Consider the following 57,671-nt stretch of genomic DNA (forward strand, 5'->3'; position numbering starts at 1 on the left):
TTGGTGGTGCAAATATAAAAAGAAAGTTAAGTTCAAAACAAGCTTTTTGGCAAAAAAAATCAATAAAAATCAACAATAATTTATAACCCATTTAAAATTAAAAAGTTATAAATTCAAAAAAATTAAAAAAAATCATGACTATTATTAAAGAAATCCCATCAAAAGAAACTTATGTTGTTCGTCAACCTGTTTTAAGAGCAGGAAAACCTATAGAAAGTTGCATCTTTGAAGGCGATGATTTAGAGACAACACATCATTTTGGCTTATTTGAAAACAATAATTTAACAGGAATAATTTCATTATTTTCACAAATCAATCCTATATTTGCCGAAAAAAATCAGGCTCAAATTCGTGGGATGGCCGTTTTAGAAACACATCAGAAAAAGGGATTTGGAGAAGCTTTAGTTAAACATTGCGAAATCTACTGCAATGAAAACAAAGTTGATGTAATTTGGTTTAACGCAAGAACCGCCGCCGTTGGCTTTTATAAAAAAATGAATTATCAGACTCTGGGTGAGGCGTTTGATATTAAAGATGTTGGCGAACATTATTTGATGTATAAAAAATTATAAAATGAAGAAACTTTACTTTTTTTTTGCAATATGTATATTTATCGGTTGTAAAAAAGATGAGCCGAAAATTATTCCTATTGTCAAAAAAAAGGCTCCAGCAATTATTCTTACAGATGAAAGATCAGTTGAAATTGATACAGCAATAATTGGTTCTTATAAAAGTGAAACGCTTAAACAATTTTATAGTTCATCTGAAAATAAAACAGTTTGGGGAAATCTAAAAAAAAGATCCTACGTTTTATCGCAGTTACAAAATTCGGACAAACTAGGCTTAGATCCAGAAGATTACAAAGCTTCTCAACTACAAAAATTTGAAAAAAGAATTAGCCTGCTTAATGATACCGAATTAGCAACTTATGATATTTTACTGACTTATAATTTTGAAAAATATCTAAATCATCTTTTCAAGGGAAAGTTAGATCCTAAGAAATTATATACGGATTGGGATTTGGACGAAAAAACTCTTGACGTGAATGATGTTCTTATTAAAGCTTTCAACAAAAACAAATTAGATAGTATTGTAGATAACATTCAGCCAAAATCAGAAACTTATAAAGAATTACTTAAAGCGCTAGAAATCATTGATACTTTTCCAGATGACAATATCGAAAAGATAACTACTGATTCTTTGACAAAAAAAATAAGTTTAAATGAGAGCAATCCTGCGCTAATCAACATCAAAAAAAGACTGCTGTTTTGGGGAGACATGACTGGAAAAGACAGTTTAACCACCATTTACAACGGAAAAACATTTGAGTCAATCAAAAAATTCCAGGAGCGACATGGCTTGGCTCCTGACGGAGTTATTGGGCAAGGAACAATCCGTGCACTAAATTATTCCAAAGAAAAAAGAAAACAACAAATCATTGCCAATTTAGAACGTTGGAGATGGTTTACCACCGATTTTGCTGAAAATTATTTCATAATTAATATTCCAGATTACAGTCTAAATGTTGTTGAAAATCAAGATACAACTTTAGTTCGAAATATCGTAGTTGGAACCAGCAAAAGAAAAACACCTATTATTACCTCAACTTTAAAAACGGTTGTTTTTAATCCCACATGGACGGTTCCTCCAACTATTTTAAAAGAAGATGTTGTTCCTGCGATGAAAAAAAACAGAAATTATTTAGCGAATAAAAATATCACCATTTATGATACCGCTGGACATATTGTCGAACCAACTGCATGGAACGAAAACAAACCTAACAATTATCGATACGTGCAAAGTCCCGGCTACACAAATTCGCTGGGCGTTATGAAAATTTTATTTCCAAATCATCATAGCGTTTATTTGCATGACACCAATCATCGAAATTATTTTGGCAGAAGCAACCGTTCTTTAAGTTCCGGCTGTGTTCGTATAGAAAATCCACTAGAACTAGCTCAACATATTTTAAACGATACGGCACGATTTTCAAAAGTGAAAATTGATACTATAATTGCTTCTAAAAAAACCATGAGCTTCAAAATCACAAAAAAGTATGCTTTGTATCAATGGTACTGGACCGCTTGGAGCAAAAAAAATCAGCTCATTTTCAGAGCTGATATTTATAATCTGGATTCGGATTTGTATACTAAATTAAGAAATTAGCTTTTCTTCCATCGAGAAACTTCTTGATGGGTGATAAATATACAAACACGATTTACCTTTTATTGTTTTAATTATTTCATCTGTCAATTCAAAAGGAATTGCAGGACAGCCTTGACTTCTGCCTAATCTTTTGTGCGCTTTTATAAAAGATTCCGATACATAGTCAGCGCCATGCATTACTACACCTCTTTCACGGGCATTGCTGTTAAAGCCTCTTTCTAATCCGTCTAAACGAAGTGAAGCGCCATGTTTTCCTTGATAAATTTCGCCCGTGGCATAAAAACCTAGACTGCTTTTATAAGACGAATTATTATTTGAAAATGAAGAAGCAAATTCTTCCCCCGTATTTCTTCCGTGAGCTACTAACGATTGAAACAAAATAGTATTAGTAGACAAATCAATCACCCAAAGGCGTTTACTATTTGATGACATACTAAAATCGATCAACGTTAAAATATCTTTTTGAATTACTCCTCTTTCTTTCAAAAGATAAAATCCTTTCAAAGCTTCAGAAAAAGTTTTAAGTTCTGGCAACTGAAAATGATTTGTATTTAAATTATCATACACATTTTCAATCTTAGCATCAACTGTAAGTGTCGCAACTTTAGCAATATTTTTTGTTGCTGCAGTTTTAATTTCGATAGTGTTTTTTGAATCTTTACCAAAAGACAACAGGAAAAACACAAGCAAGGGATAAATTTTGTAAATCATTGAATTTCTTTAGGTTAATACTTAAATTTGGGTAGAGCAAAAATAGAAAAAAATTATAGCGATTGAAACTCAACACAATAAATCAGTGCTTTTTTACTGAAATTTTAACAGAATAATAGTAAAAAATTTGCATTTAAGCCGAAAAACTGATTTTTTTTGTAAGATATTTACCACTTGAAAAGTCTAAATGTTTTTGATCCTTTTTCTTAAAGAAAATACAACTAAACATTATTTTTGGCAATTAAAACTGTAACAATTAAAACAAACCGAAGTCTATTACTGCAGTAATACCATTTTGCTCATTTTATTTCCTATTATAATTTCATGAAAAAATTAGTTTTTTTAAGTCTTCTTCTATCCACTTTTTGGAGTTATAGCCAAAAGAAAGTTCTTCAGGCTCAATCTACTGTGGAGTCCATTTCAATTGACGGAAAACTAGATGAAGCTGCTTGGGAAAATGCACCAATTGCAACAAATTTTATCATGTTTGAGCCGGATAATGGCAAACCAATTCCCGAAGGAAAAAAAACAGAGATTAAAGTTCTTTATAATAATGACGCTATTTATATAGGCGCCATGATGTATGACGATGAGCCAAATAAAATTTTAAAAGAAATATCACAGCGCGATAATTTTGGAACTGCTGATATTTTTGGAGTTTTTGTAAATGGCTTTAATGACGGTCAGCAAAATTTTGAGTTTTTCGTTTCAGCTGCTGATGTTCAGGGCGATTGCATTATGACGGACGCAATTGGAGAAGACTATTCTTGGGATGCTGTCTGGCTAAGTAAAGCCCATATTACAGACAAAGGCTGGATTGTCGAAATTAAACTTCCATATGCGGCGCTTCGTTTTTCTGCAGAAAACAAACAAACTTGGGGAATCAACTTTTTTAGAGAAGTAAAACGTGAACGCAAGAAATATACCTGGAATTTAATTGATACCAAAATTGGAACTTTTACCCAACAAAATGGAGAGTTGGCCGGAATTGAAAACATCAAACCTCCTACTCGATTGTTCTTTTTGCCGTATGCTTCTTATTATTTAAACGCAGCCGACGGCCAAAAAACATACGGCCAAATGAAAGGCGGTATGGACATTAAATACGGAATTAATGATGCTTTTACACTTGACGCCATTTTGATTCCAGATTTTGGTCAAACAAAGTATGACGATCGAATCTTAAATTTGAGTCCGTTTGAACAGCAATTCAATGAGAATCGTGCTTTTTTTACAGAAGGAACCGACTTGTTCAAAAAAGGAAATATCTTTTATTCTCGAAGAATTGGAGGAAGTCCTTCAATTGATCCCGATTTAAATGATAATGAAAAAATCATTGAAAATGTTCAAAACGTTAATCTTATTAATGCTTTGAAAGTTTCAGGAAGAACTAAAGGAGGATTAGGAATTGGCGTTTTAAATGCTGTTACCGAAAAAACATACGCGACAATAAAAGATACGATTTCAAACGCTACAAGAACCGCAATTGTTGAACCTTTGACTAATTATAATGTTTTGGTTCTTGATCAGCGTTTTCGAAAAAACTCATCCGTTACTTTTATAAATACAAATGTTACCCGAAATGCCCACTATAGAGATGCGAACGTAACCGGTCTGGCTTGGGATTTAAACACAAAAGCAAACACCTACAGCTTATACGGAAATGCAAAATACAGCCATATCAATATGGAAGAAGATAAAAATGGTATTTATACAACAATTGGTTTTGCTGAAACAAGCGGAAAATATCGTTACAGTGTTGGTTCTGATTTTGTGACGAAAGGCTATGACCCTAATGATCTTGGAATCAATTTTTATACTAATTATTACAACTTTTATGGAAATGCCAATTATAGAATTCTAAATCCAACGAAGCTTTTCAATAGTTTTAGAATCAACTATAATATGTACGCCGAATTTAACAAAGAATCTGGACTAATTCAAGACAACAGCATTAATGCGAATGTAAACCTGACAACAGTAAAAAACCATTATTTTGGTATGGGATTCACGGTTTATCCAATGCAATCACATGATTATTATGAACCCCGAGCTGATAACCGATATGTAATTATTCCAAGAAAATTTGAATCTTGGGCAAGTCTTTCGACTAATTACAATAATAAATTTGCGTTAGACTTAAATCCTTCTATTTCAATTGCCGACGAACCTGGAAGAATGGCTTACGGAGTTGATGTAGGTCCGAGATATCGTTTTAATGACAAATTATTGTTGACCTATTATTTCAGCTTTTTCAGAAAAAACAATAACAAAGGATATATTGACAATGTTGATGGAGATGACAATGAAAGTACGCCAGACAATATTGTTTTTGCTAATCGAAATGTAGTTACTTATTCTAATACACTCGGCGGAAAATACGCTTTAAACAGTACAATGACTTTTAATTTATCGGTTAGACAATATTGGTCGTATGCCGAAAATTTAGATATTTTACAATTGGAGCAAGATGGTACTTTAACTCCTTATCCTGAATATACTGATAACAAAAATTCAAGTTTTTATTCTTGGAATGCTGATCTATCCTATTCATGGTGGTTTGCTCCCGGAAGTCAGGTTTCTGTGTTATATCGCAATAATGCCGACAATTTTGAACGCATTATCGACAAGCAATTCAAAGATAACGTAACGGCCTTGCTAAATAATGACGCTTTAAAACATGTTTTTTCAGTAAGTGTCAAATACTTTATTGACTATAATGCTGTCAAAAATAAGATCAGAAAAAGAGCTTAGCGTGAATTAATTTTAAAAAAAAAGTCCTTCTTTAATTAAATTATTATTTTTTAATACGCTTCATTTTATTAAATATAAATGTATCGCGGTCTTCTTGCAAAGTATAGAAATGACTTATCTTTGTAGAAAACAAAAAGTAATGAACAAAAAAGTTATCCTTATGATTTTAGATGGTTGGGGAAAATCTCCTGACCCTAAAGTATCTGCAATAGACAATGCAAATGTTCCTTTTATAAACAGTCTTTACAAAAATTACCCAAGCGCTCAATTAAGAACTGACGGATTGAATGTTGGTTTGCCTGAAGGACAAATGGGAAACAGTGAAGTTGGCCACATGAATCTTGGTGCCGGCAGAATTGTATATCAGGATTTAGCCAAAATAAATTTAGCTGTAGCACACAAAACACTTGCGAAAGAACAAGTTTTGATTGATGCTTTTACTTATGCTAAAGAAAACAATAAAAAAGTACACTTTTTAGGATTAGTTTCTGACGGAGGTGTCCACTCTCATACTTCTCATTTACGCGGTTTAATTGATGCTTCACAAGAATATGGTTTAGATCAGGTTTATGTTCACGCTTTTACAGATGGACGTGATGTTGACCCAAAATCTGGAGCAAAATACATTCATGATTTGGATGAATATATTAAAGATACTCCGGTAAAAATCGCTTCAATCGTTGGTCGTTACTATGCAATGGATCGCGACAAACGTTGGGAACGTGTAAAATTAGCTTACGATTTAGTTGTAAACGGAGTTGGAACTCCATCAACAAACGCTGTTGCTAGCGTTTTGGACAGCTATGCAAAAGACGTGACAGATGAGTTTATCGAACCTGTTGTTATAGTTGATGAAAATGCCAAACCTCTTTCTACGATTGTTGAAGGTGATGTTGTAATTTTCTTTAACTTTAGAACAGACAGAGGACGTGAACTTACTGAAGCACTTTCGCAACAGGATTTCCACGAACAAAATATGCATAAACTAAACCTATATTATGTAACATTGACGAACTACGATGAAACGTACCAAAACGTAAAAGTGGTTTACAATAAAGATAATATTACAGAAACACTTGGTGAAGTTTTAGAAAAAGCAGGTAAAAAACAAATCAGAATTGCTGAAACGGAGAAATATCCACACGTGACATTTTTCTTTTCTGGCGGTAGAGAAACTCCTTTTGAAGGCGAATCAAGAATTTTGAGAAATTCTCCAAAAGTTGCTACTTACGATTTACAACCAGAAATGAGCGCTTACGAATTGGCAGATGCACTTGTTCCTGAATTGAACAAAGGCGAAGTTGATTTTGTTTGTTTAAACTTTGCAAACGGAGACATGGTGGGACACACCGGAATCATGGAAGCCGCAATTAAAGCTTGTGAAGCGGTTGACGCTTGCGCTAAAAAAGTGATTGACGCTGCTCTTGCAAACAATTACACTACAATTGTAATTGCCGATCACGGAAACTGCGAAACGATGATCAATCCCGATGGAAGTCCAAATACAGCACACACAACAAATCCAGTGCCGATTATTTTAGTTGACAAAGAATTGAAAAACATTCAAAATGGTGTTTTAGGTGATATCGCTCCTACTATTTTAGAATTGATGGGAGTTCAACAACCAAATGCAATGACTTGTCATTCCCTTCTGTAATCTCTTAAACCATATAAGTGATATAAGTTCATTTAAACAGAACTTAAAAAAATCTCGCAAAGACGCGAAGCCGCAAAGAAATTAAAACTTTGCGTCTCTGCGACTTTGCGAGAATTATTTTATAAAGAAATTAAAGCTTTGGAAATTTTCGGTGCTAAACTGATAGTAAGTGATACAACTGCTCAACGCCATAAATAACAAGTCCAATAACTCCTCCTACTAAAGTTCCATTGATTCTGATGTATTGAAGATCCTTGCCGATTTCTAATTCTAATTTTTCAGAAACTTCTTTTCCATCCCAGCTTTTTACGGTTGATGAAATTAAATCTCCTATTACTTTTTTATTGTTTAAAAGAATCGACAATAAATCATTTTTGATGAAATTATTGATTTTGTCAATCATGATTGGATCTTCTTTAATTCCGTTTCCGAAAGTCTGAATTAAGTTTGAAATACTGTTTTTAATTGAAGAATCGTCCCCCTTATCTAAATCATTGGTTATTGAAAGTTTTATTTCATCCCAAATGCCATTGATGTAATCCTGAACTTCTTTTTTTCCAACAAATCCCAAAATCATATCGTTGATTTTAACTCTCATTTCTTCAGAGTTTTTCACCTTTTCCAGAAAGTTAAAAATATATTCATCAATCTTTAAACGCACCGCACTTTCAGGTTTTTTGGCTTCATTTAAAAAATCCTGAAGACCATTAAAAACACCTTCGGTAATACTTTTATCTGCTAATCCGAAACTTAAAAGCGGTGTTGAAGCTTTTACTTTTTGTCTGATCAAATCTTTATTATTAGTCAATTCACTGCTCATCACTTCAAGAAGATTCGCCAGCATTTGATTTTTTAATTCTCCTTTTTGCAAAGGTTCTAAAGCAACTGCAACCCAATTTCCAAAATTAATCCCTTCCATTTTTTCTTTGAACTGCACTTGGATAAACCGCTTGACATCTTCATCTTTTATCGTTCTTAAAATACCGGGAATAATATTTACTGCCACTACATTGGCTATTTTATTTGCATTTTCTTCTTGTGAAAGCCAATCTGAAGCTTTGGTTGCAAAATTGAATTCATCGAGTTTAATTTCTAATTTTTCCCGATTCAGGAATTCTTCCGAAACAAAATTTCCAAGATTCTCTCCAATTTCATTTTTCTTAGTCGGAATAATAGCGGTATGCCAAATCGGAATTCCCATCGGATGACGAAAAAGCGCTACAACAGCAAACCAATCGGCAATTCCTCCAACCATTGCCGCTTCACTAAAAGCCTGCAACATCGGAATTTTAAAATAAATAGCAATTATAAAAAGAAGCACTGCGAAACCTAAAAGCGACAAAGCTGTTGCTTTCATTTTTTTTAATGCTTTTACTTTTTCCATATCCTGATCCGTCGAAATTTCCATGATTTTGACATTTTACTACTAATTTATGGCTTTTTTCTGAGATAATTGCTCGTTCTTGTACTTTAAACAGCCACGAATTCACGAATTTTTTTTAAAAATTAATTAATTGATTTGTAAAATATGCTTTTTAAAAAATTTGTTTTGAGATAATTCGTGAATTCGTGACGAAAAATTTTAATTAAAAATTGTACTTTTGCGAACTGAAAAATGGAAAAAATATGATTATCCAAAAAACTAGAGAGGAAATCGAATTAATGCGCGAAAGTGCTTTGATCGTATCTAAAACATTAGGAATGATTGCTTCTGAAATTAAAGAAGGAGTCACTACATTATATCTTGACAAATTAGCCGAAGAATTTATTCGTGATCACGGTGCAGTTCCAAGTTTCCTTGGATTGTACGATTTCCCGAATTCACTTTGCATGAGTCCAAATGCTCAGGTTGTTCACGGTATTCCTAATAATACGCCTCTAAAAAACGGTGATGTTATTTCTGTAGATTGTGGTGCTTTCAAAAATGGATATCACGGCGATCACGCATACAGTTTTGAGATCGGAGAAGTTGCTCCTGAAGTTAAAAAACTTCTTCAGGTAACGAAAGAATCTCTTTACGTTGGAATTAGAGAATTTAAAGCAGGAAATCGCGTTGAAGATGTTGGAAATGCGATTCAAAAATATACTGAAGCTCACGGTTACGGAGTAGTTCGTGAATTGGTTGGACATGGTGTTGGGCAAAAAATGCACGAAGAACCAGAAATGCCAAACTACGGAAAACGCGGGCGCGGAAAGCTTTTTGTTGAAGGAATGGTTGTAGCAATTGAGCCAATGATCAACATGGGAACCAAAAACATCAAACAACTTAAAGACGGCTGGACAATCTTGACTGCTGACGGAAAACCTAGTGCACATTTTGAGCATGACGTTGCCTTAGTTGATGGAAAACCAGAATTATTATCGACTTTTCAATACATCTACAAAGCTTTAGGAATCGAAAGCAATGAAGAAGATGAATTTAGAAAAGTGCCATTGGTTTTATAGTTATTTCACAGAGATTCACAAAGATATACGCCAAGATTCACAAAATTAATTTATTTTACAAGCCTTTTAGATGTTTGAAGAAAACAATGAATCCCGTAATAGATTAGATATAATTACATATAAAATTATTGGTTTAGCGATTGATGTTCACAAACAACTTGGTCCTGGTTTATTGGAATCAGCTTATCAAGAATGTTTGTATTATGAAATAGTAAATGCCGGCTTGACCGTTGAAAGACAAAAAGTTTTACCAATTATTTATAAAGATATAAAACTCGATCATGGATATCGAATTGATTTATTAATTGAAAACACGATCGTAATTGAATTAAAAACTGTCGAAGCATTTACAGATGTTCATTATGCACAAATACTGACTTATTTGAAACTTGGAAATTATCCATTAGGATTACTTATTAATTTTGATTCAAAAATATTAAAAAACAACATAAAGAGATTTATAAATACTTTGTGAAGCTCCGTGCTAACTTTGTGTAACTCTGCGAAACAGCCCCATGAAAAAACTTTTCAAATTAGTACTTAATACAATCCCGCGTCCATTATTAATTCGTTTGAGTTATGTGGCACGCCCAATTTTAGCATTATCTTTAAAAGGAAGTAAATACACTGATCCTATCGACGGAAAAAGTTTTAGAGCTTTTCTGCCTTACGGATACGGAAAACAACGTAATAATGTGCTTTCGCCAAGTACCCTTTCTTTAGAGAGACACCGTTTGCTTTGGTTGTATTTAAACGATCAGACTGATTTTTTTACAGCACCTAAAAAAGTATTGCATTTTGCTCCGGAACAAGCTTTTTATAAAAGATTCCGCAAGCAAAAAAACTTAGACTACACTACAACCGATTTACTTTCGCCTTTGGCAGATGTAAAAGCAGATATTTGTAATTTGCCTTTCAAAGACAACGAATATGACGTTATTTTATGTAATCACGTTTTAGAGCACATTCCAGACGACACAAAAGCGATGCAGGAATTATATCGTGTTTTGAAACCAGGCGGAATGGCGATTTTACAGATTCCACAGGATTTATCACGCGAAGTTACTTTTGCAGATGACTCGATTACAGATCAAAAAGAGCGTGCTAAAATCTTCGGACAATACGACCATGTTCGTGTTTACGGACGTGATTATTTCGATAAATTAAGAAGTATTGGTTTTATTGTAATTGAAGAAGATTACACTAACAAAATTGCACCAGAATTAGTTGAAAAATACTGTCTGGCAAAAGGCGAAATTATTCCGCTTTGCTTTAAACAGGAAAACTAATTTTTTCACCATAGAAGTTCATTTACAAAGAGTTTTCAAATTATTGATATTTTGAAAACTCTTTATTTTTTTAGCCCAATTCTCAAAATACAAGCCTAACCAAATCCCTAAACCTTGGAACCTACAAAATCATTTCAGTTCTGTTTTGACATCAGTTTTGAAAAAAATCTGAATGCTTATATCCCAACTGCATATATTGTTGAAAACACCAGCGATATCAAATATCTGAACAAAAAAGCAACAAAAGCTATAATTGAAAGTTTCGGAATTGATTTCGAAAATTTAGACCCCAATTCAAAAAGAATTCTAAACATTTGCGAATCTTTAAAACCTGAATTTATTTTCAAAAAATTTGGAACAAAAATCAAATCAGCTAAAACAATTGCCGATTTGCAAAAAGATTCCAAAATTGATTTTGCCATTCGTCAGCATTTAAAAATCAATTTAAGTCCGTTTTACGATCTGATTGTAAAAGAGCAATTTCCTTTATCCATTAATTTAGGACCAGAAAAAGATTTTTATCGTTCAAGAGTTAGTGTAGAACCGTTGGATTTTGAGCCTCAAATTCAGTTTGATAAACACGCTGAAGGCATCACTTACACGCTTTCATTAAAAGAAAATGAAAATACTTTTTTACCAATGAACAAAAGTGCTGACATTCTTTTAGATGAACCAGGCTGGCTAATTATTGATAAAAAACTAGGGCAGTTAAAAGAATTAAATGCTAAAAAATTGACTCCATTTTTAAAGAAAAAATCAATTGAAATTCCTTCAAAATTGGTTGATGATTATTTTAAAAATTTCATTCCGGAAATTGCTAAAAAAATTGACATTGACGCCAATGGTTTTGATATCGAGCTTCGTGACCAAATCGTTTCCTGTACGATTCAGCCTGTTTTTGATTTCTTTAAAAACTGCTATTATCTCAATCTTTATTTTGATTATAACGGATATGTTTTTGACGCGAGCAAAACCAAAAAGATACATTCTTTTGTTGATTTTAGTGTAGCAAACGAACCGAAAATAATTCAGTTTAAACGAAGCTCAGATGAAAATTCATATACCGGCAAATTACTCGAAATTGGTTTAGAAAAAATCAAAAATGAGTTATTCGGATTGAAATCAGATACTGAAACTTCTGATCCTTATGTCAATATTCAGCTCATTATTGATAATAAGGAAAAACTGGAAAGCTTAGGTTTTACTATTCAAAATTTAAAACTTGAAAGCAAAGAAATCATTACAGAGAGCAACACGATTTCAATTGCAAAAGAAACAAAAGCAGATTGGTTCGACATTAAAATCATCATTACGATTGGTAATTATAAAATCAATTTCAGCGAAATTATTCCGAATATAAAAAGCAAAGAAAGACTTTTCCAATTACCTGACGGAAACTATTTTTTGATTCCGTTAGAATGGTTCAGCAAATATGGTTCTTTGGCAAAATTGGCCAAAACAGAAAATGGAGCAATACTTTTACGTAAAAGTAATTTCACAGCTTTGGACGGAATTTCAGAAATTGACAATGATTTAGACCAAATTCATCAAGCTGAATTTACGGCTTCAGATTTAATAAAAGCAACTTTAAGGCCATATCAAGTCGATGGAGTGAAATGGCTTTTGGGGCATTTTAATTCCAATATGGGAGCATGCCTCGCTGATGATATGGGACTTGGAAAAACTTTACAGACTTTATCAGTTTTGGTTTCGGTACAGGAACAATTAGGTTTTACAACCAAAACAACCAATTTTGATTTGTTTGCCAATGAAACTACGATTGAAAGAGAACCCCTTAAAGCTTTAATCGTTCTTCCTTCTTCATTGGTTTTTAACTGGTTTAATGAAGCTGGAAAGTTTACGCCACACTTTTCTAAAATGCAATATGTTGGCAATGACCGAAAATCATTAGCAAGCAGAATAAATTCAACCGATTTAATTTTTACAAGCTATAGTATCATTCATCGTGATATTTCTATTTTAGAAAAATACGATTTCCGTTATTTGATTTTGGACGAAAGTCAATACATCAAAAACAAAAATTCCAAGATTTTTAAAGCCATAAATAAAATCAGTACTGGGCATAAAATTGCTTTGAGTGGTACGCCGATCGAAAATTCGCTTGACGATTTATGGTCGCAAATGCAGTTTATCAATCCGGAGATCTTAGGAAGTTATGCTTTCTTTATTGAAAACTTCAAAAATCCTATTGAGAAAAAACAGAATGAAGAAGTTTTAGTAGAATTAAAAAACCTCATCGCTCCTTACATTTTAAGAAGAACCAAAGAACAGGTTTTAAAAGATTTACCAGAATTAACAGAGCAGATTTACTATTGTGATATGGATCCTGAACAAGAAAAATTATACGAGAAAGAAAAATCAAAAGCTCGTAATTTCTTGCTTAAAACACACTCAAGTCCAGATAAAATCAGCATTATCAATACTTTGATGAAGTTAAGACAATTGAGTAATCATCCAAAGATGGTCGATCAGGAATCTGAAATTGATTCAGGAAAATATATTGCCGTTACCAATTATCTTGAAAATTTAGTCAAAGCAAAACAAAAAGTAATCATCTTCAGTTCGTTTGTTACCAATTTAACTTTCTATACCGATTGGTGTAAAGAACATAAAATAGATTTTTGCGAAATTACAGGAGAGACTCCAGCAAGCAAAAGAGAACAAGAAGTAAAACGTTTTCAGGAAAAAGAAAATCCGTTGTTGTTTTTTATTTCGCTTAAAGCGGGAGGCGTTGGATTAAATATTACCAAAGCTTCTTATGTTTTATTTTTAGATCCTTGGTGGAATCCTTTTGCTGAAAAACAAGGTATTGGACGAGCGCACAGAATCGGGCAAATGAATAAAGTCAATGTGATCCGTTTTATTTCGAAGAATACCGTTGAGGAAAAAATCATCAAACTGCAGGAAAACAAAAAATTATTATCCGATTCTCTTTTAGAAGAAAGTTACATTAATGATGAAATTGAAGGCAATTTAGAATATATTTTAGGTTCTTAAGAGTTAAATCCAATAGATTGGCCTATTTTTCGTTTTATAAAATTGTTATATTTACAATCTTACAATGAATCAAATGTCTAAATTTTTATTTCAAAGCCTTCTGTTGCTCCTTGTTTTTACTTCGGCGAAAGCCCAGGAAGTACAAAATGAAATAGATCCTCCTTATAACATAAAAACGGCTTCATTTGTTCAAAATGATACTAATGTTGTGCCGATTTTTGAATTAGGATCTGTATTTTCATTTCAGTTTGATGATTTATTTGGCAACGAAGCGAATTATTATTTTGAAGTGGTGCATTGTGATTACAATTGGATTCCGACTGACATTCCAAAAACAGATTATATTCGAGGTTTTGACAATCAAAGAATTACTGATTATTCAAATTCATTTAATACACTTCAGGGCTATTCGCATTATAAGTTAACTTTTCCGAATCAATTTACGACGCAGCTACGAATTTCAGGTAATTATATGCTGAAAATTCTCAATGAAGATCGGGAAGTTGTTTTTTCCAGAAAATTTGTTCTTTATGAAAATCATTCAACAGTTGCCTGTTTAGTAAAACGAACAAGAAACCTCAGCAATATTGACTTTAAGCAAAATCTTGAATTTACGATATTGTCAAATGACATTGTTTTTCAGACACCTTTGCAAAACATAAAAGTACTTTTACTGCAAAACGGAGATTTTAAAACCAGCATTAAAAATGTTCCTCCACAATATACCATTGGAAATCAAATGGTATACAAATATGATAAAGAAACACAATTTTGGGGTGGAAATGAATTTTTATATTTTGAGAATAAAGACATTCGCGCAGCTAGTAATAATGTTGCCAAAATGGGTTCCAACAATGATGTTTACAGCTCCTATTTATACACCAATCACGCAAGAGGAAACCAAATTTATACTGTTTATGAAGATGTAAACGGAAATTTTGTAGTGAAAAACATCAACGGATTTAAACAGGAAATTGAGGCCGATTATGCCTGGGTATATTTCAGTCTTTCTGCTCCGGCTTTTCAATTAAACAAGGATATTTATATTGCGGGAATGTTCAACAATTACAGCCTTTCACCAGAATATAAAATGGATTATAATTCAGATAAAGGAATTTTTGAAAAAGCGGTTATGATCAAACAAGGTTTTACTAATTATCAATACAGAACAGTAGACAAAAAAGGAAATATTGATTATGAAAATGCTGTGGATGGAAATTTTTATCAGACTGAAAATGAATACACCATCTTAGTTTATTACAAAGAAAGTTCTGATCGCTACCAAAGAGTGATTGGAAAAGGAAACGGAAACTCAATAAACATCGTTAATTAAAACAATGTTAAGGTTTTCACTTCAATCTTTTTTTTTCGTAGATTTGCAACTATAACGTACACATATATACTACTTTAGTATGGTTTCTCAGATTACAAGAGGCATAAAAATATCAGTTTTAACTAGTTTTGAAGGAACTTACTTCAAAAACTATAAGATTCATTTTGCTTTTAGTTATGTAGTTACGATTGAAAACCACAGTAAAGATTCGGTTCAATTAACTTCGCGTCATTGGGAAATTTTTGATTCTTTAAACGACTTAGATATTGTAGACGGTGAAGGCGTTATTGGTAAAAAACCGGTTTTAAAACCAGGTGAAAACCACACATACAGCTCTGGCTGTTTATTGTCATCTCCTTATGGTGCCATGAAAGGTCATTTTAATATGATCAATTTCACAACTACCAAAACATTCAAAGTTATTGTTCCTACTTTCAGAATGTGTGCTCCTTTTGCATTGAATTAATTCATCGCAATTTCTATTACTTCTTCATTTGTAATTGCATAAACTTTGTCATTTTCTTCGGGAATCAAGTAAAAATTACCTGTAAATTCTCCGAAAGAAGGAAAAATCAATTGATGTGGTTTTCTAAAAAAACAAGACAAACTCAAAAACTGTCGTCCCAAACCTTTTAGTTTAATTCCGGGATGAATATGTCCGCATAAGTTAAAAAAGTCTTCTCTTGTTGTGGGATGATGTGTTAGAAGAAAATCATCAATTATTAATTCTTCGTAAATTTCGATATTTAAATCATCATAATATTTTCTTGAAATTATATCGTGATTTCCTTCAATTAAAATAATTTGCTGAGAAATCGTTTTGATCCAATCAGCAAAAAAGTTCCATTCGTTATTAATTTTACTATGGAATAAATCTCCAAGAAAAATAATCATTTCAGAATCAAATAGATCCAACACTTCATTTAATCTCGCAAAATTTTCCAAAACGGCTTTTTCAGGTATTGCCATTCCATGTTTTCTAAAATGCGCAATTTTCCCCAAATGCAAATCAGAAACGAAAAGCATTTTCTTTTCTTCCCAAAAAGCAGCTCCGGATTGATGCAAAACGAAATTTTGATTATTGATGCTGATCTTCATATTTTAATTATTTCATGTAACTCGCTGTCATTTTTTTAATTCTTTCCTGCAATGTTTCGCTGGATATTTTTTCCCTTAATCGATCTGTAATTATCGGAAAACTAAACGGCGTTGGTTTCTTACATTCTTTCCAGACAATATTCTGGTTATTTATTCTTTCCATGGCCTGAATCAAACGTCCTTCTTCTAACTGATGTTCAAAGGTTTCAATAAAAGCCTGCTGCAATAATAAATTATCGGGTTCATAATCTCTAAAAACTTCAAAAAGCAATTGTGAACCGCTTTGTAAATGTTTTGTTTTAACAGGTTTTCCGGGCATTCCTGTAAAAACCAAACCTGCTATTACAGCAATATCCCTAAATTTTCGGCGCGCCATTTCTGTTGAATTTAAGCTTCTCTGCAAATCATGATGTACATATTCTGTAGAAAATAAATTATTATCAAAAACAGATTGCATATCAATTTCCTGATCAGAAAGCAATTCGAATCCGTAATCGTTGTACGCAAGAGAAAACGTTATTGGCGACAATAAACTGATTCGATATGAAATTAAACTTGCCATTGCTTCATGAACATATCGCCCTTCAAAAGGGTAAAAAATGGCATGAAAACCTTCACGTGTTTTAAAGGTTTCGATTAAAAATTCATCATTATTAGGCACAATGCTTTCTTTGCGTTGTCTATCAAAAATAGGCATAAGTGCTTTTAATTCTGGAGTTAAATTATCAGTGTTAGCTGTGTATAATTCTTCACGAAGCAATTCACTCATTTGGGCAGACAAAGTCATTCTTCCTCCCATCCAGCTTACCACTCTGGCTGTTTTTTTAGGATCCGCTTTTCGAACCAAAACCTGCATATTTTTAATTTGAAACAATTCAAGTCGCCTTCCGGCAAAAGTAAAAACATCGCCTCGCTGCAGTTTTGAAGCAAACCATTCTTCAATTGTTCCGATAAAACCACCGCTTAAAAATTTTACATTTAAAACGGCATCGCCTACAATCGTTCCCATTTGCATGCGATGATGCATGGCAATAAAACGACTATTAATCTTATAACGTCCGTCTTCTTCAATTTCTACTTTTTTGAATTCGTCATAAGCTTGTAAACTCTGGCTTCCGTTTGTGATGAAATTTAAAATCCAGTTCCAGTTTTCTTTCGTCATATTTTGATAACAGAATGTTGTTTTAACTTCTTCATAAATTTCATCCGGAAAAAATCCATCCGAAACTGCGAGTGTATTTAAATATTGAACCAAAACATCCCAACTGTTCAAATATGGCATACGGTCTTCGACAACGGTTTTGGCAACTGCTTTTTTTAGTGCCGAAGCTTCTATTAATTCCATTGCATGCGTAGCGAGAAAATAAATCACACTTTCTTTTCCCGGTTGGTGTCCGCTTCTTCCTGCCCTTTGCAGAAATCGGGCAACACCTTTTGGTCCGCCAACCTGAATAATGGTTTCAACGGGCGCAAAATCGACTCCAAGATCTAGACTCGAAGTACAAACTACCACTTTTAATTCTTCATTTCTAATGGCATCTTCCACCCATAAACGAGTTTCTCTGCTAATACTTCCATGATGCATCGCCATTTCGCCTGCAAATTCTGGATATCTTTCTAAAATCGCCTGAAACCAAATTTCGCAAGCCGAACGTACATTCGTAAAAATTAAAGTTGTTTTGCTTCTTCGGATGATTTTGGCCACCTCATCAATCAAATGCAAACCCATATGTCCGCGCCACGGATAGGTTTCCATTTTCTCTGGCAAAATTGATTCTATCTTGATTTTTTTATTGATATGTGCTTTTATCAAAACTGAATTTTGATACGCTTCTGTATCATGACCTAACAAAACTTCTTGCGCTAATTCGAGATTTCCAATAGTTGCCGAAATACCCCATATACGCATTTTTGAAGCAATTGTCTTTAATCTCGAAAGCGCCAACTCCATTTGCACGCCTCGTTTAGTTCCCATTAATTCGTGCCATTCATCAACAACGATTGCACCGCAATTGTTAAAGGTTTTTTCGTATTGTTTTGATGCTAAAAGAAGCTGTAAACTTTCGGGTGTTGTAATTAAAAGATCCGGCATTTTGTTTTTCTGCTTCGTTCTTTCGCTTTGCGAAGTATCTCCAGACCGAATTCCAACCGTTAATGGTAAATCTAAATCTGTAATAATTCGTTCTGCTGCTTGTTTTATTTCTACTGAAAGCGCTCGTAAAGGCGTAATCCAAATGGCTTTTAATCCGGGCTTGTGCTTGGTTTTATAATCGGGATTTTTTTTAATATAATCGAGAACTACAGGAAACCATAAAGCATAAGTTTTTCCGCTTCCTGTTGGAGCGTTTAATAAACCATTTTTTCCCTGCAGAAAAGCGGTCCAGGTTTGCGTCTGGAACGGAAAAGATTTCCAACCCTGACTTTTGAACCAGTTTTCGGCTAATACATATAATTCGTCCCTTTTCATTTTTTTTAGGTTCAAAGTTGCAAAGGCTCAGAGGGACAAAGTTTAGCTGTTTCCGATTTTTTTTTTCTTTGAAACTCTGTTACTTTGTCCCTTTTAACGTTTTACGAAATCATATTTTTTAAATCTTCAATAGAATTCGCTTCTTCTATTTTTTTGTCTTGTCGCCATCTCAAAATTCTTGGAAATCTTGTAGCAATACCACTTTTATGTCTTTTGGAAAGAGAAACGCCTTCGAAACCAATTTCAAAAACCAATTGCGGCGTTACACTTCGAACTGGTCCAAAACGTTCTAAAGTATTCTTCTTTATAAAATCATCGACTTTTCTAAATTCAGCATCGGTTAAACCGGAGTACGCTTTCGCGAAAGTTACGAGTTCTTTTTCTCCCTGATCATTATTTTGCCAAAGCGCGAAAGTATAATCGGTAAATAAATTCGAGCGTCGTCCGTGTCCGCGCATGGCGTAGGTTAGAACGGCATCAATTACTAAAGGTTCTATTTTCCATTTCCACCAATCACCTTTTTTTCTTCCCACTTGATACGGCGAATTGTTTCTCTTTATCATCAAACCTTCACTTTTCATTTCGCGGGCGCGTTCTCTTTCTTTCGCAACATCTTCCCAGGAAGTTAAAGCAACTCGTTTTGAAAGTTGAAAAGAAGTTGTATACTCTTTTATGTCATCATATAAATTCTCCAATAATATTCTTCTTTCAATATACGGCAGATTTCGAATATCTTTTCCCTCCCATTCTAAAATATCATAGGCTTTTAAAATTACAGGAACTTTTTCAAGCAAATTTGCTGATATGGTTTTACGGCCAATTCTGGCTTGCAAATCATTAAATGTTCCGATTTCTTTTTCGGGAAAAGCTAGAATCTCCGCATCGATTACGGTTCCATTTGGAATAAGTCCGACGAAAGATTTAAATTCCGGATATTTATCCGTAACCAGCTCCTCGCCTCTTGACCAGACATAAATTTCGCTTTCGCGGATGATGGTTTGTGAGCGAATTCCGTCCCACTTATGTTCGATCGACCAATCTTCAGGATTTCCTAAATCTTCAACTTCACCTTCAATTGGATACGCCAGATAAAACGGATACGGTTTTGATAAATAATCAGAACTTTTTTCATCCAAAATCAATTCCTGAAAAGTAATCGTGTTCGGATTCCAATTACCCATTAATTTATACGCCAAAGCATCTTCATCAACATTTTCTGCTTTTGATAAAGCTCGCGTCATTAATTTTTGGCTTACGCCGATTCTCAAACTTCCGGTAATTAATTTGGTAAAAACAAAACGTTCATAATAATTTAACGCCATCCAGTTTTCATGCAGATATTCTTTTTTCTCCGAATCGGATTTCTTTTTTAAAGCAATGATTTCCTGCAGAAATTCGGTTAAACTTTTGTCAGAATGTTCTTTTGTAGTGGGGATAATCAACGCAATAGTTTCAGCCAAATCGCCCACAATATGGTAACTTTCTTCAAAAAGCCACAGCGGAATGTTCGCCAGTTCATTTGCCCAAAGTCGCAATAAAGTAGTATTAACTGGTCTGGCAGGACGACGATGCGAAAGAATAGCAATAGTCCATACTTTATCTTCCGGCGATGCATTTTTAAAATACGTCGTTAAAGCATCGACTTTTATGTTCGTTTTATTCGAACTGTCTAACGTTTTTATGAGTTGAGCGAAATTTTTCATCTATGTTCATTTTAAACCGCATAATTATTTTAACACATAGAAACATAGCTTGTTTTTGCGATTAAAGGCGTTTCACTTTGTTTAAATTCACATAGCTATGTGTGAAAACTAAGTTTTCTTTTTTTAAACTTTTTTATTGAATTTTAAACCTATGTTTCTATCAGTTAAAATTTTCCAATGCATTATTTTCAGAAATAACCGAAGTTTCATTGTGATCTATCTCCTTATCCACTTTTTCCATTTCTGCAGTCTCACCTTCGTATTGCGTTCTTTCGGTTCTGGCGTCGTAACCTAATTCTCTTAAATATTTGGCAAAAATATCGGTATAACCATGCGTACAAATTACGCGTTCTGCACCCGTTGCTTTGACGCTTTCTAATAAAGAATGCCAATCGCAATGATCGCTTAATACAAAACCTTTGTCGATCGCACGTCTGCGTCTTGCACCACGAAAAGCCATCCATCCGCTCGCCGCTCCGGTTACAAATGGCGTCATTTTTCTAATCCAAATGCTTCCATGTGCGCTTGGCGGAGCAAGAACAATATTTCCTAAAAGTGCTTCTCTTTTCGTTTCTCTGGTAATTAATTCTGTTGGAGGAAATTCAACCATCGGACGTAAAACATTTGTCATATTTTCGATTGCGCCGTGCGTATATATTTTTCCAATATCAGTATCCAAATATTTTAAAAGCCGTTGTGCTTTTCCTAAAGAATATCCAAACAGAATTGAAGTTCTGCCTTCAGCTTTATTCTCGGCCCACCAATTATTAATTTCAGAAATAACTTCGGCTTGCGGTGTCCAGTTAAAAGCGGGTAATCCGAAAGTACATTCGGTTATAAACGTGTCGCATTTTACAACCTCGTATGGGGTTGAAATTCCGTCGTCTTCGGTTTTATAATCTCCGGTAAAAACCCAAACTTCGCCTTTGTGTTCTACTCTAATCTGCGAACTGCCAATAATATGCCCGGCGGGATGAAGTGAGAATTTCACATTATTTATTATAAAGGTTTCTCCCCATTCTTTTCCTGTTACGTTAATTTCCCCTAATCGATGACGAATTATGGGAACATTGGTATGATGAGTAATATAATTATGGTGTCCCCAGCGCGCGTGATCAGCATGTCCATGCGTAATTATGGCGTTCTTTACAGGACGCCAAGGATCAAGATATACATCAGCCTGCTGACAGTAAATACCTTTATCATTAAAAGCTAAAAGTGGTATTTTCATATTGGTGTATTTAAAACATTCTTTTAGAAGTAACTCAAATTTAAACCTTTATAAAAAATCATATTTTACAACTTCGTGTAATTAGTTTATTAAATTACAACTTTTTAATATTGTATTGTGATATAATCAAATTATCATTTGTACTTTTGTAAAAAATTAAACAAATCGTAATTTTAAAATAATTTATCCCATGTTAAAAGGATTCTTTCATGTACCAAAAGCGGTAAACGAGCCTGTAAAAGGATACGCACCGAACTCACCAGAAAAAGCAGCTGTACAAGCAGCTTACGCTACAATGTGGAACTCTCAAATTGATGTTCCTTTACACATTGGAAGTGAAGAAATCAGAACTGGAAACACAAGAAATATTACAGCTCCTCATGATCACAAACACGTAGTTGGAAAGTATCATTTAGCTGAAAAACAACATATTGAAAAAGCAATTGCGAATGCTCTTGAATCAAGAAAAGCATGGGCAAATATGGCATGGGAACAGCGTGCTGCTATTTTCTTAAAAGCTGCTGAACTTATCGCAGGACCATACAGAGCTCGTATTAACGCAGCAACAATGATTGGTCAGTCTAAAAATATTCATCAAGCAGAAATCGATGCTTCTTGCGAGTTAATCGACTTTTTACGTTACAATGTTGAGTTTATGACTCAAATCTACAACGATCAGCCAAAATCAGATTCTTCTGTTTGGAATCGTGTCGAATACAGACCTCTTGAAGGTTTTGTTTATGCTATTACTCCATTCAACTTTACTGCCATCGCTGCTAACCTTCCTGCAAGTGCTGCTATGATGGGGAATGTTGTAGTTTGGAAACCAAGTGACAGCCAAGTATTTTCTACAAAAATTATTTTGGATGTTTTCAAAGAAGCTGGAGTTCCTGACGGAGTTATCAATGTAGTTTTCGGAGATGCTTTAATGATTACAGATACTGTTTTAGCTAGCCGTGATTTTGCTGGTGTTCACTTTACGGGATCAACTCATGTATTTAAAGATATCTGGGCTAAAATTGGAGCTAACATCCATAATTACAAAACTTACCCAAGAATCGTTGGTGAAACAGGAGGTAAAGATTTTATCATTGCTCACCCAAGCGCAAACGTAAAACAAGTAGTTACAGGAATTACTCGTGGAGCATTTGAATTCCAGGGACAAAAATGTTCTGCTGCATCTAGAGCTTACATCCCACAAAGTTTATGGCCAGCTGTAAAAGAACAATTAATTGCTGATGTAAAATCTATGAAAATGGGTTCTCCAGAAGATTTTGGAAACTTTATTACAGCAGTTATCCACGAAGGTTCTTTTGATAAATTAGCTAGTTATATCGAACAAGCTAAAAAAGATGCTGATGCTGAAATTATCGTTGGTGGAAATTATGATAAATCGGTTGGATACTTTATTGAGCCAACGGTTATTGTAACTACAAACCCAAAATATACTACAATGGAAACTGAGTTGTTCGGACCAGTTATCACGATTTATGTTTACGAAGATGCTAAATGGGAAGAAACTTTAGAATTAGTTGATACTACTTCTGAGTACGCGTTAACAGGAGCAGTTTTCAGCCAGGATCGTTATGCTATTGAAGTCGCTACAACGAAATTGCAAAACTCAGCTGGTAACTTCTATATCAACGATAAACCAACTGGAGCTGTTGTAGGAATGCAGCCGTTTGGTGGAGCAAGAGCTTCTGGAACTAACGACAAAGCGGGTTCTGCATTGAACTTATTGCGTTGGGCTTCTCCAAGAACTATCAAAGAAACTTTTGTAACTCCTGAGGATTACAGATATCCTTTCTTAGGTTAATTTTTAGTTTCAAGTTTCAAGTTTCAAGTTTCAGGTTTTAAGTTTGAAATCTGTCAATATAAAAAAGCCGAATCTTTTCATTAAGATTCGGCTTTTGCTTTTATTTCCAGATTGGAATTTTCACAAAACTATCGTTGTACCATCTTATTTTTAATGGTTCTTTCGCGTCTTTAATGCTTTCTTCGGTGACTACTTTTCCGGTTCCGTAATTTATTTCTGAAAATGGGTTTTTATTTACATTCAATGTGATTAATAATCTGCTTCCTTTACTTAATTTTTTGCTCACTAAGCGTGTGTTTGAAAAAGGAATCGATTCTATAGTATCTGGTTTCAACAGATTTCTTTGGGTAATATCTTTAGCATAACTGGCACGACCAATAAAATAAGCCAAATTAAAATAAGTTCCATCAGGCATTACTTCGTACAAAGTCACGCCAATATCCATATCTTTTTTATTGATGCTCGCTTTGATTTCTCCTAAAAATGAACCATTCACCAGCAAAGGTTCTTTTATTGGCTCGCTTATAAAAACATACCCGTTTGTTGTATCGACTTGGTCATTAATAATTGGATCTGGATAATAAAAGTTGTTACTATTCACTCTATCAACAAAATTAACTTCTTGTGGTAAATACCCTTTTTTAGCAGGTTTCTTGTTATTTAATGAATAAAAATCACCCGATTTAGTATTGGTCAAATAAAATGTTAGAAAGCCGTTATTCATTTTATCTATAGACGGAGCGCTTCTCCATTCGTTAGCCCCCATTACTTCATAATTAACTCTATCTTTTAAAATTTCAGGTTTGGGTTTATTTTTAAAAATATAATCAAACCATTGATAGGTTATTTTGTTGGTATTAATTAAAGCATCTGCATCAACTTTATAACCATTCAGTACAGCAGTTCCTCCTTTTTGAGCACCAAAATGGCTGTACGGACCTATAATTAAATAAGAATCAGCCTTCGGATTATATTTATGAAGTTCTCTTAAATAATATAAGCTCGAATTCTGAGAATCATTGTAATAACCGTCGATTGCCAAAATAGGAATATTTATTTGAGCGAAATCTTTTTTATACGGTCCCATTTTTTGCCAATATTCATCAAAAGAAGGATGTTGAATCCATCGTTGAAAAAGTCTGTTTGGTGTACCGTCAATGCTGTCCATTTTTTTATAAGCCACCCCAGTTTCCCACCAATTAAACTGCATTTTTCTAAAACGCTGTCTGTCATTTCCTGCAATTGTATCGAGATATTTATTATTTCCAACATAAAACGACCATTCGTAATTCGGATTTATAAATACATTGTTTTCCATTGGCAAACCCATTCCTGCTTTATTAGCAACATAAGGAACTATTGTTTTAAGTGCAGGATGCATTTTTTTGCAGGCTGCCCATTGTGTTAATCCATTATAACTTCCGCCATACATTCCTACTCTTCCATCACACCATTCTTGTTTACTGATCCAGTCGATAACATCATAAGCATCATTACTATCATTTTCGTATGGAAATATTTCACCAGGACTAAATCGCTTTCCTCTTGAATAAACAATTACGCCAACATAATCATTGTCTGCTGCAGTTTTTAAAGATTTTAAATCTCTTCTTTCTGAAACATAAATAGTAAATTGAAGTATAACAGGTTTTGGAGTGATAATTCCTTTTTTTCGAACTAAGATTGCCGATATAAAAGCGCCATCTCTGGTCTTGATCATCACACTATCCTGAATATTGTATGCGCTTTTTAAATCTTCAGATTTTGTTTTACTTGTTTGTTGTGAGAATGCATTTGATATCAAAAAAATGAGAAATATAAAATTTAAAGTAGTTTTCATATAATCGTTCTATTAAATTCCGTTGCTGTTTTTAAATTTTACCGATTGACGTTTTGAAACTTTCAATAGTTCTCCGGTTTTTAGTTTTATTTCCAGTCCGCCATCCATTGTTTTGTTTAGATCATGGATGTATTTAATATTTACAATTTCGGTTCTGTTAATTCTCAAAAAGATATTCTCATCGAGCATTTCTTCCCATTGACGAAGCGATCGCCTTTGCATTGCCTTTTTGTCCTGAAAAAAAAGTCTGGTATAATTTTCCAGCGATTCAATCAAATAAATTTCATCTAGCGGAATAAAAAATCGCTTTTCTCCATCTTTAATAAAAATCCTTCGGTTTTGTTCTGCCGAATCATTTACAGAAGATTTTGCACTTAAAGTGTTTCTTATTTTTTCAATTGCTTTCGAAAAACGTTCTTCTCTTATGGGTTTCATTAAATAATCTAAAGCATTTACTTCAAATGCTTTTACAGCATATTGATTGTACGCCGTAATAAAAAGTACTGCCGGTACATGATGTAAAGATTCTAATAAATCGAATCCAGATTTTTCAGGCATTTCAATATCCAAAAAAATCAAATCAGGCATTTTTGTTTCGATCAAATCCTTTGCATCATCTGCATTTTCAGCCTCACCTATAAGAGTAAAATCTTCATATGGTTTTAAAGCTTGTTTGATTTCTTCTCTAGATAAACGTTCGTCATCTATTATTATAACTTTAATCTTTTTCATTTTGACGGAATTAAAATTGTTGCCAAGACCGTTTCATTATCCATTTCCTTGATTTCAAAAAAAGCGTTTCCATTATATTGTAAGAGCAATCGGTCTGTGAGGTTTTTTATCCCAATACCTGAATCTTTTATTTCCTTGCTGAGTTTACCTGAATTTTGAACCGTTATTTTTATAAAATTGTTTTCATCCTCAACTTTTATCGTAATAAATCCGCCGTTTTTTCTTTTTTCAATTCCATGTTTTACAGCATTTTCAACCAATGTCTGAATACTAAAAGGGAGAATTAAATGGGTCAATTCATCTTCATTTATTTCAATTTTGATTTGCAAGCGATCTTCAAAACGTATTTTTTCCAATTCGAGATAATCCTTAACTAGATTTATTTCGTCACTTAAAGGAATTACTTTTTCAATATTGCTATTTAAAGAATTCCGTAATAAGTCAGACAAAAGGTCAATTGCTCTTCTTGCTGCATGTGGATTTTCTAAAACCAGAAATTTTATATTATTCAAGGAATTAAAAAAGAAATGCGGATTAAGTTGCGCGCTTAGATTATTCAGTTGTGTTTCTTTTATAATAAGTGATAATCGGGCATTTTCTTTTATGGTTTGCAATTCAAGTCTTGAATAATGATAAAGATGATAAGCCAAAACCCAAATCGACATTAATCTTGTACCGGTAATGAATATTTGCAACTGTATCGATTTAAAAAACAATATAAATGGCAAAGAATTGCTTTTTAGAAGAAAGAGACGAACCATGTATAATTTGCCGGCAATTAAAACTGTATATAGCACTGAAAGTATTAAAACGCCGATAATCATTTTTGGAATTAATGTTTTTAGATTTAATTTATTCCATCCCTTTTTTAAAACAAAATTCCTGTAAAGATGCGTCAGCAGAATACCAATTGAAATATCCAGTATCAAGTCTGCAATGCCAATTTTCCATATAAAATTACCGCTAAAAAAAGCCTGAAATCCCCAATATAAAGAAGCTGTAATCCATCCAGCAAGCTGAATTTTCCAATAAGTCGATATAGTTTTAGTTACTTTCAAAGTGATTGATATTAGTGCTGTAGTAAAGGTATTTCTCTAATATAGATTGGACAAATAAAAGTACAGGAAAGAAAAATAATAGGTGATGAATGAAAGTTTATTCTAAATTCTAATTGATTTTGTGAGCGAAAAACAATCTGATGATACCTAGATTCTTTTGGATTTAAATTTTGTAGTCTTTTTCTTATTTAATTAAAAATCAACTTATTAAAGAACAAAAAAAGCTTATTTTATCATTTTTTAGACTTCTAATTCCATTCTAAAAAACGCTATCCTAATAAATTTGCTGAAAAATTTTATCCAATAAAATAATCTACTGCATATGAGAAACTTAAACAACGTACCACAAATAATTTTAAAATCAAAAAGTATTGGACATCCCATCGATTTCAAATGGAATAATAGAAAGATGCAAATGTTTTTAGATCCATTAGAAGGAAATGAAGAATTAGAAAACATATTGTCCCAAATTAGCCATAAAGCCTGCATGGGATTAACAGCAGCTTTATTGGAATGGATTTCATGGCGTTTTACTGGCTATTCGACATCAGCAAATGATATTCAAAAACGTATAGAAGCACTTTGGTGTTCTGTTCGCGATAGCCACGAAACAGATCCTTTACTATTTGATACCAATCTAGATATGTCAGATTCTGGTTCAGTAGACGGGCCTCTATGGGTTGCACTTATGAATGTGCGAATGATTGATGTAAGATATAGAAAAGGTTCTTATTTTCTTCAAAGTGAACTTATTGGACTTGTATTACTTGCACGTTATATTACTCCAAAGAAAAAGTTTTTTGACAAATGGTTTAATACGACAATTGCAGCTTTACTAAACTCCTATCCTTGTGGATATAATTATAAAAATGCAGACCAAAGTGACGAAAGCATTTATGATTCTTCTAAAGAGACTGTTATATGCCGAGAATTTTTCTTTGATACAAAATTTCATTATACACCTGCAGCCTGCGAAATAGCGTTGGATAATTTCATCAACAATTTAAATCATAAAGCAAATCCGTTTTTACATTTATCACAAAAAGCATGTTAGTTTTAATCACTATTAATTCAAAAAATAACCCGGAAGAGTTTTATTAATTCTATCCGGGTTATATATTTTTTAATCTTTAATTTATGGTTTAAACTTTAATGGCAGATGCACGACTTTTTTGGTTTCAAAAAATTCATCATCAAAATGATCTGCTAAATCATATAAAGTTGCATTTGGAAAATCTTTTAATTCTTCAGCCAAATCACCACCTTTTAAATACAAAATTCCGTTTTTGAGGGTATGTTTATGCTGTTTCTTAATTTTATCATGTATCCAGGAAACAAAATCAGGCATGTTCGTTACGGCACGACTCACAATAAAATCAAAATCCCCTTTTACCAATTCGGCACGTTTTTGCTCTGCTTTTACATTTTTTAATTCTAAAGCATCAGCAACTCCTTGTACCACTTTTATTTTTTTTGCGATAACATCAATCAAATAAAAACGAGTTTCAGGAAAAAGAATCGCTAACGGAATTCCCGGAAAACCTCCCCCTGTTCCAACATCCAAAACGGTTGTTCCTGGTTCAAACTTCATGATTTTAGCAATTCCTAACGAATGCAAGATATGTTTTGTATATAATGAATCAATGTCTTTGCGCGAAATCACATTGATTTTTTCATTCCAATCGTGGTATAAAAAGTCTAATTGTTGAAATTGTTTGATTTGAATATCGGTCAAATCAGGAAAATATTTCAATATCTCATCCATTGCTCTAAATTTTTAACAAAAGTACTACTTTACGATTGAAATATTTAACTCAATTTTGCAAATTGAGAATTTATAATAATTACCTTTGAAACCTATTTAAAATAATTATGAATAACTCTGCACCAACATTTGCAAGACAAGACAATCTGAAGTTTTTCAGAACACTTAACTCTCGCGTAAACAATTACTTCAAAGAAAATAATATCCAGAAAACTGGAAATTGGAAACTGCATTTAAAAGCCGTTATTCTTTTTGCCGTATTTTTGACACCTTATTTTTTAATCCTTACGCTTAATATGCCGTTTTGGGTCATGTTATTATTATCCATTGTAATGGGTATTGGTATGGCCGGCGTTGGAATGAACGTAATGCACGACGGGAACCACGGTTCTTATTCAAACAAAAGCTGGATCAACAAATTAATGGGTGGAACTATTTATGTTCTGGCTGGAAATGTTTACAATTGGCAAGTTCAGCATAATGTATTGCACCACACTTACACTAATATTCCTGGACATGATGAAGATCTTGATGCAGGAAGAATTATCCGTTTTACAAAACATGCAGAATGGCATAGTTTTCACCGTTTTCAACATTATTATTCGGTTTTCTTATACGGATTACTGACTTTCAACTGGGCAATTACAACCGATTTTAAGCAAATGCGTAATTATCTGAAAAGAAAATTATCTTACGGAGAACCAAAAAGCCCAAAAATCCTTTGGACAACCTTAATTATTACAAAAATCATTTATGTATCAATCTGGATTGTATTGCCAATCGTAATTGGAATTACATGGTGGAAAGTGGTTCTTGGATTTTTTGTAATGCACTATACAACAGGATTAATTTTAAGTATTGTATTTCAATTAGCACACGTTGTTGACCACACTACTAATCCAGAGCCAAATGAATTAGGCGAAATGGACAACACCTGGGCTATTCACCAATTGTATACCACAACTAATTTTGCACCAAAAAACGCAATTGTAAATTGGTACACAGGTGGATTAAACCATCAAATCGAACATCATATTTTTCCACATATTAGTCACATTCATTATGGCAAAATTGCAAAAATCGTAAAAGAAACTGCAAAAGAGTGCAACTTGCCATATTACGAATACAAAACAATGCGAAGCGCTATTGTAGCTCACTTCAAGCATTTGCGTGACTTAGGAATGAAGCCAGAATTATCAGTTTAAAAACTAAAAAAAATCTATTAATAATTAACCTTCCTTAATAAGCGCATCAAATTAAGGACATCAAAAATTTTATAATGAATCATATTCTTTCGGACAGAATCAACAATCTTGCTACTTCACAGACATTAGCAATGGCTGCATTGGCACGCGAATTAAAAGCACAAGGAAAAGACATTATCAGTTTAAGTTTAGGCGAGCCAGATTTCAACACGCCAGACTTCATTAAAGAAGCAGTAATAAAAGCAGTAAACGAAAATTATAGCACTTATTCTCCAGTGGAAGGTTACCTTGAATTGAGAGAAGCAATCTGCAGAAAATTCAAAAGAGATAATGATTTAGAGTACAAACCAACTCAAATCGTAGTTTCTACAGGAGCAAAACAATCTTTATACAACATTGCACAAGTAATGTTAAACGATGGCGACGAAGTTATCTTGCCAGCACCATACTGGGTTTCTTATTTCGAAATTGTAAAGCTTTCTGGCGGAGTTCCGGTTGAAGTTCCAACTTCAGTTGAAACAGATTTCAAAATGACACCAGAACAATTAGAAGCTGCAATCACACCAAAAACAAAAATGATGTGGTTCTCTTCTCCATGTAATCCTTCAGGATCTGTTTACAGCAGAGAAGAATTAACTGCATTGGCAAAAGTTTTAGAAAAACACCCAAATATTTACGTAGTTGCCGATGAGATTTATGAGCACATTAATTTCTCAGGAACTTTCTGCAGCATTGGTTCTATTCCAGGAATGTTAGACAGAACAATCACTGTAAACGGAGTTGCAAAAGCATTCGCAATGACAGGATACAGAATTGGTTACATTGGAGCTCCGGAATTTATCGCAAAAGCGTGTACAAAAATTCAAGGGCAAGTAACATCTGGAGCAAATTCAGTTGCTCAAAGAGCTACAATTACAGCTGTAGATGCAGATCCAAGCGTATTAAACGAAATGGTTCAGGCTTTCCACGGTCGTAGAGATTTAGTTGTTGGATTATTGAAAGAAATTCCAGGAATAAAAATCAACGTTCCAGAAGGTGCGTTCTATGTATTCCCAGATGTTTCTTCTTTCTTCGGGAAAACTTTAAGAGGAACTGAAATCAAAGATGCAAACGATGTATCGATGTATCTTTTAGCTGAGGCAAATGTTGCTACAGTAACAGGAGATGCTTTCGGAAATCCAAACTGCATTCGTTTCTCTTACGCAACAAGCAACGACATTTTAACAGAAGCATTACGCAGAATCAAAGAAGCTTTGACTGCATAATAATATAATAAGTTTTATTAAAACGGCTTAAGGTTCAAAAGTTTCATCACTTTTATACTTTAAGCTGTTTTTTTATGAAGATATTTTGGGTGTGTCCCTCCAGGTCGTCCCGATGGCTATCGGGATTCGGCTATATCTTTTATTCCGCTCCGCTCCTCACGCAAAACGGTAAACGAGAAAATTCATTTTCAAAAGAAAAAAATCTAAAAAATCTGCCAAATCTGCGAGAGTAAAAAAAACACTTTCAAAATTCCCATTCCACAATATTGTAAAACAGCAGTTATAATCCTGTAAAACATAACGCTTTAGAAATCATCAACTTTGTAATGTATTAATTAAAAAACTATTAGTCATGACAAATACAGATGTAAACACAGATGAAACCGTAAAAACTTTAAACGGATTAATTTCAATTCTTGAAGACGGAAAACTAGGATATACAAATGCTGCCGAACATGTAGAAAATCTAGCGATGAAAGCCGATTTTTTAGATTACGCCCGCGAACGTGCCCTTTTTATTGTAGAACTGCAAGACGAAATCAACAAATTAGGAAAATCAACTGATACTTCTGGCGGTGGACCATTGGGAGCCTTGCATAGAACTTGGATTGACATTAAATCGTCATTTACAGGAGGCGACACTAAAGCAATTATCAATGCTTGTGTTACAGGTGAAGAAGCTGCAATCGAAAAATATAAAGCTGCACTCGAAGAAAACCATCTTGAACACAGTCAGATTTACATTGTTTCAAAACAATTAAACAGTATTCAAAACACTTTATCGCAAATTAAAATGAGAGCACTTTAATATCATTGAAGTTTTTTATTTTAGAAAAACTGCTTAGTTTAAATAACTGGGCAGTTTTTTTGTTTTTTGTTAAAACTGAAAAATAAATCTTATTTTAGTCGCAACCAATTTCTAACCAAAACTATTTTTATGACCTTAACTTTACGTTATTTCGTTGCTATTATTTTGGCATCATTATTTTCATCTTATTCTCAAGCACAAACAACAGGTAAATTCATTAAAGCATCTATAGGTTATGGATCAAGCGCTTCTTATTATATAGAAGATTATGGAAGTCAAGACGAAGTAGATGTTATGGGAGGTGGTCTTTATCTTCAAGGCGAATATATTATAGGACTCAAGTCATGGTTTAGCATAAGACCTTACGCCGGTGCGATTTTTGAATCTGTTGATAAAGATCAAAATGTACAAAATCAACCTCAATATAAGGTAACAACTAACGCTTTTTTAATGGGAGGGAAAATTCGTTTTTGTGCACCAATTCCGTGGGTTGCACCTTTTATTGAAGGTGGTATTGGAACATCGATAGGTAAATTCGAGACCTTTACACCAAACGTTAATTTTAATAAAAGCACCATTTTAATGCATGTTCCTTTTAGTGTTGGATTAGCGATAGGCAGAAAAAACAGTCTAGAAATTGGTATTTCTGGTTACTTTCATCCAGCGGCAAAACAGTCTACGGGAGTATTTGCCGTTGGATATACTTTTCCGATAAATTAATATTAAGTTTATATTTTTCGTTTATCATCATCCATATTAAGTTAACAATTTCAAAAAAATCGCTTCATCACTAGCAAACTCAAATAATTTATTAGACCTTTGCACACTTTTTTTCGGGAATACCACAAAAGTCTAAAGTTTTAGAAATGAAGAAGAAAATCGAAATATTAGCTCCTGCTAGAGATTTAATTGGAGGAATCGCAGCCATAAATAGTGGTGCCGATGCAGTATATATTGGTGCACCGCAATTTGGAGCGCGTTCAAATGCAAACAACTCAATCGAAGATGTTGCGGAACTTGTAAAATACGCACACTTATTTAACGCACAGGTTTTTGTGGTTATGAATACCATTTTGTACGACAACGAATTAGAAACGTGTCGTGCCATGATTTGGGAATTATACGATATTGGTGTCGATGCATTGATTATTCAGGATATGGCAATTATGGAAATGGACTTGCCTCCTATCGTCCTTCATGCCAGCACACAAGCCAATAATCGTGACAAAGAAAAAATAAAATTTCTTAAAGATGCCGGAATCAAACGTGTGGTGTTAGCCCGTGAATTGAACCTGCATCAAATTAAAGAAATCTACGATTACGCTGATGTTGAATTAGAATTTTTCGTGACTGGAGCTTTATGTGTATCCTTCAGCGGAAACTGTTATATGAGTGTGGCAAACGGAGAACGAAGCGCCAACCGTGGTTCTTGCGCTCAAAACTGTCGTTTACCTTATAACTTAATCGACGGAAACGGAGATACTTTAATCAGAAACAGTCACTTGCTTTCTATAAAAGATTTAGATGTTTCTGATCAAATTCCGAATTTAATTGAAGCTGGAATCGTTTCTTTTAAAATCGAAGGAAGATTAAAAGATGTGGCTTACGTTAAAAACAACGTATCTTATCTTCGTCAAAAATTAGACAGTTATTTAGAAGGAAGTGATAAATACATGAAAGCTTCTTCTGGAAAATGTACTTATACTTTCGACTCTACATTAAGCAGAACGTTCAATCGTGGTTATACTGATTATTTCGTTAACGAAAGACACAGCTCTATTGGTTCATGGGAAAGCCCAAAATCAAAAGGACAATATATTGGTAAATTAATTAGAACTGTTGGAAATGCTTACGAAATCGAAAACGGCGAATTATTAAACAACGGTGACGGACTTTGTTTCATCAATGAAAATAACGAAGCTGACGGAATCTACGTAAACAAAGCCGAAAACGGAAAAGTATATCCAAACGTTTTAAAAGAAATCAAAGACGGAACTTTTATTTACCGTAACAACGATATTGCTTTCATCAAAATTGTAGAAAGGGAAGACAGCGCAATCCGTAAAATCGGAACGACTTTATTGCTTACAGAAAACGAAAATGGTTTTGAGTTAATAGCAACCGATGAAGACGGAAACGTAAGCACCGTTATTTTAGAGCATTCAAAAGAGCAGACAAAAACTGGCGAATCAATCGAAGAAAACATAAAAGTTCAATTAGCAAAAACAGGTTTTACACCTTACAGCGCTGACGAAATCAACATTATGTTTTCTCAAAACTGGTTCCTTCCTATTTCAAAAATCAACGAAATGAGAAGAAGTGTTTACGAACAATTATCAGAAATTCGTTTGGCAAATTACAAACGTGAAGAACACCAATTGGTAAAAACGTCACATCCGTATCCTGAAACCAAATTGGATTTTATGTACAACGTGTCGAACAAAACTGCTCGTAAATTCTACGAACGCCACGGTGTTACCGAAATCGAAAAAGCATTCGAATTGCAATGGGACCCAGGAAAATCTCGTGTAATGACAACCAAATATTGCATCAAATACGAATTAAAAAAATGCCCGATACATCAAAAAGATATAGTTGGTGTCAAGGTAAAAGAGCCATTAGTATTAAAACAAGGCGAGTTAGAATACAAACTAAAATTCAACTGCAAACCCTGCGAAATGGAAATTTGGGAAAAAGATGCTGAATTCGAGATTGAAGAAGATCATTTTCATTAACATACAAACCGATACTTTTAAAAGAAGTATCGGTTTTTTATTTTGGGCGTGTTTCGCCGCGGCGAACCGGGCTATCCGTTACAAGTCCTCGCCTGTTCGTTCCTCACGGCTGTGGGCTTTCCACTTCTATCCCTCACGCAAACAGTTTCAGAAGAACTTTTACGTTTATAATTCCCAGAATTTTGTCATTTCGACGAAGGAGAAATCTTCGCAAGTAACTCCGTTCCAATAAGCCAATCTTTGTAGAACTACTCGTGGAGATTTCTCCTTCGTCGAAATGACAAACTGTATGGTGACTTTGTCATAAAACTAAAATCAATTACAAAATTAAATCCGCCGAATCTCTAAAATCTGCGTGAGAAATTCGTTGCGCTCTTTTTAAACTTAAAAACAAAAACTTAGCGCTCTTTGCGTAATTCTTTGCGAACTTTGCGGTTAAAAACATTTTTAGCTACTTTTACTACTCAAACAATACAGCACTCCAAAATGAAAATACTACTCCTGGGTTCAGGCGAATTAGGCAAAGAATTTGTCATTGCCGCACAACGAATCGGACAAACCATAATTGCAGTTGACAGTTACGAAAATGCACCGGCCATGCAGGTTGCACATAGCTTTGAAGTAATCAATATGCTCGACGGTGAAGCGCTGGACAGAATCGTAGCCAAACACCAACCCGATTTTATAGTTCCTGAAATCGAAGCCATTCGTACCGAACGTTTTTACGATTACGAAAAACAAGGAATCACTGTTGTTCCTTCAGCGAAAGCGGCAAACTTTACTATGAATCGTAAAGCTATTCGTGATTTAGCAGCAAAAGACCTCGGGTTACGAACTGCCAAATATCAATACGCAACTTCAGCAGAAGAACTGCAAAAAGCTGTTCAGGAAGTTGGAATTCCGTGTGTGGTAAAACCATTAATGTCTTCATCTGGAAAAGGACAATCCACAATAAAAACAGAAAGCGATATCGAGAAAGCATGGCAATATGCCGTTGCAGGTTCGCGTGGCGATGTTATCGAAGTGATCGTAGAAGCTTTTGTCAATTTTGATTCAGAAATCACGCTTTTAACTATTACTCAAAACAATAACCCGACATTATTCTGTGCACCAATTGGTCACAGACAAGAAAGAGGCGATTATCAGGAAAGCTGGCAACCGGCTTTGGTTTCAGAAAAAGATTTATACGAAGCGCAGGATATGGCCGAAAAAATTACCGAAGCTCTTGGCGGAGCTGGACTTTTTGGTGTTGAATTTTTCTTAACAAAAGAAGGCGTTTATTTCTCTGAACTTTCTCCACGTCCGCACGATACCGGAATGGTAACTTTGGCTGGAACACAGAATTTCAATGAATTTGAATTGCATTTAAGAGCCATTTTAAGTCTTCCTATTTTCGAAATTACTTTGGAAAAAGCTGGTGCAAGCGCCGTAATTTTAGCATCAGAAGATTCTGCAAATCCAACTTTTACCGGAATCGAGAAAGTAGCCGCTTTACCAAAAACCGATTTCAGGATTTTCGGAAAACCGACATCAAGACCTTACCGCAGAATGGGAGTTGTTTTAAGCCATGATTCACTTTCAACTCCAATAAATGAAGTAACAGAACGCGCCAAAGAAACCGCAAAATTAATAACTGTAAATTCTTAACTATGAAAAACATACTTTTCGCAACATTCCTTTTTATTGGAATCACAGTACAGGCACAAGACAAAAAAAAATTTGACAAACCAACAGTCGTTGAAGCTTCTTGTGGAGAATGCCAATTCGGAATGAAAGGAAAAAGCTGTGATTTGGCAGTTCGTATTGATGGGAAATCATATTTTGTTGACGGAACTACGATTCACGATCATGGAGATGCACATGCCGAAAAAGGCTTTTGCAATGCAATCAGCAAAGCTTTAGTTACAGGAGAAATAAAAGGCGACAGATTTAAAGCGACTTCATTTACTTTAATTGACGATAAAAAATAATGGCATTAATTCTCGAAAATATTGCCAAACACGTTTCTTTAACACCAGAAGAACAGGCACTTTTTTTATCTAAACTAGAAACTAACACTTACAAAGCCAAAACAGTTTTATTAAACGCTGGAGAAGTATGCAAAAATTCGTATTTTGTAAACTCAGGAATTTTAAGAAGCTTCAACATCAATGATAATATTGTTGAACATGTTTTATCTTTTGCCTGTGAAGGCTGGTGGATAAGTGATATGTACAGCTATTTTTCAGAAAAACCAGGGCAACTTTTTATTGAAGTTCTGGAAGATGCAGAAGTTGTTTCTTTATCCAAAGAAAATCAGGAACAATTGTACCTAGAGATTCCGAAACTGGAACGCTTTTTTAGAATTCTAATTGAAAATTCATTAGTGGCTAACCAACAACGATTAATGGACAATTTGAGTTTACCTGCCGAAGAACGATTTGAAAAATTCACAAAAAAATATGGAACATTGGTACACAAAGTCCCGCAAAAACAAATCGCTTCTTTCATTGGTGTAACACCTGAATTCTTCAGTAAAATGAAAGCAAGGCTTTTAAAAAAGTAAAGTTTTCCGCCACGAATTCACGAATTTTTATCCTCAAAGATTATAAAAAATAATTCGTTAATTCGTGGCGGAAAAAAAATTAAAATTGCTCAACCTCAGTAGAATGTTTCATTGCTGTTATTGAAGATCTTCCTATCATTACTGTATTTTGAACCGCATCAAAATAAGAAGTACCAACAAAAGCCTGATGTTTTACTGCTCTGAATCCATTTTTCTGTAAAGCGAATTCGCGTTCCTGCAATTCAGAATATCCTGCCATTCCGCGTTCTTTATACGCTTTTGACAATTCAAACATACTTGTATTCAAAGCATGGAATCCTGCCAAAGTGATGAATTGGAATTTATATCCCATCGCTGCTAAATCTTCTCTAAACGTTTCCATTTCGGCAACCGTTAATTTTGCCGCCCAATTGAAAGACGGAGAACAATTGTAAGCCAGCATTTTATCCGGAAATTCTTTTTTCATAGCTGTTGCAAACTTTCTTGCAAATTCTAAATCCGGATTACTGGTTTCCATCCAAATTAAATCGGCATAAGGCGCGTAGCTCAAACCTCTTGCAATTCCCTGCTCGATTCCGTTTTTAACGTAGAAGAATCCTTCGTCCGTTTTTTCACCAGTTAAGAATTTCCTGTCTCTTGGATCTGCATCACTCGTTAATAAATTAGCTGCTTCTGCATCTGTTCTGGCAACGATTAAAGTCGAAACACCCATAACATCTGCTGCCAAACGCGCCGCAATTAATTTATTGATTGCTTCCTGAGTCGGAACCAAAACCTTTCCGCCCAAGTGTCCGCATTTTTTAGCAGAACTCAACTGATCCTCAAAATGAACTCCTGAAGCTCCAGCTTCAATCATAGACTTCATTAATTCGAAAGCATTTAAGTTCCCACCAAAACCTGCTTCGGCATCAGCTACAATTGGCACCAAATAATCTTTTTTATCTTCAATTTTATTTACAGTCTGAATCTGATCAGCACGTAACAACGCATTATTAATTTTTTTTACCACCATCGGAACGCTGTTTACCGGATAAAGTGATTGATCCGGATACATTTCACCCGCCAAATTTGCATCAGCAGCAACTTGCCATCCGCTTAAATAAATTGCTTCTAAACCCGCATCCACTTCCTGAATCGCCTGATTTCCAGTCAACGCTCCCAAACCCGCAACATAATCCTGACTTTTTAACTTTTTCCATAATTTTTGCGCTCCCATTTTGGCGATAGAGTGCTCAATATGATAAGAACCTTGAAGTTCAACTACTTCACTTGCAGTGTAAGGGCGCTCAACACCTTTCCATCTCGGGTTCGTAATCCAATCGTTAACCAATTCCTGAATTCTGTCTTCTGTTGTTTTCATAAATAGTTTAAGTTAAAGTGGTTAGTAAGTAAAGTTTTCAGTCGCAGTTATCAGTAATCAGTTTTTAACTGGACTTAAATAAATAGTATTCAGAAGATCTGCGTAGATCTTTTCATTCATATTTTATCTGCATGATCTGCTAAATCTGCGTGAAAAAATTATTCGCCCGCAGATTTCACAGATTAAGCGGATTTTTTTTTCTTATAAATATTTGTAACACGGAATTGTCAAGAAATCAACAAACTCAGTATTTACAACTAATCTTTCCAATACTTTTTCAGCAAGCGGAAATTGTTGTTTTTCGTGATTTTCTTCACCTAATTCGTCTTTTATTTTTCTGAATTCATCTAAAGCCAATTCATGATAATAAGCTAAATCTAACTTTCGCCCATTATCTAAAAGCACTTTATTCTGAAGCCATTGCCACAATTGCGATCTCGAAATTTCGGCCGTTGCAGCATCTTCCATCAAATTATGCAATGCCGCAGCGCCTTGTCCATTCAGCCACGAAGCCAGGTATAAAACTCCAACATTTATATTTTTCCGAACACCATTTTCAGTAATCATTCCAATTGGCGGTTCAATCAAATCAGCTTCTGTAATTCTTCGATGTTCTCTTTTTATGTGAATTTGATTTGGAGTCGGCATTCCTTTATCAAAAATCTCTTTTGCCAATGCAACCAAATCCGGATGCGCTACCCAAGTTCCGTCGTGACCGTTTCGAACTTCACGTTCTTTATCGGTTTTTACTTTTGCGAAAGCGACAGCATTGGCTTCCTCATTATTTCGAATCGGAATTTGAGCGGCCATGCCACCAATCGCATGAATCCCTCTTTTATGACATCTTTGAATAACCAAATTTGAATAGGCATTCATAAAAGGTGAAGTCATATTTACCTGATCGCGATCAGGAACTATGAATTTTGGATTTTTTCTAAACTTTTTGATATAAGAGAAAATATAATCCCAACGCCCGCAATTCAAGCCCACGATATGTTCTTTCAATTCATAAATGATTTCATCTAACTGAAAACTTGCTGTAATGGTTTCAATTAAAACCGTCACTTTTATAGTTCCTCTTTTAAGTTTTAGATAATCCTCTGTAAAATCAATTACGTTATTCCACCAGCGCGCTTCTAGATAATGTTCTAATTTCGGAATGTAGAAATACGGTCCTGAATTATTTTCTAAAAGTCGTTTATGATTATGGAAAACATACAATCCAAAATCTACCAAAGAACCCGAAACTTCATTTCCTTCAATTAAAAGATGCTTTTCCGGAAAATGCAAACCTCTTGGGCGAACAATTAGCGTTGCGATTTTTTCATTTAAATGATAGGACTTTTGTTTTACCAAGTCTGTGTACGTAATGGTTTTATTAACTGCATCGATTAAATTCACTTGCCCGTCCATTAAATTTTGCCAGGTTGGCGAAGTGCTGTCTTCAAAATCAGCCATAAAGGTTTTTGCTCCTGAATTCAATGCGTTGATGATCATTTTGCGATCAACTGGTCCAGTAATCTCTACTCTACGGTCCAACAAATCTTTTGGGATTTCACCAGCCGTCCAATTTCCTTCTCTTACGCTTTTGGTTTCCGGAATAAAAACAGGCATGATTCCCTGATCAAAAGTGACTTGTTTTTGCTCGCGCTGTAAAAGCAATAGTTTTCGTTGTGATTCGAATTTTCTATGCAATTCAGTTATAAAAACAATTGCTTCTTCTGTCCAGATTTTTGGATAACGAAGCTTCTTTTCGGCTAAAAATTCCATCGCCGTTTCGGTAATTTCTAATTGGTTTTTCATAGCTGTGATTTTATTTTTTTATTAAAATAAATCCTGTCGTTATATCAATTTGTAATCTTTAAAATAAGACTCAAACCATAACATTCTGATATATAATAATTTCTACACCACAATATTAGAAAAAAGTTTTTTACAAAACAAGCGAACGTTCGCTAAAATTTAAAAATAATTTTTTTGCGATTATTTTTATAATAGCTATATTTGGTTCATGGATATCGAAAAAGACTATATAAAGCTGATCTTCGGACTAAAATTGAAGCAAGTCCGCACCCAAAAAAATCTGTCACTTTTTGGCTTAGCCAAATTGACAAATCTTTCAAAATCGTATTTAAACGAGATTGAAAAGGGGAAAAAATATCCAAAAACAGATAAAATTTTATTGCTCTGCGAACATTTGGACGTGACTTATGACCAAATGGTCTCTTTAAAACTTGATAATAACCTCGCTCCGATTGGCGAAATCTTAAAATCCGGAATTTTAAAAGAGATTCCGCTAGAACTTTTTGGTATTCAGGAAGCTGATTTAATTGACATTATTGCAAATGCTCCGGCCAAAGTCAATGCATTTATTAGTACTATTATCGAAATTGCGCAACATTACAACCTAAGCCGTGAAAGTTTCTTTTTAGCTGCTTTACGCTCTTATCAGGAAGCGCACAGTAATTATTTTGAAGACTTAGAAGAAAAGGTAATTTCGTTTTCGAAGTCGTTTCAAATTAATTTAGATTCTAAAATTACTGTAGAAGAATTAGAGGCGATTTTAAAAGAAGAATACGAATACAATATCAAAGAAATTGCTTTTGCAGATCAGGAAGCTTTGGGCGATTTGCGTTCGATTTATGTTCCGAAAAGCAAAACCTTATTACTTTCAACCGAACTCGACGCTCCGCAGAAAGCTTTTATTTTAGCTAAAGAAATTGCCTATAATTATTTAAAAATCTCCGATCGTTTACTGACTTTCAGTTGGATTAAGTTTGAAAATTTTGATCAGGTTTTGAATAATTTTTACGCTTCTTATTTTGCCGGCGCTTTATTATTGCCAAGAAAATTGGTTGTAGATAAAATCAATTCCTTTTTAGAAAATGAAAATCCAAAACCGGAGGAATTTGTTCAGTTAATTGAAAGTTTCGAAGTTTCACCTGAATCATTTTATCAGCGCTTAACCAATTTATTACCAAAAGATTTTCAGCTAAAAAATTTATTCTTCTTAAGATTATCACATAAAATCAATTCTGATTATTACCAAATCAATAAGGAATTACATATTACGCATCAACAAGAACCGCACGCCAACGAAACCAACGAGCATTACTGCAGAAGATGGGTTTCGGTAAAAACAATTGACGAAGCCATCAAACAAAATAAATCTCATTTCTTTGATGCACAAATATCTAGTTACGCGAATAGTGGAAACGAATATTTAGTATTTTCATCGGCTACAAAAGATCCTTTTGCAGAGAATTATATCAGAAGTATTTCTGTTGGAATTTTAATTAATCCGACAATGAAAAAGAAATTCAAATTCATTGATGGAAAACCTTTGGTGAAACGAATTGTTGGTGTAACTTGTGAAACTTGTTCCGTAAAAGATTGTTTGGAAAGAAGCGCTCCGCCAACTGTTTTGGAGAGAGAGAAACGCCATGAGAATACGGATGCAGTTGTTCAGCAGTTTATAAATCAATACAGTTAAACCATTATGAAATATTTTGCCTTATTAATAACTTTGTTTTTTATCAACTTCAACCAAAAAACAGACAAACTTACGGGCCGTTACAATTATTTGATTGAAGACGACAATTCTTATATCCAAAAAGATAAAATTACTTTTAAGGATAGCGTTTTTGTTTTTGATAACAAGTATTTGCCAAAAGGAAAAATTTCATACGGTAATGTAATAGTATTGGATCATTTCATTAATCGAGATTTAATTATTAGTATACCAAAAGATCAAATTACAAAAGATACTATTGATTTTTTTATGCATGATAAACAAAGTCCTGTTTCTAATTACCTTGATGTAGTAACTGGAAGAGGTAAATTGATTAGGATTAAATAATTTGTTCTTGTTTTTTTATCACGTGTTATTTGTCCTAGGAATGACAAACTGTGCGGTCACTTTGATGCAAAACCTTTTAAACTTTACAACTTCTTTTGAAAACTAAATCTTCTCGCATAGCCCCGATAGAAGTGGAAATCCTTTTGTGTCTCGTTTCTTTAACGAGACACAAAAGATTGAAACGGATAGCGGGACTAGACGTCTTTTGAAAACTATATTTCTGCTCCAGAAAAAGCTTAGCATCTCAGCAACTTAGAACCTTAGAATCTTTCTTAACCTAGATTAAGTGCTTTTCCTTCACATCGACCGTATCTTTGTATCATAAATTAACAAAAGGACAAAATCATGGAAAATATAGTATTGCACAAAGCAGACACAAGAGGAAATGCAAATCACGGTTGGCTAAACGCTTATCATAGTTTTAGTTTTGCGAGCTGGTATAATCCGGACAGAATTCAGTTTGGAGCGCTTCGTGTTTTGAATGATGATACAATTGCAGGCGGAATGGGATTTGGAACGCATCCGCACGATAATATGGAAATTATTACGATTCCGCTTGAAGGTGATTTGGCTCATAAAGATAGTATGGGAAATACTGAAATCATCAAAAATGGCGACATTCAGGTGATGAGCGCAGGAACCGGAGTTCAGCATAGTGAGTTTAACCCAAATGCTGACCAGCAGACTAAATTGTTGCAAATCTGGTTATTTCCGAACAAAAGAAACGTTACGCCACGTTACCAACAAATCACTTTAAATGTTGCTGACAGACATAACAAACTATCTCAAATTTTATCTCCAAATGCTGATGATGAAGGCGTTTGGATTCACCAAGACGCATGGTTCAATATGGGAAATTTTGATGCCGGAATCGCTACAGAATACAAAATTAAAAAAGAAGGAAATGGAGTTTATGCTTTCGTTTTGAAAGGAAACGTAACCATCAACGGTCAGGAATTAAACACTCGTGATGCGGTTGGGATTTCAGGAACTGATACTTTAACGATCAAGGCAAATACAGATGCTGAATTTTTATTGATGGACATTCCGATGAATTACTAATTCAAAGATTACAATTAATATTTTTTTTCAGAAACGATATTTAAGTTGATTTTCAGCTTATTATCGTTTCTTTTTTTGCCCAAATTTCATCAAAACTCAAAAAGAAAACGTAATTTTATTAGACGCAAATTGGCCTTAATTCACTTAAAACTAACTGTTTAAAATTTTCAATCATGAATCCAAATAACCTAACTAAAGAATATACAAATGGCGAAGTAACGATTGTTTGGCAATCCGGAAAATGCATACATTCGGCCAATTGTGTAAAAAATAATCCGGATGTTTTTCATCCAAAAGAAAAACCATGGATTTTACCAGAAGCTTCGACTACAGATAAAATTATAGAGACAATTCATAAATGTCCTTCGGGAGCGTTGAGTTTTTATTTAAATAGTGAAAACAATATTAAATAAATTTTTATATTCTAAAGAGAGACCTAACAGGTTTTTAAAACCTGTTAGGTCTTTTTTATTTCTTAATCTAGGTTAAGTGCGTTACGCTTACTACCACCGTAACTTTGTCCTATCAAAATGAAACAAATAAATTAATTATTTAAAAAAATAAAATTATGGCAACTACAAAATGGTCAATTGACCCAACACATTCAGAAATTGGTTTCAAAGTTAAACACATGATGTTTACAAATGTTTCAGGAAAATTTGGAACTTATGATGCTACAATTACTACAGAAGGAGATGACTTCGAAAATGCAGATATTCAGTTTTCTGGTGATATCGCTTCAATAGACACTGCAAATGCAGATAGAGACGGACATTTAAGAAGTGCTGATTTCTTTGACGTTGAAAATAATCCAAAATTGACTTTCAAAGCTTCATCTTTCAAAAAAATTGATGCTGGAGATTATGAATTAACTGGAGATTTGACTATCAAAGGTGTTTCAAAAGAAGTAAAATTCCCAGTAGAATATAGCGGAATCTTAACTGATCCATGGGGAAATACAAAAATTGGTTTAAGCATCGAAGGAAAAATCAATCGTAAAGATTGGGGTTTAAACTGGAACTCAGCTCTTGAAACTGGAGGTGTTTTAGTTGGAGAAGAAGTAAAATTAAATATCGAATTACAATTCGTAAAACAAGCTTAATACTTATAATAGGTTTTAATTTGGTTGGTTGAAAAGCCTGCACTTTTTAGGAAGTGCAGGCTTTTTTTTGTTAGCCACGACCCGAGCGATAGCGAACAGGCGAAGCAATTCACGAATTATTTTTTTTCTTTTGCCACAGATTAAAAGGATTTCACAGATTTAATCTAAATAATCCTTTAAATTTGTGGCGAAAAAACTTATCGCACTGTATTTCTAAATTCTGTTGGTGATATTCCTGTTTGTTTTTTGAAGAATCTGGAGAAATAGGAATAATCTTCGTAGCCGACTTTGAAAGCCACTTCATTTACAGCTAATTGTTTGTCGATTAACATTCTTTTTATTTCTAGAATTACCCGATCTGTAATCACTTCTGTGGCGGTTTTTTGGAGGATTTCATTGCAGATTCTGTTTAAATGTTTTAGCGTGATATTTAGTTTTTCTGCATAGAATGAGGGCAGTTTTTCAGTTCTGAAATATTCTTCTAAAAGCGATTCAAACTTGTTGATCTTGATATTGTACGAATGCGTTTGATGTGAATAGGTTTCGCTATATTTTCTGGAAATTTCGATATGAATAGAATCTAATAAATTCAGCATTTTATCAAGCTGATATTTATTATTTTGATTATTTTCCTGAATAAGCAAATTAAAATACGGGAGAATTTTCGGGATTTCTTTTTCTTCAAAAACCATTTCCGGTCGGTTATGAATCGAATGATAAAAATTATAATCATTGATCTTTTTTTGTCCGAAATATAAATTATACAATTCCTGCGAAAAAATAATTACAAAACCTTCGACATCTTCAGACAAACTCCAATGATGCATTTGTCCAGGCTGAAGTACAAATAAACTTCCTCTTTTTATTTCGAATTGATCAAAATCGACTTCGTGTTGTCCTGAACCTTTGGTAAAAAACACCATTAAATAAGAATCATGCCGATGCGGTTCTTCGACAAAACTGTGACTTTGTAAATGTTCTTTAAAAGTGTTCACATAAAAATCGCGATGAATATCATTACAGCTAAAATTCTGAACACTATAAACGGGATACTTTTGCATAAAAATGTCTTTATTGTGCTATAAGTAGCGAAGATACTAAAAAGAGTTTTATCCAGCTCCTAATTACCTTTGTATAAATAAAAAATCGCAAAATCATGTCAAATGCATTAACTCATATTTTAAGCAACGAATGTCCGATTTGTCATAAAGGAAAAGTATTTACAGACAAAAGTATTTTTTTGACTTTTGGTCTTCCAAAAATGAATGAATATTGTAGTCATTGCAACTATAAATTCCAAAAAGAACCTGGTTATTTCTTTGGTGCCATGTATGTAAACTACGGATTAACAGTCGCTCAGGCAATTGCAACGTATTGTATTGCACAGTTTTTCTTTGAAAAAAATTTCGATTTAAGAATCATTCCCATTATTGCTGTTGTGATTACTTTGCTCACTTCTTTCAATTTAAGATTTTCAAGGTTAGCATGGATTTACATGTTTAAGGATTATACGAAATAAAAAAGTGTTATTTTTGCCTTTCAATTGAAACTAATTTTCAATTCCAAAAAAAAATAAAAAACAAATTAGACAAATGAAAGCATACGTATTTCCGGGTCAAGGCGCACAGTTTACAGGAATGGGCAAAGACCTTTATGAAAACTCGGCTTTGGCCAAAGAATTGTTCGAAAAAGCTAATGAAATTTTAGGTTTTAGAATTACAGATATTATGTTTGAAGGCACTGCCGAAGAACTAAAAGAAACCAAAGTGACACAGCCAGCAGTATTTCTACATTCTGTTATTTTAGCTAAAACTTTAGGCGAAGATTTTAAACCAGAAATGGTTGCAGGACATTCTTTAGGAGAATTTTCAGCTTTGGTTGCTAATGGAACTTTATCTTTTGAAGATGGTCTTAAATTAGTTTCTCAACGTGCTTTGGCAATGCAAAAAGCCTGCGAAATCACTCCATCAACAATGGCTGCGGTTTTAGGCTTAGCTGATAATATTGTGGAAGAAGTTTGTGCTTCGATTGATGGAATTGTGGTTGCTGCCAACTATAACTGTCCTGGACAATTAGTAATTTCAGGAGAAACTTCAGCGGTTGAAAAAGCTTGTGAAGCGATGAAAGCTGCAGGAGCAAAACGTGCTTTAATTTTACCTGTTGGAGGAGCATTTCACTCTCCAATGATGGAACCAGCGAGAGAAGAATTAGCTGCTGCAATTGAAGCAACAACATTCTCTACTCCAATTTGTCCGGTGTATCAAAACGTAACTGCAAATGCAGTTTCTGATGCAAACGAAATTAAAAAGAACTTGATCATCCAATTAACTGCTCCTGTAAAATGGACGCAATCTGTACAGCAAATGATCGCTGATGGTGCTACTTTGTTTACCGAAGTTGGTCCAGGAAAAGTATTAGCTGGTTTAATTAATAAAATTGATAAAGAAGCAGTTACTGCTAATGCTTAATTTTTAAGTTTTTAGTGATCAGTTGAAAACTATACTCATAAAAAATCCTCATTAACGAAATGTTTATGAGGATTTTATTTTATAGCTCTTTTGCTTCTGCGTTGTAATTATTTAAAATTCCAGTAATCAGATAATTTTGATTTCTTTTTTCAAAAAACACATACCAAGTTGTTCTGGCGTTGGGTTTATAAAAAATATATTCTGAACCTAAGTAACTAAGGGGTTTTGGAGTTTTCTTATGCGGAGATTTTTTTATTCTTTCTAGAATTGCATTATGTATATCAGAAACATAATCTTCCGCAGATTCAATAAAACCAAAATATTCCTTTTTATATAACGTTACAACTAAATCATCTAGATATCGAATTACTTCTGGTGTAAAGATAACTTCTATTTTCCCCACCATTCTCTAATTCTTCTAATAGATTCAGCTTTTGCTTGCTCTGGTGTCAATCCTTTTGCAAACTCAGCATCAAAATCAAAAGTTTCAGGGTCAATTCCTTTGAATTTTGGTTTTTGAACGTCGTATTCAACTCGAGGCTCTTCAACCTTGTTTTTTTTATTTTCTTTATCTGAATTCATTATTCCTACACATTTTATTCTTACAAATTTACAAAATAAATTGAAGCGAAATTTACACAACTTTCTTTTCCTTCTTCTTATAATTCACAATAAAAACCCCAAGAATAATCAGTGCTGTAGCAATAATAAAATCAATTGTAATTACTTCGTCTAAAAGCAACCAACCTAAAAAAACAGCAATTATCGTATTTATATAAGCTAAAATAGAAACCTGAACCGCTGTAACATGTTTTAAAGCATAACTATAGCTAAAAAACGCAATTACTGATCCGAAAATTGACAAATACAAAGCGGCAAAAATGCTTCTTGAACTCCACGAACTAAAATCTGGATTTGGTGAAAAAATGGAAGCCAAAACCAACTGAATACAAGACGCCGTTGTAAATTGATAAAACAAATTGAGTACAATATTATTCGATTTATTGGCGTGTGTTTTTGTGTAAATTGTTCCAATGGCCCAAGCCAAAATTGCAAATCCCATAAACATCATTCCGGTTCTGTAATCAGCGTCTAAAAATGATCCTAGTCCGTCTTTGAATATAAAAACGACTCCCGAAAATCCAATTAATACACCAACAAAACCCTTAAAACTCATTTTTTGCAAGCCTACTAAAATGCTTCCAAGAAATATCAATATCGGAGATAAAGCACTTATTACAGAAGCCAATCCGCTTGGCAAAGTCTTTTCGGCAATTGTGGTAAAACCATTTGCAATTACTATCATCAAGACCGAAGGAATAAGTTGCTGTTTGAAATTTCCCCAACCAATCCATTTCATTTCTTTTTTGAACAACAAAATCGTCATCATAATTAATCCCGCCAATCCTTGACGAATTGAAGTTACAAACCAAGGCGGAATCGTTTCAACCGCAACTCTGATTCCTAAAAATGTTGTACCCCAGATAATTCCAACAGCTGCTAGAGCAAAAATCAATTTATAATCTAAATTTTGTTTCATGATAATAAGCATCTAAAAAAAATCCCAAACTATATTGCTATAATTTGGGATCTTAAAATTTTATAATTTTAATGTAGAGAATTATTTATTCCTTACTTTTTGTTCCCATTTCCAGGCGCTTGCCATGGCTTCATCTAAACTTAGTTCAGCTTTCCATCCTAAGACATTATTCGCCTTATCTGTGTTTGCATAAGCTTCTGTAATATCACCTTCACGACGTGGCTTAATTACGTATGGCAATTTTTTCTCGCTTACTTTTTCAAAACTATGAATTACTTCAAGAACTGAACTTCCTTTTCCTGTTCCTAAATTAAAAGTTTCAACTTTTGCCAAATTCTTTTTATTCAATAAACGCTGCAAAGCAATTACGTGCGCTTTTGCTAAATCTACAACGTGAATATAATCACGAACTGCAGTTCCGTCTGGTGTTGGATAGTCATCTCCAAAAACAGATAATTCTTGACGCAATCCTACTCCGGTTTGCGTAATAAACGGAACTAAATTTTGAGGAACCCCTAAAGGTAGTTCTCCAATCTGTACCGATTCGTGCGCTCCAACTGGGTTAAAATAACGTAATAAAATAGCGTTGATATTTGTCACTTTAGCAGTATCCGTAATAATCTCTTCTCCTATTTGCTTTGTATTTCCGTAAGGCGACATTGCTGTTTGAACAGGAGCGTCTTCTGTAATTGGCATTTTTTCGGCTTGACCGTAAACTGTACAAGACGAACTAAAAATAAAACTTGCCTCAGGTTTTTGCTGCAATTCCTGTAAAAGATAAACTAAACTGCTGATGTTATTTTCATAATACAACAATGGTTGTTCAACACTTTCACCAACTGCTTTTGAAGCTGCAAAATGAATTACTCCAGTAACATCATTATGTTTTTTAAAGAAATCCTGAACGGCACTTTTTTCTCTTAAATCAATTTTCTCAAATAAAGGCGTTTTTCCCGTAATGGCTGCAATTCCTTTTAAAACATCTTCTGAAGAATTTGAAAGATTATCGATTATCACCACTTCGAAGCCTTCATTTTGCAATTCGACGACGGTGTGAGAACCAATAAATCCTAATCCTCCTGTTACTAATACTTTCATTTTTTTTGGTTGTTTTTTATGTAGTTAATTTATACGCTTGTCTCGCAATAAGAATCCATTTGCTTTTTTGTTTTTGCCAAACGAGCATTATTCCTATTTTAATATCTTTATCAACTCCGCCATCTTTAGTATGAGCTGCGAGTATGTGCCTCACAATCGCAACATCATTTTGAATTGTGATCATTTGGTCTTGAAAATCGATAGTTACAAAATCGGATTTTCCGCTAACTATTCCCTCAATAAATTCTGTCTGATTTTGAAAATTCCCATTTGAATGGACATAACTCAGCTTTTCTGAAGTTAATGTTTTTAATTTTGCTCCATCAGCATCAATCATTGCCTGACGCAAAATTTCAACTTGATCAATAACAGCTTTCTCTTCTTTCGAAATTGCTTTTTGAGCCAAAACCGAAAACTGAACAAAAATCATCAAAATTAAAAGAACACCTTTTCTCATTTTTATTTATTTAAAAATTCTAAAACAGAATCAGCAATAAATTTAATCTGTTCATCATCGAGTTCTGTGTGCATTGGTAAAGCAATTACCTCTTTTACCAATTGATTTGTTACTGGAAATTGTTCTTCTTTATAACGAGGATCTAAATATGCTTTTTGAGAGTGAAGCGGAATTGGGTAATAAATTGCACACGGAATTCCTTTATCTAACAAATGCTGCATCAAAGCATTACGATCTGCATCAATAATTCTTAAAACATATTGATGAAAAACGTGATCGTTCTCATTTGCATCAAAATCTGGTGTAATTATATGTTTGTTTCCTGCAAAAGCTGCATTATATTTTGTTGCCGCTAAACGACGTTCTTTATTATATTCATCAAGCAAAGGCAGTTTTGCATTCAAAACTCCAGCCTGAATGCTGTCTAAACGAGAATTCACTCCCACAACATCATGATGGTAACGCTCGTACATTCCGTGATTTACGATTCCACGGATAATGTGAGCTAATTTATCATCGTTTGTAAAAATCGCTCCTCCATCACCATAACAACCTAAGTTTTTAGAAGGGAAAAATGAAGTTGCTGCAACGTGACCGATTACTCCAACTTTAGTTTTTGCGCCAGATTTAGAAATATAATCAGCTCCAATTGCCTGCGCATTATCTTCAATTACATATAAATTATGCTCGGCTGCAATTTCCATAATCGCATCCATATTTGCAGCGCGACCAAATAAATGAACCGGAACAATAGCTTTTGTTTTTGGTGTAATTGCTTTTTTAACTGCCTCAATATCGATGTTCATGTTTACCATATCAACATCAACTAAAACTGGAGTTAACTGCAATAAAGCAATAACCTCAACAGTTGCTGCAAAAGTAAAATCAGCAGTAATAACCTCATCACCAGGCTTCAGATTTAAGCCCATCATTGCTATTTGCAAAGCATCTGTTCCGTTGGCACAAGGAATAACGTGTTTTGCACCTAAATACTCTTCAAGATTCTTTTGAAACTGATGAACTAAAGGTCCGTTGATGTAAGTATTTGTATCTAAAACCTCTTGAATTGAAGCATCTACAGCAGCTTTTATTTTTTCGTATTGACTTTTTAAGTCAACCATTTGTATTTTTTTCATTTTGAATATTTATTTAAAAAAAGACCTGATTTTTAAACAGAATCTCTAAAAGAAGGAACAAAAATAGTTATTTAATACCTGCAAACCAATGAAAATAATCGAAAGAAATGTAATTTAGCCACAAAAATAAACAGATGCTTTTTTTATACAATTTAGTTGTTTCTATTGCGGGGTTTTTTCTGAAAATCGTGGCACTTTTTAGTCCGAAAATTAAGCTTTTTACAGAAGGGCGAAAAAATGTTTTTTCTCTTTTAAAAGAAAAAATTAAACCCGAAGACAAAACAATTTGGTTTCATTCCGCTTCTTTAGGCGAATATGAGCAAGGACTTCCTGTTATCGAAAAAATCAAAGAAAAATATCCGTTACATAAAATTATTGTAACCTTTTTTTCACCATCTGGATACGAAGTGCGTAAAAATAACACAGTCGCAGACGTTACTATTTACCTTCCATTAGACACAAAAAGCAATGCAAAAAAATTCATAGAATTAGCACATCCCGAACTCGCGTTTTTTATTAAATATGAATTTTGGCTTAACTATTTAAAAGAATTAGAAACAAATAAAATTCCAACTTATTTGATCTCAGGTATTTTCAGGGACAATCAAATGTTTTTTAAATGGTATGGTGGCTTTTACCGAAAAGCATTAAAAGCATTTACTTATTTCTTTGTTCAGAATGAAAAATCAAAAGAAAAAATCGAAGATATTGGATTTCAAAACGTAATTATATCAGGCGACACTCGTTTTGATCGTGTTGCCGCCATTTTAGAAAGAGACAATACAGTTGATTATATTGAAAAATTCACAAATAATCAACCAACTATAGTCATAGGAAGTTCATGGCCAAAAGACGAAGCACTATTAGCTGAATATATCAATCAAGCTTCAGAAAACGTGAAATTCATTATTGCTCCTCACAATATCAAAGAAGATCAGATTTCAAGCTTAAAATCTCAAATCACAAAATCAACTGTATTATTTTCCGAAAAAGACCAAGCTGGTGATTTATCAAATTACAATGTCTTTATTATAGACACTATTGGACTACTGACTAAAATTTACAGCTACGGAACAATTGCTTATGTTGGCGGCGGTTTTGGAAATCCAGGAATACATAATGTCTTAGAACCCGCCACATTTGGAATTCCAATTTTAATTGGGCCAAATTATTCGAATTTTGCCGAAGCAGTTTTATTGGTAAAACTTGGAGGTTGCATTTCTATTGCTGACGGAAACGAATTAAAAAGTCATTTTGATCGATTACTTGCTGACGAAAAGTATTTAGAAGAAAAAAGTGAAATTTGCAAAACCTATATTCAAGACAATAAAGGCGCAACAGATTGTATCATGGAAATAGTTTCAAGAACAATCTAAAAGACCTCAAAGCCTATCTTATAACGTTATTATCCTAAAAAGCTCTTAAAAGAGCCCATTTTAAGCTTAACACAATAAATGCTTTTCGCCCAAAAAACAAAATAAAGTACAAGTAATACAAACTCAAATGTTATTTTTATTGCCGAATCATCAACGAAAAATAATTTCTTCAAAAAATACAATAATATAATATTTTTTTACTATTTTGGCATGTTTTTTGATAAATAGAATAATCGTGAGCGATGAAAATATTTTAAAAAAAAAGTGAAAAAATATTTTACATATTAAAAAATTTATATCTTTGCCACGAATTAATAATTAACCTTTTATAATAAAGTAAGATGAAAAAAGTATTTTTAAGTTTAGCTGTTGTTGCTGTATTAACTGTTGTATCTTGTAAAAAAGCTGATGCTGAAGCTACACCTGCTGTAGATTCTACTGCTGTTGCTGTTGACTCAGCTGCTACTGTAGTTGATTCTGCTGCTGCAACTGTTGATTCTGCTGCTGCTAAAGTTGATTCTGCTGCTGCTAAAGTAGAAGAAGTAAAAAAATAATTAGAACCTAAGTTCTAAAAATTTTAAAACCATCAAATTGATGGTTTTTTTTATGCCCAAATTTAAATTTGAGTACAAAAAAAAGTGCCCGCAATTGCAGGCACTTTTTTTTATTATTTCTATTTTAATCCATTTCTTCTTCCTCCAGAACCTCATCTTCAAAAATCGATTCATTTGACGAAAAATCCAAAACTTCCGATTTCGAAGCATAAGTCACAATCTCTCTTATTCCTTTTTGCAAAAGCAACTCAGTACTGTATTTACGACTTGTAGCAAAATGAACCTCTCCGAGCATCAATTTAAAAAAATACTTTCCTCCAGAGCCTTTAAACTTTAAAAATTTCGCAAGATCAATATTCTCCTTAAATCTCTGTATATCTTCTTCACACTCAAATCTTAATTCGTAACTCAAACTTGTAAAAATCACCTTTCCTTTCCTTGAAGTAAATGTGAATTTATATTCGTCATTAAATCGCCTGCTGATTACAAAAGCACCCATTTAGAAATATTAGATTTTAGATTGTTGATTTTAGAATCCTTAGATTCTTAGATTTTTAAAAGAGATTACTCTGCCAATTTCTTTTAAATGCAGTTTTACACAATAAAAAAAGCCTCTTCAAAAGAAGAGGCTTTAGTACTCAGAGCGGGACTTGAACCCGCACGAACATTGCTGTTCACTGGATTTTAAGTCCAGCGTGTCTACCAATTTCACCATCCGAGCATTATATAGTTTTGAGCGAAAAACGGGGCTCGAACCCGCGACCTCGACCTTGGCAAGGTCGCGCTCTACCAACTGAGCTATTTTCGCATTTCAAATTTTTCTTAAAGAACTTACAACACTTGATTTGTTTCGTATTGCGAGTGCAAATTTAGGACATTTATTCAATTACACAAGCGTTTTTTGAAAAAATATTTTAGTTATTCTATAACATTCTGATAACCTAAACTTTAAACTTGAAAATTTTTATTTTTATTTTTTGACCAACATTCTTTTGATCTCATTCAGCTTCATTAGGGCTTCGACTGGCGTAATAGCATTTATATCAAGCCCCAGAATTTCTTCTTTTATCTCTTCCAAAAGAGGATCATCCAAATTAAAGAAACTCATCTGCATTTCATCATTAGCCGATTTTATTCCGTTTAAGGCTTCACTAGAATGATTTTTTTCTAATTTCTTTAAAAGTTTTTGCGCTTTTGAAATTACCAGCTGAGGCATTCCGGCCATTTTTGCCACATGAATTCCAAAACTATGAGCACTTCCTCCTTTTACCAGCTTTCGAACAAAAAGAACCGTATCTTTTAACTCTTTAACCGCCACATTAAAATTCTGAATTCTCGGAAGCGATTCTGTCATTTCGTTTAATTCATGATAATGCGTAGCAAATAATGTTTTAGCTTTTGAAGGATGCTCGTGTAAAAATTCGGCAATAGCCCAAGCAATCGAGATTCCGTCATAGGTACTGGTTCCTCGTCCAATTTCATCCAGAAGCACCAAACTTCTATCTGAGATATTATTCAAAATCGAAGCCGTTTCATTCATTTCTACCATAAAAGTAGATTCGCCCATTGAAATATTATCAGAAGCCCCTACCCTTGTAAAAATCTTATCTACAATTCCCATTCTAACGCTGTCTGCCGGAACAAAACTTCCCATTTGAGCCAATAACACAATTAAAGCCGTTTGTCTCAAAATAGCCGACTTACCAGACATGTTAGGGCCAGTAATCATTATAATTTGCTGGGTTTCCCTGTCTAAATAAACATCATTAGAAATATACGGCGTACCAACTGGCAATTGCTTTTCAATTACCGGATGTCTTCCTTCTTTGATTTCTAACTCAAATGTATCATCAATTTCCGGGCAAACATATTTATTTTCTATTGCCAATTGCGTAAACGAACACAAACAATCTAGTTGCGCAACCAAATTAGCATTCATTTGAACCGGTTTGATATAAGTTGCAATCCAGGCCACTAATTGCTCAAAAAGATCTGCTTCAATTTTATAGATTCTTTCTTCAGCTCCTAAAATCTTGGTTTCATACTCTTTTAATTCTTCTGTAATATAACGTTCTGCATTGACCAATGTCTGTTTACGAATCCATTCTGCAGGCACTTTATCTTTATGTGTATTTCGAACTTCAATATAATATCCAAAAACATTATTGAAAGATATTTTCAAAGAAGAAATTCCTGTACGTTCAGATTCCCTTCTTTCAATTCCTTCCAAATATTCTTTTCCAGAAGTTGATATTGCACGAAGCTCATCCAATTCTTCGTTAATACCGCTTGCGATAGCATTCCCTTTTGCAATAGCAACTGGCGCATCTTGATTTAAGGTTACTTTTATTTTTTCTCTTAATAAATCACAAGCATGCAAACTATCTCCAATAACTTTTACTGCTTCTTGCGGACTTTCCAACGCCAACGTTTTAATTGGAATAATAGCATCCAATGACTCTTTTAAATAAACAATTTCGCGAGGCGAAACTTTTCCGGCAGCAATTTTAGAAATCAAACGCTCCAAATCTGAAATTTGCTTGATTTGATATTGGATATTATGAAGGACTTCCGAATTTGATTTTAAATACGAAACCACATCATGACGTCCTTTTATTTTGTTGCTGTCTTTTAAAGGAAGAGCTAGCCATCTTTTTAATAAACGACCTCCCATTGGCGAAAGCGTTCGGTCAATTACATCTAAAAGCGTAACCGCATTTGGATTATAACTGTGATACAATTCTAAATTTCGAATCGTAAAACGATCCATCCAAACATATGCATCTTCTGCAATACGCTGGATTGCTGTAATATGCTGTACACGATTGTGCTGTGTCTCTGATAAATAATACAAAATTGCTCCAGAAGCAATAATTCCTTCTTTTAATTCTTCGATTCCAAATCCTTTTAAAGAATTCGTCTGAAAATGTTTTGTCAGCGTTTCTAAAGCATAATCTTCTTTGTAAATCCAATCTTCCAGATAAAAACTATGAAAATCTTCCCCAAAAGCAGCTTTAAAATCACCTTTGTTATTCTTCGGAACTAAAACTTCACTCGGATTAAAGTTCTGCAACAGCTTATCAATATATTCAGCATTTCCCTGTGCCGTCAAAAATTCTCCTGTTGAAACATCCAGAAAGGAAATTCCTATATTTTTATTAGCAAAATAAACTGATGCTAAAAAGTTGTTCGATTTAGATTGCAAAACCTCATCGTTTAAAGAAACTCCCGGAGTTACTAACTCCGTAACACCTCTTTTCACGATAGTTTTTGTCATTTTAGGATCTTCAAGCTGATCACAAATTGCTACGCGAAGGCCAGCTTTAACCAATTTTGGCAAATACGTATTAATAGAATGGTGTGGAAAACCTGCCAAAGCTGTCTCGGTATCTGAACCTGCACCTCTTTTGGTCAATGTTATTCCGAGAATTTTAGAAGCTCTGATGGCGTCTTCTCCAAATGTTTCATAAAAATCCCCTACTCTGAAAAGCAGACATGCATCAGGATATTTTCTCTTGATTTCGTTGTACTGTTTCATTAAAGGTGTTTCTTTCACCACTTTTTCTTTAGCTGCCAAATCGATATGTTTTTAAATGAAAATTAAGACAGCGAATTTATAATTTTTTAGTGGCATATCGAAGGCTTCAAAAATTAAAATATTTTAAGAGATTTTTAAGTTGACATTTAAGAATTTTACATAGATTTGTTCTATCATTTAAACAAAGACTATAAAAATGAAAAAAATAATTTTATTTGTTATGCTTGCTGTAGCTGGAGTTACAGCTTCTAACGCACAAAGCGCAAAAAAAGGAACTGCAAAAGTTGCTAAGGTTGAAGGAGCAGGAATGCTTTTTGAAACAGAAACTATTGACTACGGAACAATCGCTCACAATGCTGACGGAAAACGTGAATTCGTTTTTGTTAACAACGGAACAAAACCATTAATCATTACAAACACGCAAGGTTCTTGCGGATGTACTGTTCCTACTACGCCAAAAGAGCCAATCGCACCTGGTGC

General features: G+C 33.8%; 51 protein-coding genes and 2 tRNA genes (1 of these 53 cut by a window edge). 30 read left to right on the forward strand and 23 right to left on the reverse strand.

Going from position 1 to position 57,671, the window contains the following annotated elements; translation table 11 throughout:
• Positions 1–134: 134 nt before the first annotated feature.
• On the forward strand, positions 135–572 hold the full coding sequence (locus tag ACWA1B_RS15055; protein WP_456908257.1) for a GNAT family N-acetyltransferase: 438 nt from the start codon (positions 135–137) through the stop codon (positions 570–572).
• 1 nt (position 573) lies between these two features.
• Positions 574–2,166, forward strand: coding sequence for a L,D-transpeptidase family protein (locus tag ACWA1B_RS15060; protein ID WP_456908259.1), 1,593 nt, complete (start codon positions 574–576; stop codon positions 2,164–2,166).
• Here ACWA1B_RS15060 and ACWA1B_RS15065 read toward each other — a convergent pair.
• Positions 2,155–2,877, reverse strand: a complete 723-nt coding sequence (locus ACWA1B_RS15065; RefSeq protein ID WP_456908261.1) for a murein L,D-transpeptidase catalytic domain family protein — start codon at positions 2,875–2,877, stop codon at positions 2,155–2,157. The genes ACWA1B_RS15060 and ACWA1B_RS15065 overlap by 12 nt on opposite strands.
• A 324-nt stretch (positions 2,878–3,201) precedes the next feature.
• Between ACWA1B_RS15065 and ACWA1B_RS15070 the strand changes: the two genes are divergently transcribed.
• Positions 3,202–5,631: a DUF5916 domain-containing protein gene (locus tag ACWA1B_RS15070; protein WP_456908263.1), complete on the forward strand. Its 2,430-nt coding sequence runs from the start codon at positions 3,202–3,204 to the stop codon at positions 5,629–5,631.
• Positions 5,632–5,770: 139 nt separating this feature from the next.
• Positions 5,771–7,288 carry a 2,3-bisphosphoglycerate-independent phosphoglycerate mutase gene (gpmI, locus tag ACWA1B_RS15075; RefSeq protein ID WP_456908265.1) on the forward strand — a complete coding sequence of 506 codons (1,518 nt, stop codon included), beginning with the start codon at positions 5,771–5,773 and terminating at the stop codon, positions 7,286–7,288.
• A 154-nt stretch (positions 7,289–7,442) separates the two neighbouring features.
• Here gpmI and ACWA1B_RS15080 read toward each other — a convergent pair whose 3' ends face one another.
• On the reverse strand, positions 7,443–8,696 hold the full coding sequence (locus tag ACWA1B_RS15080) for a DUF445 domain-containing protein (RefSeq protein WP_456908267.1): 1,254 nt from the start codon (positions 8,694–8,696) through the stop codon (positions 7,443–7,445).
• A gap of 218 nt (positions 8,697–8,914) precedes the next feature.
• Between ACWA1B_RS15080 and map the strand changes: the two genes are divergently transcribed.
• The 6 genes from map (at position 8,915) to apaG (ending at position 15,839) form a co-directional block, all read left to right on the forward strand.
• Positions 8,915–9,733: a type I methionyl aminopeptidase gene (map, locus tag ACWA1B_RS15085; protein ID WP_456908269.1), complete on the forward strand. Its 819-nt coding sequence runs from the start codon at positions 8,915–8,917 to the stop codon at positions 9,731–9,733.
• Positions 9,734–9,803: 70 nt separating this feature from the next.
• On the forward strand, positions 9,804–10,208 hold the full coding sequence (locus ACWA1B_RS15090; RefSeq protein ID WP_456908271.1) for a GxxExxY protein: 405 nt from the start codon (positions 9,804–9,806) through the stop codon (positions 10,206–10,208).
• Between the two features lie 40 nt (positions 10,209–10,248).
• Entirely contained in the window at positions 10,249–11,022 is a 774-nt protein-coding gene (locus ACWA1B_RS15095; RefSeq protein WP_426486325.1) for a class I SAM-dependent methyltransferase, read from the forward strand.
• A 114-nt stretch (positions 11,023–11,136) separates the two neighbouring features.
• Positions 11,137–14,040, forward strand: a complete 2,904-nt coding sequence (locus ACWA1B_RS15100; RefSeq protein WP_456908273.1) for a DEAD/DEAH box helicase — start codon at positions 11,137–11,139, stop codon at positions 14,038–14,040.
• A gap of 73 nt (positions 14,041–14,113) precedes the next feature.
• On the forward strand, positions 14,114–15,373 hold the full coding sequence (locus ACWA1B_RS15105; protein ID WP_456908275.1) for a type IX secretion system plug protein: 1,260 nt from the start codon (positions 14,114–14,116) through the stop codon (positions 15,371–15,373).
• Positions 15,374–15,452: 79 nt separating this feature from the next.
• Complete coding sequence (gene apaG, locus ACWA1B_RS15110) at positions 15,453–15,839, forward strand: Co2+/Mg2+ efflux protein ApaG (RefSeq protein ID WP_012023834.1); 387 nt, start codon at positions 15,453–15,455, stop codon at positions 15,837–15,839.
• On the opposite strand, the gene pdeM is transcribed toward apaG, so the two are convergent.
• The 4 genes from pdeM to ACWA1B_RS15130 form a co-directional block, all read right to left on the reverse strand.
• On the reverse strand, positions 15,836–16,471 hold the full coding sequence (pdeM, locus tag ACWA1B_RS15115) for a ligase-associated DNA damage response endonuclease PdeM (RefSeq protein ID WP_456908278.1): 636 nt from the start codon (positions 16,469–16,471) through the stop codon (positions 15,836–15,838). The two genes, apaG and pdeM, sit on opposite strands and share 4 nt — an antisense overlap.
• 7 nt (positions 16,472–16,478) lie before the next feature.
• On the reverse strand, positions 16,479–18,938 hold the full coding sequence (locus ACWA1B_RS15120) for a ligase-associated DNA damage response DEXH box helicase (RefSeq protein WP_456908280.1): 2,460 nt from the start codon (positions 18,936–18,938) through the stop codon (positions 16,479–16,481).
• Positions 18,939–19,039: 101 nt separating this feature from the next.
• Positions 19,040–20,641: an ATP-dependent DNA ligase gene (locus tag ACWA1B_RS15125; RefSeq protein WP_456908281.1), complete on the reverse strand. Its 1,602-nt coding sequence runs from the start codon at positions 20,639–20,641 to the stop codon at positions 19,040–19,042.
• 160 nt (positions 20,642–20,801) lie between these two features.
• Positions 20,802–21,872 (reverse strand): ligase-associated DNA damage response exonuclease, encoded by a 1,071-nt coding sequence (locus ACWA1B_RS15130; RefSeq protein WP_456908283.1) that lies wholly within the window; start codon positions 21,870–21,872, stop codon positions 20,802–20,804.
• A gap of 190 nt (positions 21,873–22,062) precedes the next feature.
• On the opposite strand from ACWA1B_RS15130, the gene pruA reads away from it, so the two are divergent.
• Positions 22,063–23,688 (forward strand): L-glutamate gamma-semialdehyde dehydrogenase, encoded by a 1,626-nt coding sequence (gene pruA / locus ACWA1B_RS15135; RefSeq protein WP_456908285.1) that lies wholly within the window; start codon positions 22,063–22,065, stop codon positions 23,686–23,688.
• A 100-nt stretch (positions 23,689–23,788) separates the two neighbouring features.
• Here the strand turns inward: pruA and ACWA1B_RS15140 are convergent, their stop codons facing one another.
• The 3 genes from ACWA1B_RS15140 to ACWA1B_RS15150 are packed head-to-tail and all read right to left on the reverse strand — an operon-like array spanning position 23,789 to position 27,318.
• The gene (locus ACWA1B_RS15140) at positions 23,789–25,528 is read right to left on the reverse strand and encodes a CocE/NonD family hydrolase (protein WP_456908287.1); all 1,740 of its coding nucleotides are present in this window, start codon (positions 25,526–25,528) and stop codon (positions 23,789–23,791) included.
• Between the two features lie 12 nt (positions 25,529–25,540).
• Positions 25,541–26,260 carry a LytR/AlgR family response regulator transcription factor gene (locus tag ACWA1B_RS15145; protein WP_456908289.1) on the reverse strand — a complete coding sequence of 240 codons (720 nt, stop codon included), beginning with the start codon at positions 26,258–26,260 and terminating at the stop codon, positions 25,541–25,543.
• A complete protein-coding gene (locus tag ACWA1B_RS15150) occupies positions 26,257–27,318 on the reverse strand; it encodes a sensor histidine kinase (RefSeq protein ID WP_456908291.1) in 1,062 nt (353 codons plus the stop codon). The genes ACWA1B_RS15145 and ACWA1B_RS15150 overlap by 4 nt, the downstream gene beginning before the upstream one ends.
• Positions 27,319–27,640: 322 nt before the next feature.
• Here ACWA1B_RS15150 and ACWA1B_RS15155 point away from each other — a divergent pair, with 322 nt between their 5' ends.
• Positions 27,641–28,372, forward strand: coding sequence for a hypothetical protein (locus ACWA1B_RS15155; RefSeq protein ID WP_456908293.1), 732 nt, complete (start codon positions 27,641–27,643; stop codon positions 28,370–28,372).
• Between the two features lie 81 nt (positions 28,373–28,453).
• Here the strand turns inward: ACWA1B_RS15155 and rsmG are convergent, their stop codons facing one another.
• The gene (gene rsmG, locus ACWA1B_RS15160; RefSeq protein ID WP_456908295.1) at positions 28,454–29,083 is read right to left on the reverse strand and encodes a 16S rRNA (guanine(527)-N(7))-methyltransferase RsmG; all 630 of its coding nucleotides are present in this window, start codon (positions 29,081–29,083) and stop codon (positions 28,454–28,456) included.
• 107 nt (positions 29,084–29,190) lie between these two features.
• Here rsmG and ACWA1B_RS15165 point away from each other — a divergent pair, with 107 nt between their 5' ends.
• From ACWA1B_RS15165 to ACWA1B_RS15200, 8 genes are all read left to right on the forward strand, one after another.
• A complete protein-coding gene (locus ACWA1B_RS15165; RefSeq protein WP_456908297.1) occupies positions 29,191–30,288 on the forward strand; it encodes a fatty acid desaturase family protein in 1,098 nt (365 codons plus the stop codon).
• Positions 30,289–30,362: 74 nt separating this feature from the next.
• Complete coding sequence (locus ACWA1B_RS15170) at positions 30,363–31,553, forward strand: pyridoxal phosphate-dependent aminotransferase (protein ID WP_456908299.1); 1,191 nt, start codon at positions 30,363–30,365, stop codon at positions 31,551–31,553.
• A gap of 352 nt (positions 31,554–31,905) precedes the next feature.
• A complete protein-coding gene (locus ACWA1B_RS15175) occupies positions 31,906–32,361 on the forward strand; it encodes a ferritin-like domain-containing protein (protein WP_456908301.1) in 456 nt (151 codons plus the stop codon).
• A gap of 129 nt (positions 32,362–32,490) precedes the next feature.
• Positions 32,491–33,081, forward strand: coding sequence for a hypothetical protein (locus ACWA1B_RS15180; RefSeq protein ID WP_456908303.1), 591 nt, complete (start codon positions 32,491–32,493; stop codon positions 33,079–33,081).
• Positions 33,082–33,227: 146 nt separating this feature from the next.
• Positions 33,228–35,096, forward strand: a complete 1,869-nt coding sequence (locus ACWA1B_RS15185; protein WP_456908305.1) for a peptidase U32 family protein — start codon at positions 33,228–33,230, stop codon at positions 35,094–35,096.
• Positions 35,097–35,567: 471 nt separating this feature from the next.
• Positions 35,568–36,743, forward strand: a complete 1,176-nt coding sequence (gene purT / locus ACWA1B_RS15190) for a formate-dependent phosphoribosylglycinamide formyltransferase (RefSeq protein ID WP_456908465.1) — start codon at positions 35,568–35,570, stop codon at positions 36,741–36,743.
• Positions 36,744–36,745: 2 nt separating this feature from the next.
• A complete protein-coding gene (locus ACWA1B_RS15195; RefSeq protein ID WP_456908307.1) occupies positions 36,746–37,066 on the forward strand; it encodes a DUF6370 family protein in 321 nt (106 codons plus the stop codon).
• The gene (locus tag ACWA1B_RS15200) at positions 37,066–37,641 is read left to right on the forward strand and encodes a Crp/Fnr family transcriptional regulator (RefSeq protein ID WP_456908309.1); all 576 of its coding nucleotides are present in this window, start codon (positions 37,066–37,068) and stop codon (positions 37,639–37,641) included. The genes ACWA1B_RS15195 and ACWA1B_RS15200 overlap by 1 nt, the downstream gene beginning before the upstream one ends.
• 79 nt (positions 37,642–37,720) lie before the next feature.
• On the opposite strand, the gene aceA is transcribed toward ACWA1B_RS15200, so the two are convergent.
• Both aceA and aceB read right to left on the reverse strand, forming a co-directional pair.
• A complete protein-coding gene (gene aceA, locus ACWA1B_RS15205) occupies positions 37,721–39,001 on the reverse strand; it encodes an isocitrate lyase (protein ID WP_456908311.1) in 1,281 nt (426 codons plus the stop codon).
• A gap of 201 nt (positions 39,002–39,202) precedes the next feature.
• Positions 39,203–40,804: a malate synthase A gene (gene aceB, locus ACWA1B_RS15210; protein WP_456908313.1), complete on the reverse strand. Its 1,602-nt coding sequence runs from the start codon at positions 40,802–40,804 to the stop codon at positions 39,203–39,205.
• 208 nt (positions 40,805–41,012) lie between these two features.
• Between aceB and ACWA1B_RS15215 the strand changes: the two genes are divergently transcribed.
• From ACWA1B_RS15215 to ACWA1B_RS15235, 5 genes are all read left to right on the forward strand, one after another.
• Positions 41,013–42,494: a helix-turn-helix domain-containing protein gene (locus tag ACWA1B_RS15215; protein ID WP_456908314.1), complete on the forward strand. Its 1,482-nt coding sequence runs from the start codon at positions 41,013–41,015 to the stop codon at positions 42,492–42,494.
• 6 nt (positions 42,495–42,500) lie between these two features.
• Positions 42,501–42,860, forward strand: a complete 360-nt coding sequence (locus ACWA1B_RS15220) for a hypothetical protein (RefSeq protein ID WP_456908316.1) — start codon at positions 42,501–42,503, stop codon at positions 42,858–42,860.
• 345 nt (positions 42,861–43,205) lie between these two features.
• Positions 43,206–43,922 (forward strand): pirin family protein, encoded by a 717-nt coding sequence (locus tag ACWA1B_RS15225; RefSeq protein WP_456908318.1) that lies wholly within the window; start codon positions 43,206–43,208, stop codon positions 43,920–43,922.
• A 173-nt stretch (positions 43,923–44,095) separates the two neighbouring features.
• Positions 44,096–44,335, forward strand: coding sequence for a (4Fe-4S)-binding protein (locus tag ACWA1B_RS15230; protein ID WP_035652067.1), 240 nt, complete (start codon positions 44,096–44,098; stop codon positions 44,333–44,335).
• A gap of 155 nt (positions 44,336–44,490) precedes the next feature.
• Entirely contained in the window at positions 44,491–45,024 is a 534-nt protein-coding gene (locus ACWA1B_RS15235) for a YceI family protein (RefSeq protein ID WP_035651663.1), read from the forward strand.
• A gap of 197 nt (positions 45,025–45,221) precedes the next feature.
• Here ACWA1B_RS15235 and ACWA1B_RS15240 read toward each other — a convergent pair whose 3' ends face one another.
• Positions 45,222–46,085 (reverse strand): helix-turn-helix domain-containing protein, encoded by an 864-nt coding sequence (locus ACWA1B_RS15240; RefSeq protein WP_456908321.1) that lies wholly within the window; start codon positions 46,083–46,085, stop codon positions 45,222–45,224.
• Between the two features lie 95 nt (positions 46,086–46,180).
• On the opposite strand from ACWA1B_RS15240, the gene ACWA1B_RS15245 reads away from it, so the two are divergent.
• Both ACWA1B_RS15245 and fabD read left to right on the forward strand, forming a co-directional pair.
• Positions 46,181–46,543, forward strand: coding sequence for a DUF983 domain-containing protein (locus ACWA1B_RS15245; protein ID WP_456908323.1), 363 nt, complete (start codon positions 46,181–46,183; stop codon positions 46,541–46,543).
• Between the two features lie 73 nt (positions 46,544–46,616).
• Positions 46,617–47,492: an ACP S-malonyltransferase gene (gene fabD, locus ACWA1B_RS15250; RefSeq protein ID WP_155102558.1), complete on the forward strand. Its 876-nt coding sequence runs from the start codon at positions 46,617–46,619 to the stop codon at positions 47,490–47,492.
• A 79-nt stretch (positions 47,493–47,571) separates the two neighbouring features.
• On the opposite strand, the gene ACWA1B_RS15255 is transcribed toward fabD, so the two are convergent.
• The 6 genes from ACWA1B_RS15255 to ACWA1B_RS15280 all read right to left on the reverse strand — a co-directional run bounded on the left by ACWA1B_RS15255 (position 47,572) and on the right by ACWA1B_RS15280 (position 51,723).
• Positions 47,572–47,898, reverse strand: a complete 327-nt coding sequence (locus ACWA1B_RS15255; RefSeq protein WP_456908325.1) for a hypothetical protein — start codon at positions 47,896–47,898, stop codon at positions 47,572–47,574.
• Positions 47,883–48,074 carry a hypothetical protein gene (locus tag ACWA1B_RS15260; protein WP_456908327.1) on the reverse strand — a complete coding sequence of 64 codons (192 nt, stop codon included), beginning with the start codon at positions 48,072–48,074 and terminating at the stop codon, positions 47,883–47,885. The genes ACWA1B_RS15255 and ACWA1B_RS15260 overlap by 16 nt, the downstream gene beginning before the upstream one ends.
• A 52-nt stretch (positions 48,075–48,126) precedes the next feature.
• Complete coding sequence (locus ACWA1B_RS15265) at positions 48,127–49,032, reverse strand: DMT family transporter (RefSeq protein WP_456908329.1); 906 nt, start codon at positions 49,030–49,032, stop codon at positions 48,127–48,129.
• Positions 49,033–49,113: 81 nt separating this feature from the next.
• Positions 49,114–50,130, reverse strand: coding sequence for a UDP-glucose 4-epimerase GalE (galE, locus tag ACWA1B_RS15270; RefSeq protein WP_456908331.1), 1,017 nt, complete (start codon positions 50,128–50,130; stop codon positions 49,114–49,116).
• Positions 50,131–50,146: 16 nt separating this feature from the next.
• A complete protein-coding gene (locus tag ACWA1B_RS15275) occupies positions 50,147–50,587 on the reverse strand; it encodes a nuclear transport factor 2 family protein (RefSeq protein ID WP_456908333.1) in 441 nt (146 codons plus the stop codon).
• A gap of 2 nt (positions 50,588–50,589) precedes the next feature.
• Positions 50,590–51,723 (reverse strand): DegT/DnrJ/EryC1/StrS family aminotransferase, encoded by a 1,134-nt coding sequence (locus ACWA1B_RS15280; RefSeq protein ID WP_456908335.1) that lies wholly within the window; start codon positions 51,721–51,723, stop codon positions 50,590–50,592.
• Positions 51,724–51,857: 134 nt separating this feature from the next.
• On the opposite strand from ACWA1B_RS15280, the gene ACWA1B_RS15285 reads away from it, so the two are divergent.
• On the forward strand, positions 51,858–53,099 hold the full coding sequence (locus ACWA1B_RS15285) for a 3-deoxy-D-manno-octulosonic acid transferase (protein WP_456908337.1): 1,242 nt from the start codon (positions 51,858–51,860) through the stop codon (positions 53,097–53,099).
• Positions 53,100–53,440: 341 nt separating this feature from the next.
• Positions 53,441–53,653 (forward strand): PG1828 family lipoprotein, encoded by a 213-nt coding sequence (locus tag ACWA1B_RS15290; protein WP_456908339.1) that lies wholly within the window; start codon positions 53,441–53,443, stop codon positions 53,651–53,653.
• 124 nt (positions 53,654–53,777) lie between these two features.
• On the opposite strand, the gene ACWA1B_RS15295 is transcribed toward ACWA1B_RS15290, so the two are convergent.
• The 4 genes from ACWA1B_RS15295 to mutS form a co-directional block, all read right to left on the reverse strand.
• On the reverse strand, positions 53,778–54,152 hold the full coding sequence (locus ACWA1B_RS15295; protein ID WP_456908341.1) for a DUF1508 domain-containing protein: 375 nt from the start codon (positions 54,150–54,152) through the stop codon (positions 53,778–53,780).
• Positions 54,153–54,288: 136 nt separating this feature from the next.
• Positions 54,289–54,374: transfer RNA gene (locus ACWA1B_RS15300), tRNA-Leu, on the reverse strand.
• A 14-nt stretch (positions 54,375–54,388) separates the two neighbouring features.
• A tRNA-Gly gene (locus tag ACWA1B_RS15305) sits at positions 54,389–54,461 on the reverse strand.
• A 162-nt stretch (positions 54,462–54,623) separates the two neighbouring features.
• Entirely contained in the window at positions 54,624–57,230 is a 2,607-nt protein-coding gene (gene mutS, locus ACWA1B_RS15310; RefSeq protein WP_035651646.1) for a DNA mismatch repair protein MutS, read from the reverse strand.
• Positions 57,231–57,387: 157 nt separating this feature from the next.
• Here mutS and ACWA1B_RS15315 point away from each other — a divergent pair, with 157 nt between their 5' ends.
• Positions 57,388–57,671, forward strand: the 5' portion of a protein-coding gene (locus ACWA1B_RS15315) for a DUF1573 domain-containing protein (RefSeq protein ID WP_142450457.1). It continues 145 nt past the right edge of the window; only the first 284 of its 429 coding nucleotides appear in the window; it begins with the start codon at positions 57,388–57,390; its stop codon lies beyond the right edge, outside the window.

It is taken from the genome of Flavobacterium xizangense (assembly GCF_054075145.1).

What these genes read in the sequence shown, in the direction of transcription:
- ACWA1B_RS15055 (WP_456908257.1), top strand. Translation starts at nt 135, where the DNA reads ATGACTATTATTAAAGAAATCCCATCAAAAGAAACTTATGTTGTTCGT.
- ACWA1B_RS15060 (WP_456908259.1), top strand. Translation starts at nt 574, where the DNA reads ATGAAGAAACTTTACTTTTTTTTTGCAATATGTATATTTATCGGTTGT.
- ACWA1B_RS15065 (WP_456908261.1), bottom strand. Translation starts at nt 2,877, where the DNA reads ATGATTTACAAAATTTATCCCTTGCTTGTGTTTTTCCTGTTGTCTTTT.
- ACWA1B_RS15070 (WP_456908263.1), top strand. Translation starts at nt 3,202, where the DNA reads ATGAAAAAATTAGTTTTTTTAAGTCTTCTTCTATCCACTTTTTGGAGT.
- gpmI (WP_456908265.1), top strand. Translation starts at nt 5,771, where the DNA reads ATGAACAAAAAAGTTATCCTTATGATTTTAGATGGTTGGGGAAAATCT.
- ACWA1B_RS15080 (WP_456908267.1), bottom strand. Translation starts at nt 8,696, where the DNA reads ATGGAAATTTCGACGGATCAGGATATGGAAAAAGTAAAAGCATTAAAA.
- map (WP_456908269.1), top strand. Translation starts at nt 8,915, where the DNA reads ATGATTATCCAAAAAACTAGAGAGGAAATCGAATTAATGCGCGAAAGT.
- ACWA1B_RS15090 (WP_456908271.1), top strand. Translation starts at nt 9,804, where the DNA reads ATGTTTGAAGAAAACAATGAATCCCGTAATAGATTAGATATAATTACA.
- ACWA1B_RS15095 (WP_426486325.1), top strand. Translation starts at nt 10,249, where the DNA reads ATGAAAAAACTTTTCAAATTAGTACTTAATACAATCCCGCGTCCATTA.
- ACWA1B_RS15105 (WP_456908275.1), top strand. Translation starts at nt 14,114, where the DNA reads ATGTCTAAATTTTTATTTCAAAGCCTTCTGTTGCTCCTTGTTTTTACT.
- apaG (WP_012023834.1), top strand. Translation starts at nt 15,453, where the DNA reads ATGGTTTCTCAGATTACAAGAGGCATAAAAATATCAGTTTTAACTAGT.
- pdeM (WP_456908278.1), bottom strand. Translation starts at nt 16,471, where the DNA reads ATGAAGATCAGCATCAATAATCAAAATTTCGTTTTGCATCAATCCGGA.
- ACWA1B_RS15120 (WP_456908280.1), bottom strand. Translation starts at nt 18,938, where the DNA reads ATGAAAAGGGACGAATTATATGTATTAGCCGAAAACTGGTTCAAAAGT.
- ACWA1B_RS15125 (WP_456908281.1), bottom strand. Translation starts at nt 20,641, where the DNA reads ATGAAAAATTTCGCTCAACTCATAAAAACGTTAGACAGTTCGAATAAA.
- ACWA1B_RS15130 (WP_456908283.1), bottom strand. Translation starts at nt 21,872, where the DNA reads ATGAAAATACCACTTTTAGCTTTTAATGATAAAGGTATTTACTGTCAG.
- pruA (WP_456908285.1), top strand. Translation starts at nt 22,063, where the DNA reads ATGTTAAAAGGATTCTTTCATGTACCAAAAGCGGTAAACGAGCCTGTA.
- ACWA1B_RS15140 (WP_456908287.1), bottom strand. Translation starts at nt 25,528, where the DNA reads ATGAAAACTACTTTAAATTTTATATTTCTCATTTTTTTGATATCAAAT.
- ACWA1B_RS15145 (WP_456908289.1), bottom strand. Translation starts at nt 26,260, where the DNA reads ATGAAAAAGATTAAAGTTATAATAATAGATGACGAACGTTTATCTAGA.
- ACWA1B_RS15155 (WP_456908293.1), top strand. Translation starts at nt 27,641, where the DNA reads ATGAGAAACTTAAACAACGTACCACAAATAATTTTAAAATCAAAAAGT.
- rsmG (WP_456908295.1), bottom strand. Translation starts at nt 29,083, where the DNA reads ATGGATGAGATATTGAAATATTTTCCTGATTTGACCGATATTCAAATC.
- ACWA1B_RS15165 (WP_456908297.1), top strand. Translation starts at nt 29,191, where the DNA reads ATGAATAACTCTGCACCAACATTTGCAAGACAAGACAATCTGAAGTTT.
- ACWA1B_RS15170 (WP_456908299.1), top strand. Translation starts at nt 30,363, where the DNA reads ATGAATCATATTCTTTCGGACAGAATCAACAATCTTGCTACTTCACAG.
- ACWA1B_RS15175 (WP_456908301.1), top strand. Translation starts at nt 31,906, where the DNA reads ATGACAAATACAGATGTAAACACAGATGAAACCGTAAAAACTTTAAAC.
- ACWA1B_RS15180 (WP_456908303.1), top strand. Translation starts at nt 32,491, where the DNA reads ATGACCTTAACTTTACGTTATTTCGTTGCTATTATTTTGGCATCATTA.
- ACWA1B_RS15185 (WP_456908305.1), top strand. Translation starts at nt 33,228, where the DNA reads ATGAAGAAGAAAATCGAAATATTAGCTCCTGCTAGAGATTTAATTGGA.
- ACWA1B_RS15195 (WP_456908307.1), top strand. Translation starts at nt 36,746, where the DNA reads ATGAAAAACATACTTTTCGCAACATTCCTTTTTATTGGAATCACAGTA.
- ACWA1B_RS15200 (WP_456908309.1), top strand. Translation starts at nt 37,066, where the DNA reads ATGGCATTAATTCTCGAAAATATTGCCAAACACGTTTCTTTAACACCA.
- aceA (WP_456908311.1), bottom strand. Translation starts at nt 39,001, where the DNA reads ATGAAAACAACAGAAGACAGAATTCAGGAATTGGTTAACGATTGGATT.
- aceB (WP_456908313.1), bottom strand. Translation starts at nt 40,804, where the DNA reads ATGAAAAACCAATTAGAAATTACCGAAACGGCGATGGAATTTTTAGCC.
- ACWA1B_RS15215 (WP_456908314.1), top strand. Translation starts at nt 41,013, where the DNA reads ATGGATATCGAAAAAGACTATATAAAGCTGATCTTCGGACTAAAATTG.
- ACWA1B_RS15220 (WP_456908316.1), top strand. Translation starts at nt 42,501, where the DNA reads ATGAAATATTTTGCCTTATTAATAACTTTGTTTTTTATCAACTTCAAC.
- ACWA1B_RS15225 (WP_456908318.1), top strand. Translation starts at nt 43,206, where the DNA reads ATGGAAAATATAGTATTGCACAAAGCAGACACAAGAGGAAATGCAAAT.
- ACWA1B_RS15230 (WP_035652067.1), top strand. Translation starts at nt 44,096, where the DNA reads ATGAATCCAAATAACCTAACTAAAGAATATACAAATGGCGAAGTAACG.
- ACWA1B_RS15235 (WP_035651663.1), top strand. Translation starts at nt 44,491, where the DNA reads ATGGCAACTACAAAATGGTCAATTGACCCAACACATTCAGAAATTGGT.
- ACWA1B_RS15240 (WP_456908321.1), bottom strand. Translation starts at nt 46,085, where the DNA reads ATGCAAAAGTATCCCGTTTATAGTGTTCAGAATTTTAGCTGTAATGAT.
- ACWA1B_RS15245 (WP_456908323.1), top strand. Translation starts at nt 46,181, where the DNA reads ATGTCAAATGCATTAACTCATATTTTAAGCAACGAATGTCCGATTTGT.
- fabD (WP_155102558.1), top strand. Translation starts at nt 46,617, where the DNA reads ATGAAAGCATACGTATTTCCGGGTCAAGGCGCACAGTTTACAGGAATG.
- ACWA1B_RS15255 (WP_456908325.1), bottom strand. Translation starts at nt 47,898, where the DNA reads ATGGTGGGGAAAATAGAAGTTATCTTTACACCAGAAGTAATTCGATAT.
- ACWA1B_RS15260 (WP_456908327.1), bottom strand. Translation starts at nt 48,074, where the DNA reads ATGAATTCAGATAAAGAAAATAAAAAAAACAAGGTTGAAGAGCCTCGA.
- ACWA1B_RS15265 (WP_456908329.1), bottom strand. Translation starts at nt 49,032, where the DNA reads ATGAAACAAAATTTAGATTATAAATTGATTTTTGCTCTAGCAGCTGTT.
- galE (WP_456908331.1), bottom strand. Translation starts at nt 50,130, where the DNA reads ATGAAAGTATTAGTAACAGGAGGATTAGGATTTATTGGTTCTCACACC.
- ACWA1B_RS15275 (WP_456908333.1), bottom strand. Translation starts at nt 50,587, where the DNA reads ATGAGAAAAGGTGTTCTTTTAATTTTGATGATTTTTGTTCAGTTTTCG.
- ACWA1B_RS15280 (WP_456908335.1), bottom strand. Translation starts at nt 51,723, where the DNA reads ATGAAAAAAATACAAATGGTTGACTTAAAAAGTCAATACGAAAAAATA.
- ACWA1B_RS15285 (WP_456908337.1), top strand. Translation starts at nt 51,858, where the DNA reads ATGCTTTTTTTATACAATTTAGTTGTTTCTATTGCGGGGTTTTTTCTG.
- ACWA1B_RS15290 (WP_456908339.1), top strand. Translation starts at nt 53,441, where the DNA reads ATGAAAAAAGTATTTTTAAGTTTAGCTGTTGTTGCTGTATTAACTGTT.
- ACWA1B_RS15295 (WP_456908341.1), bottom strand. Translation starts at nt 54,152, where the DNA reads ATGGGTGCTTTTGTAATCAGCAGGCGATTTAATGACGAATATAAATTC.